Annotated in this window: 53 protein-coding genes (1 of these 53 cut by a window edge); 5 read left to right on the forward strand and 48 right to left on the reverse strand. The window is 43.5% G+C overall.

All coding sequences use genetic code 11. The features are described from left to right. Position 1 precedes the first annotated feature (1 nt). From MUB35_RS06335 to MUB35_RS06400, 14 genes are all read right to left on the reverse strand, one after another. On the reverse strand, positions 2 to 1,039 hold the full coding sequence (locus MUB35_RS06335) for a phosphotransferase family protein (protein ID WP_244805918.1): 1,038 nt from the start codon (positions 1,037 to 1,039) through the stop codon (positions 2 to 4). Positions 1,040 to 1,126: 87 nt separating this feature from the next. Next, a complete protein-coding gene (locus MUB35_RS06340; protein WP_156120799.1) occupies positions 1,127 to 1,270 on the reverse strand; it encodes a hypothetical protein in 144 nt (47 codons plus the stop codon). Between the two features lie 75 nt (positions 1,271 to 1,345). Beyond that, a complete protein-coding gene (locus MUB35_RS06345; RefSeq protein WP_146051685.1) occupies positions 1,346 to 1,552 on the reverse strand; it encodes a hypothetical protein in 207 nt (68 codons plus the stop codon). 20 nt (positions 1,553 to 1,572) lie between these two features. Further along, positions 1,573 to 2,904, reverse strand: a complete 1,332-nt coding sequence (locus MUB35_RS06350; RefSeq protein WP_033139367.1) for an MATE family efflux transporter — start codon at positions 2,902 to 2,904, stop codon at positions 1,573 to 1,575. Continuing rightward, positions 2,885 to 3,520 carry a cytidylate kinase-like family protein gene (locus tag MUB35_RS06355; protein WP_244805919.1) on the reverse strand — a complete coding sequence of 212 codons (636 nt, stop codon included), beginning with the start codon at positions 3,518 to 3,520 and terminating at the stop codon, positions 2,885 to 2,887. Before MUB35_RS06355 ends, MUB35_RS06350 begins: the two co-directional genes overlap by 20 nt. A gap of 22 nt (positions 3,521 to 3,542) precedes the next feature. After that, on the reverse strand, positions 3,543 to 4,628 hold the full coding sequence (ytvI, locus tag MUB35_RS06360; protein WP_244805920.1) for a sporulation integral membrane protein YtvI: 1,086 nt from the start codon (positions 4,626 to 4,628) through the stop codon (positions 3,543 to 3,545). Continuing rightward, a complete protein-coding gene (locus MUB35_RS06365; RefSeq protein ID WP_244805921.1) occupies positions 4,625 to 5,293 on the reverse strand; it encodes a putative ABC transporter permease in 669 nt (222 codons plus the stop codon). Before MUB35_RS06365 ends, ytvI begins: the two co-directional genes overlap by 4 nt. Before the next feature lie 106 nt (positions 5,294 to 5,399). Continuing rightward, positions 5,400 to 7,253, reverse strand: a complete 1,854-nt coding sequence (locus tag MUB35_RS06370) for an ABC transporter ATP-binding protein (RefSeq protein WP_103731791.1) — start codon at positions 7,251 to 7,253, stop codon at positions 5,400 to 5,402. Continuing rightward, complete coding sequence (locus MUB35_RS06375; protein ID WP_244805922.1) at positions 7,250 to 8,977, reverse strand: ABC transporter ATP-binding protein; 1,728 nt, start codon at positions 8,975 to 8,977, stop codon at positions 7,250 to 7,252. The genes MUB35_RS06370 and MUB35_RS06375 overlap by 4 nt, the downstream gene beginning before the upstream one ends. A 94-nt stretch (positions 8,978 to 9,071) precedes the next feature. Beyond that, a complete protein-coding gene (locus MUB35_RS06380; protein ID WP_033139363.1) occupies positions 9,072 to 9,257 on the reverse strand; it encodes a cysteine-rich KTR domain-containing protein in 186 nt (61 codons plus the stop codon). Next, positions 9,254 to 9,724 carry a MarR family winged helix-turn-helix transcriptional regulator gene (locus MUB35_RS06385; RefSeq protein WP_033139362.1) on the reverse strand — a complete coding sequence of 157 codons (471 nt, stop codon included), beginning with the start codon at positions 9,722 to 9,724 and terminating at the stop codon, positions 9,254 to 9,256. The genes MUB35_RS06380 and MUB35_RS06385 overlap by 4 nt, the downstream gene beginning before the upstream one ends. Positions 9,725 to 9,869: 145 nt before the next feature. Continuing rightward, complete coding sequence (locus tag MUB35_RS06390; RefSeq protein WP_103732395.1) at positions 9,870 to 11,387, reverse strand: ATP-binding protein; 1,518 nt, start codon at positions 11,385 to 11,387, stop codon at positions 9,870 to 9,872. 308 nt (positions 11,388 to 11,695) lie between these two features. Continuing rightward, the gene (locus tag MUB35_RS06395; protein WP_244805923.1) at positions 11,696 to 13,930 is read right to left on the reverse strand and encodes a beta-L-arabinofuranosidase domain-containing protein; all 2,235 of its coding nucleotides are present in this window, start codon (positions 13,928 to 13,930) and stop codon (positions 11,696 to 11,698) included. A 15-nt stretch (positions 13,931 to 13,945) separates the two neighbouring features. After that, a complete protein-coding gene (locus tag MUB35_RS06400; protein ID WP_033139359.1) occupies positions 13,946 to 15,199 on the reverse strand; it encodes a dicarboxylate/amino acid:cation symporter in 1,254 nt (417 codons plus the stop codon). Between the two features lie 240 nt (positions 15,200 to 15,439). Between MUB35_RS06400 and MUB35_RS06405 the strand changes: the two genes are divergently transcribed. The 3 genes from MUB35_RS06405 (at position 15,440) to MUB35_RS06415 (ending at position 18,742) form a co-directional block, all read left to right on the forward strand. Further along, positions 15,440 to 16,339 (forward strand): AraC family transcriptional regulator, encoded by a 900-nt coding sequence (locus MUB35_RS06405; protein ID WP_227210401.1) that lies wholly within the window; start codon positions 15,440 to 15,442, stop codon positions 16,337 to 16,339. 33 nt (positions 16,340 to 16,372) lie between these two features. Then, positions 16,373 to 17,323, forward strand: a complete 951-nt coding sequence (locus MUB35_RS06410) for an AraC family transcriptional regulator (RefSeq protein ID WP_033139357.1) — start codon at positions 16,373 to 16,375, stop codon at positions 17,321 to 17,323. Positions 17,324 to 17,491: 168 nt separating this feature from the next. After that, positions 17,492 to 18,742: a uroporphyrinogen decarboxylase family protein gene (locus MUB35_RS06415; RefSeq protein ID WP_118743320.1), complete on the forward strand. Its 1,251-nt coding sequence runs from the start codon at positions 17,492 to 17,494 to the stop codon at positions 18,740 to 18,742. 71 nt (positions 18,743 to 18,813) lie between these two features. Here MUB35_RS06415 and MUB35_RS06420 read toward each other — a convergent pair whose 3' ends face one another. The 24 genes from MUB35_RS06420 to MUB35_RS06535 all read right to left on the reverse strand — a co-directional run bounded on the left by MUB35_RS06420 (position 18,814) and on the right by MUB35_RS06535 (position 44,593). Beyond that, positions 18,814 to 19,233, reverse strand: coding sequence for a HipA domain-containing protein (locus MUB35_RS06420; RefSeq protein WP_412240103.1), 420 nt, complete (start codon positions 19,231 to 19,233; stop codon positions 18,814 to 18,816). Between the two features lie 38 nt (positions 19,234 to 19,271). Then, complete coding sequence (locus tag MUB35_RS06425; protein ID WP_244805924.1) at positions 19,272 to 19,550, reverse strand: transcriptional regulator; 279 nt, start codon at positions 19,548 to 19,550, stop codon at positions 19,272 to 19,274. A gap of 289 nt (positions 19,551 to 19,839) precedes the next feature. Next, positions 19,840 to 20,556, reverse strand: a complete 717-nt coding sequence (locus MUB35_RS06430) for a DUF169 domain-containing protein (RefSeq protein WP_244805925.1) — start codon at positions 20,554 to 20,556, stop codon at positions 19,840 to 19,842. A gap of 166 nt (positions 20,557 to 20,722) precedes the next feature. Then, positions 20,723 to 21,514: an ABC transporter permease gene (locus tag MUB35_RS06435; RefSeq protein ID WP_227242591.1), complete on the reverse strand. Its 792-nt coding sequence runs from the start codon at positions 21,512 to 21,514 to the stop codon at positions 20,723 to 20,725. A gap of 11 nt (positions 21,515 to 21,525) precedes the next feature. Next, entirely contained in the window at positions 21,526 to 22,320 is a 795-nt protein-coding gene (locus MUB35_RS06440; RefSeq protein WP_244805926.1) for an ABC transporter permease, read from the reverse strand. After that, positions 22,317 to 23,309, reverse strand: coding sequence for an ABC transporter ATP-binding protein (locus MUB35_RS06445; protein ID WP_227210405.1), 993 nt, complete (start codon positions 23,307 to 23,309; stop codon positions 22,317 to 22,319). Before MUB35_RS06445 ends, MUB35_RS06440 begins: the two co-directional genes overlap by 4 nt. A gap of 423 nt (positions 23,310 to 23,732) precedes the next feature. Beyond that, positions 23,733 to 24,557 carry a sensor histidine kinase gene (locus tag MUB35_RS06450; protein ID WP_054352139.1) on the reverse strand — a complete coding sequence of 275 codons (825 nt, stop codon included), beginning with the start codon at positions 24,555 to 24,557 and terminating at the stop codon, positions 23,733 to 23,735. Continuing rightward, positions 24,541 to 26,679 (reverse strand): glycosyltransferase, encoded by a 2,139-nt coding sequence (locus tag MUB35_RS06455; RefSeq protein WP_244805927.1) that lies wholly within the window; start codon positions 26,677 to 26,679, stop codon positions 24,541 to 24,543. Before MUB35_RS06455 ends, MUB35_RS06450 begins: the two co-directional genes overlap by 17 nt. Before the next feature lie 33 nt (positions 26,680 to 26,712). Continuing rightward, entirely contained in the window at positions 26,713 to 27,399 is a 687-nt protein-coding gene (locus MUB35_RS06460) for a response regulator transcription factor (protein ID WP_244805928.1), read from the reverse strand. Between the two features lie 33 nt (positions 27,400 to 27,432). Beyond that, the gene (locus tag MUB35_RS06465; RefSeq protein ID WP_052098853.1) at positions 27,433 to 29,115 is read right to left on the reverse strand and encodes an ABC transporter ATP-binding protein; all 1,683 of its coding nucleotides are present in this window, start codon (positions 29,113 to 29,115) and stop codon (positions 27,433 to 27,435) included. 3 nt (positions 29,116 to 29,118) lie between these two features. Further along, positions 29,119 to 29,577, reverse strand: a complete 459-nt coding sequence (locus tag MUB35_RS06470) for a lasso peptide biosynthesis B2 protein (protein WP_244805929.1) — start codon at positions 29,575 to 29,577, stop codon at positions 29,119 to 29,121. Positions 29,578 to 29,597: 20 nt separating this feature from the next. Continuing rightward, positions 29,598 to 30,785 (reverse strand): nucleotidyltransferase domain-containing protein, encoded by a 1,188-nt coding sequence (locus MUB35_RS06475; protein WP_244805930.1) that lies wholly within the window; start codon positions 30,783 to 30,785, stop codon positions 29,598 to 29,600. 34 nt (positions 30,786 to 30,819) lie between these two features. Next, positions 30,820 to 32,892 carry a CotH kinase family protein gene (locus MUB35_RS06480; RefSeq protein WP_244805931.1) on the reverse strand — a complete coding sequence of 691 codons (2,073 nt, stop codon included), beginning with the start codon at positions 32,890 to 32,892 and terminating at the stop codon, positions 30,820 to 30,822. Next, the gene (locus tag MUB35_RS06485) at positions 32,889 to 33,506 is read right to left on the reverse strand and encodes a VanZ family protein (RefSeq protein ID WP_054352124.1); all 618 of its coding nucleotides are present in this window, start codon (positions 33,504 to 33,506) and stop codon (positions 32,889 to 32,891) included. The genes MUB35_RS06480 and MUB35_RS06485 overlap by 4 nt, the downstream gene beginning before the upstream one ends. A 2-nt stretch (positions 33,507 to 33,508) precedes the next feature. After that, entirely contained in the window at positions 33,509 to 34,363 is an 855-nt protein-coding gene (locus MUB35_RS06490) for a glycosyltransferase family 32 protein (RefSeq protein ID WP_244805932.1), read from the reverse strand. After that, entirely contained in the window at positions 34,356 to 36,320 is a 1,965-nt protein-coding gene (locus MUB35_RS06495) for a capsular polysaccharide synthesis protein (RefSeq protein ID WP_244805933.1), read from the reverse strand. The genes MUB35_RS06490 and MUB35_RS06495 overlap by 8 nt, the downstream gene beginning before the upstream one ends. Positions 36,321 to 36,328: 8 nt before the next feature. Beyond that, positions 36,329 to 37,681: an O-antigen ligase family protein gene (locus MUB35_RS06500; RefSeq protein ID WP_244805934.1), complete on the reverse strand. Its 1,353-nt coding sequence runs from the start codon at positions 37,679 to 37,681 to the stop codon at positions 36,329 to 36,331. A gap of 15 nt (positions 37,682 to 37,696) precedes the next feature. Next, positions 37,697 to 38,626 (reverse strand): glycosyltransferase, encoded by a 930-nt coding sequence (locus tag MUB35_RS06505; RefSeq protein ID WP_033139344.1) that lies wholly within the window; start codon positions 38,624 to 38,626, stop codon positions 37,697 to 37,699. 3 nt (positions 38,627 to 38,629) lie between these two features. After that, positions 38,630 to 39,607: a glycosyltransferase family 2 protein gene (locus MUB35_RS06510; RefSeq protein WP_033139429.1), complete on the reverse strand. Its 978-nt coding sequence runs from the start codon at positions 39,605 to 39,607 to the stop codon at positions 38,630 to 38,632. A gap of 19 nt (positions 39,608 to 39,626) precedes the next feature. Then, positions 39,627 to 41,015 (reverse strand): polysaccharide biosynthesis tyrosine autokinase, encoded by a 1,389-nt coding sequence (locus MUB35_RS30645; RefSeq protein WP_033139343.1) that lies wholly within the window; start codon positions 41,013 to 41,015, stop codon positions 39,627 to 39,629. Between the two features lie 45 nt (positions 41,016 to 41,060). After that, positions 41,061 to 42,026 carry a hypothetical protein gene (locus MUB35_RS06520; RefSeq protein ID WP_244805935.1) on the reverse strand — a complete coding sequence of 322 codons (966 nt, stop codon included), beginning with the start codon at positions 42,024 to 42,026 and terminating at the stop codon, positions 41,061 to 41,063. Positions 42,027 to 42,122: 96 nt separating this feature from the next. Then, the gene (locus tag MUB35_RS06525; protein WP_156120798.1) at positions 42,123 to 42,293 is read right to left on the reverse strand and encodes a hypothetical protein; all 171 of its coding nucleotides are present in this window, start codon (positions 42,291 to 42,293) and stop codon (positions 42,123 to 42,125) included. A gap of 153 nt (positions 42,294 to 42,446) precedes the next feature. Further along, positions 42,447 to 42,617, reverse strand: a complete 171-nt coding sequence (locus MUB35_RS06530) for a hypothetical protein (protein WP_156120797.1) — start codon at positions 42,615 to 42,617, stop codon at positions 42,447 to 42,449. 47 nt (positions 42,618 to 42,664) lie between these two features. After that, a complete protein-coding gene (locus MUB35_RS06535) occupies positions 42,665 to 44,593 on the reverse strand; it encodes an asparagine synthase-related protein (RefSeq protein ID WP_244805936.1) in 1,929 nt (642 codons plus the stop codon). Positions 44,594 to 44,793: 200 nt separating this feature from the next. On the opposite strand from MUB35_RS06535, the gene MUB35_RS06540 reads away from it, so the two are divergent. Continuing rightward, complete coding sequence (locus tag MUB35_RS06540; protein ID WP_033139340.1) at positions 44,794 to 45,060, forward strand: PqqD family peptide modification chaperone; 267 nt, start codon at positions 44,794 to 44,796, stop codon at positions 45,058 to 45,060. 40 nt (positions 45,061 to 45,100) lie between these two features. Here the strand turns inward: MUB35_RS06540 and MUB35_RS06545 are convergent, their stop codons facing one another. From MUB35_RS06545 to MUB35_RS06570, 6 genes are all read right to left on the reverse strand, one after another. Then, positions 45,101 to 46,633, reverse strand: a complete 1,533-nt coding sequence (locus MUB35_RS06545) for a lipopolysaccharide biosynthesis protein (protein WP_244805937.1) — start codon at positions 46,631 to 46,633, stop codon at positions 45,101 to 45,103. Positions 46,634 to 46,656: 23 nt separating this feature from the next. Next, on the reverse strand, positions 46,657 to 47,904 hold the full coding sequence (locus MUB35_RS06550; RefSeq protein ID WP_244805938.1) for a hypothetical protein: 1,248 nt from the start codon (positions 47,902 to 47,904) through the stop codon (positions 46,657 to 46,659). Positions 47,905 to 47,932: 28 nt separating this feature from the next. Then, positions 47,933 to 49,330: a sugar transferase gene (locus MUB35_RS06555; RefSeq protein ID WP_244805939.1), complete on the reverse strand. Its 1,398-nt coding sequence runs from the start codon at positions 49,328 to 49,330 to the stop codon at positions 47,933 to 47,935. 38 nt (positions 49,331 to 49,368) lie between these two features. Then, positions 49,369 to 49,845, reverse strand: coding sequence for a PssE/Cps14G family polysaccharide biosynthesis glycosyltransferase (gene pssE / locus MUB35_RS06560; protein ID WP_103733254.1), 477 nt, complete (start codon positions 49,843 to 49,845; stop codon positions 49,369 to 49,371). Then, on the reverse strand, positions 49,842 to 50,306 hold the full coding sequence (pssD, locus tag MUB35_RS06565; protein ID WP_033141106.1) for a PssD/Cps14F family polysaccharide biosynthesis glycosyltransferase: 465 nt from the start codon (positions 50,304 to 50,306) through the stop codon (positions 49,842 to 49,844). The genes pssE and pssD overlap by 4 nt, the downstream gene beginning before the upstream one ends. A gap of 325 nt (positions 50,307 to 50,631) precedes the next feature. Next, positions 50,632 to 51,501, reverse strand: a complete 870-nt coding sequence (locus tag MUB35_RS06570) for a helix-turn-helix domain-containing protein (RefSeq protein ID WP_033141105.1) — start codon at positions 51,499 to 51,501, stop codon at positions 50,632 to 50,634. Positions 51,502 to 51,605: 104 nt separating this feature from the next. Between MUB35_RS06570 and MUB35_RS06575 the strand changes: the two genes are divergently transcribed. Then, positions 51,606 to 53,822, forward strand: coding sequence for an alpha-L-rhamnosidase (locus tag MUB35_RS06575; RefSeq protein ID WP_244805940.1), 2,217 nt, complete (start codon positions 51,606 to 51,608; stop codon positions 53,820 to 53,822). A gap of 146 nt (positions 53,823 to 53,968) precedes the next feature. Here MUB35_RS06575 and MUB35_RS06580 read toward each other — a convergent pair whose 3' ends face one another. From MUB35_RS06580 to MUB35_RS06595, 4 genes are all read right to left on the reverse strand, one after another. Further along, positions 53,969 to 54,994 carry a LacI family DNA-binding transcriptional regulator gene (locus MUB35_RS06580; protein WP_054352093.1) on the reverse strand — a complete coding sequence of 342 codons (1,026 nt, stop codon included), beginning with the start codon at positions 54,992 to 54,994 and terminating at the stop codon, positions 53,969 to 53,971. A gap of 196 nt (positions 54,995 to 55,190) precedes the next feature. Further along, positions 55,191 to 56,603: an MFS transporter gene (locus MUB35_RS06585; protein ID WP_052099411.1), complete on the reverse strand. Its 1,413-nt coding sequence runs from the start codon at positions 56,601 to 56,603 to the stop codon at positions 55,191 to 55,193. Between the two features lie 16 nt (positions 56,604 to 56,619). After that, positions 56,620 to 57,561, reverse strand: coding sequence for a sugar phosphate isomerase/epimerase family protein (locus tag MUB35_RS06590; RefSeq protein WP_033141098.1), 942 nt, complete (start codon positions 57,559 to 57,561; stop codon positions 56,620 to 56,622). Between the two features lie 26 nt (positions 57,562 to 57,587). Continuing rightward, positions 57,588 to 57,671, reverse strand: the 3' portion of a protein-coding gene (locus MUB35_RS06595; RefSeq protein ID WP_033141097.1) for a sugar phosphate isomerase/epimerase family protein. It continues 837 nt past the right edge of the window; 84 of the gene's 921 nt are visible here — the last part of the coding sequence; the start codon falls outside the window, past its right edge — the gene reads right to left on this strand; its stop codon occupies positions 57,588 to 57,590.

Consider the following 57,671-nt stretch of genomic DNA (forward strand, 5'->3'; position numbering starts at 1 on the left):
ATCATTGAATATGGTTTTTATGATTTGAAACTGTTCTCCGATTTTTCATAGATAATTTCTTCAGTCTTCTCAAATCATATAGAATTAATGATTGGATACTCAATCGCTGGATGTTACGCATCCAGAAATTATAACGCTGGGTTTCGCAGTAACTGCGAAGATACAGCAGCATTTCATACAGGATCATCTTTTCACGGTCCCCGGATGTAAGGATTAGCGGTCGTTTGCTCACCTCATTGTAGCCAGCTATAAAATCCGTCTCTTTTTCCACATCATCGTATATAAACAAAGCAGATACAAAAGCAGCCAATGGATCACCAAAAAAGCTTCGTTCAAAATCAATGATCGCGGAAATGGAAGACGTCCGCTTTTGACTCAGAAACACGTTTCCTGCCCACATATCGAAATTCACTAACACGGGGGTTTTTACCGTATCTAACAATTCCCTTCTGGAATATATTGCTGACCTTATTTCCTTGTAGGGCAGTTTTCCCCCCTGCTTACTGATCTCGTACAAAACATCATCTACCATAAAGGTAAAAGCCTTGCCCCATGTAGAGAAGCGTCCTGCAAAAGCATGGTTTATATCTCCGAACCAATCATATTCCACACTATGTATTCTCGCTGTGTAACGTCCAAGTGCCCTCATAAGTTCCGGATTTTTCCCGGGCCAGAGTTCATACCAGGACTTTCCTTTTATCCGTTCCATAATAAAATAATCACAGGGAATAACTTTCCTGGAAAAGTCGTAGACATATATCTTTGGAATCGGGATTTTCACATGTTTCAATAATTGATAGGCATAGATCTCAGCACGCAAAATATCCTTCTCATGATTCGGAACCCCAACAGATTCTATGGGGCTTGTTTTTAAGACCACTCCTTTTTCAAGGCCGCCGGTTCCTTCGATCTGATAAAGGGTATTAAATGTACCGCCTTTTAATGTCCTGACTGAAGTGATCTCCGCACCGGGAAAATGCTTATTGACCAGTCTGCGAATCTGCTTTCTTGTGAATACGTTCTTCGTCACAGTCTTCACTAATCTTCAACCTCCAACTTATTTTATTCCTTTTAAACCCATGCATGATCGGCTTAATCCTGATACAGATGCTGCACCCTCTCTTCTTTATTTGATCCTCAGTTTTATCGGCACTGTAAAATATCTTTTTTCATATTTCCTGCCGATTATATCTAATATTACAAGTGCAGCAATTACTACAGCACCCAACTTTAACAAACTGTACTTTTTCTTATTGTCAACAAACTTCATAACAACACCTCCGCTGCTTTGCATAGTCATTTGCTGCATCCATAGGATTTCAAGCTTTAAACGTTACCTCCATCCTCATTCACTTCTCTTTAACCCGGAGTGATAGGAATAATATTCCTGACCTGCCTTCGACTGTCCGGCTGCTTCTGCTGTGGCATTTACCCAGTCAAGATCTTCGGACTCCACTGTGTCTGAAACCAACTCTTTAAAAAATGAATAGGCGGCAAATCCAAGAGCGGTGATCCCTGCTCCGATCAATAACATTTTGGTACTCTTTTTCATGATAAACATCCTTTCTGCTATTACATATAATGGTATTTCTTTCTTTCCCTGATCAAAAAGAAAAGTGAGATTACAAACGCAAAAATTTCCGCTGTGACATCCGCCCACCATATGCCGTCCAGACCAAGTAAAACAGGCAGAAACAATACCGCGGCAAGCTTGAAGATAAATGTCCGCAGGAAAGAAATCGCTGCCGACACACCACCGTTGTTGAGGGCAGTAAAGAAGGAAGACGCAAAAATATTAAATCCCACGATCAGAAATGATATGGTGGAAATCCGAAGGGCATGAACCGTCATCTTAAAGAGTGTCATATCGTATCCCACAAAGATATCGGAAAGCGGAAGGGCAAAAATCTGCGCCGCCACGACCATACCTCCCCCAATCGCCCCCATCAGGATGATGCTTTTTCGGAACAGATTCTTTAGTTCTGCATGGTTATCAGCGCCATAGTGATAGCTGATGACCGGCGCGCATCCCATAGAATATCCAATAAAGACAGCGGCAAAAATAAATTGAACATACATGAGAACACCGTAAGCGGCGACGCCATTTTCTCCGGCATATTTCAGCAGCTGAAAATTATAGAAGATACCCACGACGGATGAAGTAACACTCGATACCATTTCGGATGCGCCGTTTGCACAGGCTTTGACGATAGGAACTGCCTCCAACTTGGTTCTTGTCAGGCGGAGAAGGCTGGTATTGGGCCGCAGGAAATAAATGAGTGGGATCAGGCCCCCCACACATTGACTCAGCCCTGTGGCAATAGCCGCACCTGCTACTCCCCATTTGAAACCAACGATAAACAGGGCATCCAATGCCATATTGGTCACACCTGCCGCTACGGTCGCCGCCAGACCGAGATTTGGTTTCTCCGCCGTGATCAGAAATCCCTGAAGCGCGTTCTGGAGCATAAAGGAAATGCTGAAGCCCATCATGATCCTGCCGTAGAGTACACAATTGGGAAGCATACCTCCGTCTGCCCCTAACCAGACTGCTACCGGACGCATGACTGCGATTCCGATTATGGAGAGAACAGCGCCTGAGATGACTGTTATCCAGACCATCATGGTAAAATAACGGTTTGCTTTTTCCCGTTTTTGTTCTCCCAGTGTTTTGGCGACCAGAGCGCTTCCGCCTGTCCCCAGCATAAAACCGACACCACCAAAGATCATATCAACCGGCATGATCAGATTTATAGCGGCAAAAGCAGTCTTTCCGACAAAATTGGATACAAACAGACCGTCCACCACACCGTAAATAGAGGTAAATACCATCATAATGATAGATGGAAATACAAATTTTAATAATTTTTTATAATCAAAATGATCAGATAATTGAATCGCCATGATCTTTCCTTTCAAACCAGATTTTTACAAAAGCCGCCAGGTGCGGCACAATTTGGGGGATATCAAGACCAGTGGTATTGACACAGAGATGATAAGCTCTCTTATCCCCCCACGGGTACCCGGAAACAAGGTCATAGCTTGCCGCCCGGGCTTTATCTATCTGCCTGATCCTGCGTTCAAGTTCGCGCTCAGACAGTGTTTCGCCCGGAGATGCCCGATTCCGGCAGCGTTCCTTTTTTGCAGCCATATCCGCATATACAAAAATGTTGTATGGCCCCATATCATGAAGTACAGTGTCTGCGCCTCTGCCTACGATCACGCAGTCTTCCCTTTTTGCAAGGGTACGGATAATTTTGTGCTGTTCTACCAGCATATCCACTACCTGATTCATGGCATAAAACGGTGTGCTGAAACTACACCGAAAGGTATACGGAAAGTTCACAGTAAAATCTCTTTCCAGATGGTTTTCGATATACTGTTCATCCAGCTTAAGGTTTTCCGCAATTTTGCTGATGATCTCTTTGTCATAATAAGCGACACCGAGAACATCTGCCAGACGTTTTCCCAGTTCCCTGCCGCCGCTTCCAAACTCACGGCTCACTGTTATTGTTTTCATATTATTTCCTCCTGTGTTCAGTTTATTTAATAAAAGCAATCATCCCTTTTTCATTTAACCGGTATAAAAATGCAAAAAACAGCGGTACACCAAGCATACCTAAAAATCCGAAATATTTTAAACCGAGCAGCATACCTGCAAAGGTAACCATAGGATGCAGACCCATCTGTTTTCCCACAAGTTTTGGCTCTATGGTATTTCTTACGATAGCTATAACGAGATAGAGTAGAAGGATACCTGTTCCGATTCCATAATCCCCCATGACCAATGAAAGAACTCCCCACGGCAGCAGTACAGTCCCTGTTCCTAAAACCGGTAAAATATCCACAACGGCAACCAGTGCGGCAAGCAGAATGGCATGTGGGATTCTCAGAAACGTAAATCCCAACGCAAGCTCCAGAAAAGTGATGCCAAAGATTGCTATATAAGAGACCAGGCATTTTAAAATCGTTCCGCCAAAAAAAGAACGTGCCTCTTTGAAAATCTGACGTTTGCTGTCCGGAATCTGGCGTATGATAAATGTTTTTATCCTTTCAAAATCAATCGTAAGGAAAACAGTGGCAATGATCGTTATGATCGTCTTTAAAAATAAGGATGGGATTACAGATGCAGCTCCCGCAATCATTTTAAAAAGAAAACCCGATGCAGCCGTGATCCCTTTTCCCATTGACTGCATAAGGACAGAAAAAATCTCTCCTGCATCCGGACCAGGCACTGCCAGCAGTCCATCCAGTTTATCTGCTGCGGCCTCTAAAAACGGAAAAACGACTTCCGTAAACAGCGATGGCAGAGCGTCTGCAGTTTCTTTCATTCCCTCCACAATTTTACCTCCTGCGGCTCCAAACAAAATCCCTATGATTATGAAAAACAGTACCACAACAGGAATGCAGATAAAGGGTCTTTTCAGATGCGTTTTTTCTGACAGCATACAGATCGGGCGGTTTAAAAGACAAGCTATGATTCCCGCGATCAAAAACGGGGATAAAACGGGTAATGCATATTTTATGATACCGTATGTAATTATGGCTATGATTGCCCAATAAACGAATTTCGTTATGAACCCCCGCTGTTGTTCCGTCTGCTGACGGTCATTCCTCTGTTCTTTCAATAAGCACGCTCCTTTCCGTCCATAAAGCTCCATTCGCAAAATCTTTTTTCCATTTTATTGTCATCATATGTCTCATCAATAACCCGTTCCACACGGTTTTTTGGCGTTATCCCTTCATGGCGGTCTCTCCAGCGGACCAGGCACATGGCTGTCAGGGAAAGATTAACAGCCATAAATACACTCATGAAGATACAGGCCGCTTTCCAAAATTTCGCCTGCATCCTGTCAAACATCTTATCGATCACCGGTACTAACCATCGTGAGAAAACAATTCCCAGTGCCCCCCACAAAACAGTCATTTTAAGACTTACCCGGCCTTCGATATTCAGAAAATGCCTGCTGTAATCCCAGGCTTTCATATGGAGCCAATATTCCAGAACCCAGCTGCAGGCATACTCAAACACAGCGGCAATCAGGGAAAATACCAGAAACTGCGTTATCAGGCTTTTATTTTTTAACCGGACAGATCCCAGATAAAGCCCGACTGCTCCAAAACCATAGATAATACAAAACGGTCCCCACATGGAAACCACATGGGTCTCCCAATGTCCCGTCCGGATCAGACACCAGATACCTTCCAGAATCACGCCTAAGACACTGCCGATCATAAACAGCCAAAACATATTCTCATAAGCAATAGGTTTTGTCATGGTATTCTGCTTCATCAAAACGCCTCCTTTCCTGTTTTTTGTACCCTCTGTCCGCCTGACGGGCAGCCATCATGCTCGGATATATTTTCCGCATATGCGCATCATCACCTATCCAAAGCTCCTAAACGGATTGTGCGGCAAACTGACTTTGATACAGTTCAGCGTAAAAGCCATTGCGGGCGAGCAGCTCCTCATGGGTGCCCTGCTCGATGATCGTTCCTTCCCGCATCACTAAAATAAGGTCCGCATCCCGGATAGTGGACAAGCGGTGTGCAATGACAAAGCTGGTCCGCCCTTTCATCAGATGATTCATGGCTTTCTGGATCTCAACTTCTGTCCGTGTATCCACGCTGGATGTTGCTTCATCCAAAATTAAAATGGCCGGGTTGGCAAGAATCACCCTTGCAATTGTCATCAGCTGTTTCTGGCCCACAGAGATGCCCGTCAGTTCATCATCTAAGATGGTCTGATATCCCTGGGGCAGAGTACGGATAAAATGATCGATTCTGGCTGCCTTCGCAGCCCCTATGATTTCTTCCATCGAAGCATCCTCATATCCATAGGCTATATTCTCGGCGATCGTGCCATTAAACAGCCAGGTATCCTGCAATACCATTCCAAGAATAGAACGCAGCTCTTTTCGGTTCATGTCCCTGATGTTGACACCATCAATGGTGATCCTGCCGCCCTGCAATTCATAGAACCGCATCAGCAGATTGACAAGCGTTGTTTTTCCAGCTCCCGTCGGTCCCACAACAGCGATCTGACTGCCTGCCTGTATCCGGAAATCAATATTTTCCATCAGGATTTTGTCATCGCTGTATCCAAACCGTACCTGCTCAAAAGAAACATTTCCCCGGGGAGTCGGAAGCAAGACCTCGTTGGTTGCATCCGGTAATTCCTCCAGCTCGTCTTCGATCTGATAAACCCGCTCTACGGAAGCGATTGCTGCCTGCAGGCTGTTGAGTGTATAGGACATCTCCGTGACCGGTTCGGATATCTGGTTTATATATTGGAAAATAGCCTGTACTTCACCAATAGAGATTGTGCCGCTGATCACGGACATGGCTCCGCGGACAGCTATGACCACATAACCAATCTGTCCCAACAGGCGGATCAGAGGGTTGATGGCATAGGTAATAAATTGCGCGTTCAAAGAAGTCTTCCTCAATTTTTCATTCAGCTCATCATTGTTCTTTATCATCTCTTCCTGCAGATTAAATGCCTTGATCAGGCTGTTGCCTGTAAAAGATTCCTCGATATTGGCATTCAATTCTCCAAGTGCAGACTGATTTTTTGCGTAATAGCGGTTTGTCTTCATGGAGATCAAAACGGCAGCCGTCATGCTCACAATTATGGTGAGTAATGCAACCAGTGTTAAAGAAGGACTGATCGAAAGCATCATTACGAATGCGCCGGTGATCGTGATCACCGCAGAGATAAACTGTGTCAGCCCTTCCTGCAGTGTATCCGCCACTTTTTCAAGGTCACTGGTCACACGGCTCAGAATATCGCCTTTTTTGTGCGTGTCATAATACCGAAGCGGAAGCCGGTTCAGTTTCCCGCTTATGGATTCCCGCAGAGAGAGTGTCAGTTTTTGCGATACGCCGGCTAAAATATACTGTGGAATGTAGTTAAAAAGCGCCCCAAGCAGATACAATACCAGGATGACGAACATAATGTTGCCCATGGATATAAGGTTTACAGTAAATATCCCGCCAATGGCCCTTGCATTCTGCACTCCGTCAAAAATCCGGTTAATCGCCCGGCCGATCAGTGTCGGTGTTAAAATCGTACACACAGCGGAAACAGCCAGACAGATAAATGTGAAAATAATCTTTCCCTTCTGCTTCATCAAATCCTTGAAGAAACGTTTTAATGTACCCTTGATATTTTGCGCACGGTCTGCTGTCATTCCTTCTCCCAGGGAATCGGTATTGTTCTGTACGTCCATAGCTCCTTTTTCTTCTATCATGCCAATTCCTCCTCACTCATCTGTGACCTGGCTATCTGCTGATAAACCGGGCAGTTCTCAAGTAATTCTTTATGTGTACCCTTGCCGACGATCTTTCCTTCATCCAACACAATGATCTGATCGGCATTCAGGATCGTACTGATCCGCTGGGCCACAATGATGACCGCACTTTCTGACACCTCCTGTTTCAGTGCCTTACGCAGACGGGCATCCGTTTTAAAATCCAACGCTGAAAAACTGTCGTCAAAAATAAAAATCTCCGGTTTCCTTATGAGTGCTCTTGCAATAGAAAGCCGCTGCTTCTGCCCTCCGGAAAAGTTACTCCCAGCCTGAGAGACCGGAGATTCCAACCCTTTTTCCAGATTTGTGATAAAGTCGTCGATCTGAGCGGTCTTCACAGCATGGTACATTTCCTTTTCTGTTGCGTCTTTTTTTCCATGACGCAGATTATCCGCGATCGTCCCGCTGAAAAGAAAGGCTTTCTGCGGCACGTAACCGATTTTGTCACGCAGCTCCTCCTGCGGATATTCACGCACATCTTTTCCGTCGATCAAAATATTCCCATTCTCAATATCATAAAACCGCATCAGAAGGCAGGCGATCGTAGATTTTCCCGAACCGGTACTGCCTATAACTGCTGTTGTCTTTCCTTTTTCTACAGTGAAGTTTATATCCTGCAGTACCACTTCCTCTGCTCCCGCGTAACGGAATGTCACATTTCTGAATTCCACAGCCGCGTCTGCTTCTCCCTCGCTAATCTGCACAATACTTGCTGCCGGCTCCGGTCTGTTTTCCAATACCTCCGTGATACGGTTCGCACAGATCTGGGCGCGGGGAATGAAGATAAATACGGCAACTCCCATCAGCAGATACATAAGTGTCAGCATAGCATATTCAATGATCGCCATAATATCTCCGATCTCCATACCGCCTCTCGCCACCTGACTGCCGCCGACCCAGATGATCACCAGTGTACAGACATTCATAAGCACCATGACAAATGGTATCATGACTGCAAATATCTTATTTGCTTTAATAGCTGTTGCGGCATACTCCTGGAAAGTTTTATCCGTGCGCATTTTTTCATATCCGGTGCGATTAAAAGCACGGATCACCCTGACCCCGATAATGCTTTCTCTGACAGTCCGGTTGATCTTATCCAGCAGGACCTGCAGACTGTCAAATATAGGGATGACTTTTTTACCCATCATGACAACAAAAACAATGATCGCTATCATAAAGCCAAGAATCGTGAATGCCAGCAGCCTGTTTTTTGAAAATGCCAGGATCAATCCGGCAATCGTCATAAATGGGGCAGGAAGCAGCATTTCAACAATAATGGAGAAGGCCACCTGTATCTGTGTCACATCATTGGTGCTCCGTGTGATCAAGGATGCCGCGCCGAACCTGTTAAAGTCATTGATAGAAAACTCCTGTGCTCTCCGGAATAAGGCCCCACGGATATCACACCCCATGCTGGTGGATATATATGTGGATGTATATGTCCCGAGAACGGAAAATACCGCAGTAACCACAGCGGTCAGCAGCATAAACCCGCCTGTTTTCCACACATGATCCAGATCCCCTGTCACAATGCCGTTATTTACAATATCTGCGGTGAGTGTCGGGATATATAGGGTTCCCATGACCTGTATAAACAGCAATCCTATCATAAGCAGGAGTTTATTTTTATACGGCCTCAAAAAATATAATAGTTTCTTCATTGTAACCTCCTGTTCGTCAATAGAAAGCACGCCCCAGCGAATTTTCTATTGTCATAAATAAAAAGGAGCCGATAACCACGAATAAAAATCGTAGTTATCGGCTCTGCGTCTTCGCGTCTGGCTCTTTGATAATAGACATTTTAAATTGCTTCACGGTAATCAGGGCTTCCTGCTTACACTTCGGACAAAATAGAGGAAAATTCTGCAGCACTGTATTTTCCTGTATCTTTAATCTTGTTTTACTTTTACAAAAGGGGCATAGAAGCCACTGCTCTCTCATTCCGATCCCCCTTTTCCGCATTCCAACAGATGCCCCAGCTCCTCCTTGAGGAATAGGTGATGCTTTTCAGAAAGGGCAACTGCCGTATCCCGTTCTGTCTCTGACAACCTTGAAAATGCTTTCTGCTCAGCAATAAACAACGGCAGGATCATTTCCCTGCAAAATTCACTTCCCTTTTCTGTTAAATGTATAGATTTGCTGTTACGCGCTTTCTGTATCGGGGCAAGCTGTACATAGCCGGCTTTTACAAGGACATTGATCGCTGAGTTGATTGTCTGTTTCGGAATGCACCACAACTCTGCAAGGCTGTTTTGTGTATAAATCTCATCTGATTCGCAAAGGCTGTACAAAACCCAAAATGCTGTATCAGAAATCCCCAAGCGGACAGCAAAACGATGGTATAATTCTCCCTGCTTTCTGTCAAGCTGATTTAAAGCTGCCAATTGTTCTTTCACATTGTTGTTCATTTTTTCCTCCTTTACAGCTCAAAATCCCGTTTCGGATTTTAATAATCATAAGTCCGAAACGGGATTTTGTCAATAGGTTTCATAAAAGCTTTAGAATATTTATAATATTTTTTATTTGTATCTGCATAGATGCGGCTCTGGAGGTTCATCCCCTCCCCGCCGCATAATACTTCTGCAGCTTACTCTGTGGCTTCTCCGGCAGAGTCATGACCAGCTTCCCGCTTCTCAAAAGCGGATTCACATATTTTTTCATGGCATAATACAAAGTTTTTACGCCCATAAACTCTGCGATCTCTGTCTTTGACCTTGGCTGTGCGCAGAATTTCAGTAAATCCTGTACGCTTTTCTCCCCCGGCATCTCTTCCGTATCCGGGCCGTTCACAGCATACAATGCACTTTCCATGACTACCGAAGGTTTTGATGACACACTGCGGTAGCTGACAGTACCGTTATAGAGGGTCACAACAAATTCATTGCGCCGGTTCTCAAAGACCGGGTCAGGCAGACCGGCATCTGCCATTTCCTTGCGGATCGTGGGGATACCGGAATAACGGTTCTCCGCTCCGGTCAGGCTCTCCGCCATGACTGCCAGGGCCGGATTGCGCAGGTCAGGCCGGGCCACGCCAAGCTGCTCTACTGTCATCCTGCCGTACAGGTTTCCCGGGCTATGGATCTCCAGGCGGTCTTTAAAAAAGTCGATCTGCACTGGAGTCCCCTCTGTATGCTCACTGTAATCTCTGTGGATCAGGGCATTTAAAACAGCTTCCCTGACTGCGTTCAGAGGATATTCGGCCTTATCCCTCCGCCTGCCGGTATCCGGGTCAATGATGGTCTTTACTTTCATGTTGCGCTTACAGAAACCCACAGCCTCCTCCACCATCTCGGAGATTGTTCCGCAGATTCTCCTGTTGTCCATGAAGCGCTCCAGGTCTTCACCCACGTCCCCAATCTCATAGCCCGGTACCACGACCGCGGTTATGCTGTACTGAGGAAATATACCCTGGGGATAGATGCAAAAATTCATAATCCCGGCCAGAGTGGGAATGCCTCCTCTGGTCACATTGAGCATCTCCAGCATCTGTGGCTCCTGAAGGAGAGAAAACTGCGGACGCTCTGCCTTCTTATCGTTCAAAAAACGTTCCAGCCTTGTCTGTTCCAGCATGGAAACCGGGATTCTCTCCACAGTACGCTCATCATCATGCACGTGCTTACGGTATGCCTCATAGCTGTAGATCTCATAGTCCGTCATGGGAAGGTCCGCATCTCCAACCCGTATATATGCGCCTTTTACTTTACCGGCGCCCTTATAGTAACAGGGACGTTCTGCAAGGTCAATGGCAGGAATCTCTGCGGAACATATGTTTACACCTTCGTATTCCGCAAATGTAAATACAGCCCGGACCGGCGGCTCCATCTGATTGCACTGCTCTGTCACCTTCTTCTGCAGATCATGCAGATCATATACACCCACCGCCCGGAATGCCGCTCTCTCATCAAGACCGAAAATCAGGATACCTCCGCTGTCCTGATTGGAAAAGCCGGATAATGTATCATAAAGCCTTTTCGGACAGCCGTCTTTTGCAGCTTTCACTTCCAGAAACTGCGCCTCTGCCCTCTGTGCCCGGACTTTTGCAGCCAGTTCCCTTAACTCTTCCGGTAACATCAAATCCCCCTCTTTCGCAATACAGAACATTTGTTCTTATTTTATGGATTTATAATACCATATTACGGATGATTTATCAAGTTTATTTTGAAAGTTTTGTTTGTATTTTCAATATTTGTTCGTATATTTACCCCATTATTTTGTAATTTTACTCTTCTGTTCCAATGATCCATCTGTAAACACCTGATGATTTTTCCGGAATCACGTCTGTGCCGGCACACTTTGCATAAAAAGGTACTGCCATTTCTGTGTACAAATTACAGGCCGCCGGAATCTCTCCCGGCGGCCTGTATCTCTTACCTGTTTCATTATTTCATAAAATACACATGATACTTTTCATGGTCTATCTCAGCCAAAGGAACAAACCTGCGCTGTCCCTCGGTAAACTCCAGACACTTTCCATTCTCCGTCCTTCTCATTTTCTGCAGATCCGGCAGCGGTCGGAACGCCTCTTCCTCTGAAACCTCTGCCAGTATATACGGTCCGTATGCCAGACTTCTAAACTTCCGGTTGTCCGGGGATACGATTTCTCTCATGGTATAGATTTCACGGACTATAACGGTCGTTTCCTGATTCCAGTTTCTTCTGATATGGATATAGCCGTCCGCTGCCGCCTCCCTGTAGATTTCTTCCCCTATCCGGATCTCAAAACCGTCTGTCCACCCGGGCACACGAAATGCTGCCTCTTTATCCCCATATATCCTGACTGTAAAGCGGATAACTCCGCAGGTTTCTTCTGTCTGTTCTATATGGATTTTATCTGTTTTCAAAACAGACGGGATATAGAGATTGATATACACAGACTCCTGACTATCCATATAAATATCTTCCATATACCGGAATCTGCTCTCCAGCCCTGTTCCGTGGCAGCAGGTATTTTCCTCTGTGCTAAACTCCTTCTGTCCGCCCGGACGAAGGGGCATGAAATAGGTGGTTCCTCCGTCGTATGCATGGCTCATGGATGAAAGAACATGATTGCAGAGAGTATTCTCATAGTAATCCATCCTGCTGCCCGCAGGCTTCATACGAAACAGCCCGGAGGTCAGTCTCAGCATATTGTAGCTGGCACAGCTCTCCGCTGACTTGTCTGTGAGATAGTCTGTGAGATGACCGGCCATATGGAACATCTCTGTCTCACCGGTCCCGCCGATGGTGTAGACATGGCCTTTTGTAACCATATCCCAGAAGTTCCGGGCAATGTCCAGATACCGCGTCTCACCCTTAGCCTTATACATTTCCAGCGCGCCGATAATCTGGGGAATATGCTGGTTGGCATGCATATCCTTCAGCGTATCCACATTTTCCGCCATGGGATAGAACAATTTCTCATTGCGGAAATATTCCGCTGCCCTGTAATAACGTTCCTTCCCGGCTTTCTCATACAGTTTTACCAGGATTCCGATCATTCCTCCGAATTCACCTGCAATGTACATGGACCACATCCTGTCACGCTGTTCCTTTGTCAGAACAGAAAGCCTTTCGTACACCCAGTCCCCCATACGCTGCAGAAGCTCCAGCGCCTGATGATTTTCTCCAAGGGTACAGCAGTCGTACAAACCCGACATGATCTTATCCAAAGTATAGTACGGCGCCCAGATGGTGGGATATGTGGTGTATTCCTCCAGAAGGTCGAACTGCTCCTCCCCGTATGCGCTGAGGAAACCTTTATGCCATCCCTTTTCTTCCAGCGCCTTCTGACAGTGGAACAGGCCGGATACCATGTAATCCATTTTCTTTTTCAGCACTTCATCCCCGGAAGCGCTGTAGGAAAGGGCGAGTGCGGATAAATAATGTCCTGTGGTATGCCCTTTCAGATTACACTCCGGTGCGTCCCAGCCGGTCATAGGCTGGGCGCCCTTTGTATCCAGTCCGGCTGCCGCGCGGAAATTATACAGCATCTGGTCATCGTCTGTTTTCTTCAGGAATTCTGCCATCTTCTCCTGGGCTTCATAAAACATACTTCCCGGCTTTAAGGTTACACTTCCTGCCGGAAAAGAAACCAGAATCTCTTTATCCCGGACTTTATTTTCCACACTTTTCTTCTTCTCATAGTGGATTTCCGCCAGCGCTTTTTTCTCCGTATCTTCCGCTGCGCCGCATACGCACAGGATTCCTTCTTCCTTTTTCGGTTCGTACGCATCCCACATAACAGGAAGTGTGACGGCATCCCCGTTTTCCTCCAGTACAATGACAACGGGAGGCAGCTCTGCCCTTTTTCCCGGCTCTGCATGGACAATCACTTTTTTTATCTCTTTGACCCGGACTTTTCTGGGTTCCTCCAGAACAGTGGCTTCAAAAACCCGGCTTGCTCTGCTTCCCAGGTATTTTGCTTCTACCTGCAGGGTCACTTTTCTGTTGCCGACGCCAAAGGTGGGCCTTGTCACTTTTCCGTCATGGCTGATAAAGAGAATCTCCTTTGACTCCCATTGAAAAGAAGAGCCGTTTCTCCCCTTTAAAGGCAGTTTCAGATCCGCGTCCACGGTATTCAGATTCCCTATGTAAATCTCTTCCAAATCTTTTTTTACAATTTCTGTCTCTGTCATATTTCCTCCTGAAATTTATACCTCTGCCGGTGTGAACACTTTTGCCTTCACCCAGTCTCTGCCTTCTACAATTTTAGCCACCAGCATGGCAAGGGCCGGGTCACCTGATACACTTACCATGGTACAGAACGGGTCTGTCAGGGTCCCCATGATGACAATAACGGGAATGACCGTTGTGGGGAAGCCAAATGCTGTACATATGAACATTTCACCGATGAAACCGCCGCTCGGTATGGTTCCCACAATGATGCCGCTGATAACTGCCACCAGAACTGCTTTCACCATCTCCTGCGGTCCCATTTCCATATGGAAGACCCCCAGAAGAAACGCTATTTTTACTATCTGTACTGCAATGACACCGTTTTTGTGCATGCTTGCCCCAAGGGGGATGACAAGGCTGCTGACCTCATCCGGGATTCCCATTTTCTTAGATGCCAACAGATTCAGAGGAATACAGGCTGTACTGCTGCAGGAACCGGCTGCGGTTGCGGCAGGAAGCCAGATTTCTTTCCAGTATCTGCAGAGACCTTCTTTCCCGCCTCCCAGAAACGGCATAATGATTCCAAATGCCACAAAAAACAGAATACAGAATCCCACATAGATCACTGACATTCTCGCCACGGAACCGATGATCTGACTGCCTGTCTTTCCGATCAGTGTAGCAAAATAACAGGCAATGCCCACCGGAGCATAGAACATTACAATAGAAACCATCTTACCAAGGGCTTCGCTTAACGCCTCAAACAATGTGACCACCGGTTTCCCCTTCTCCCCAATACAGGCAACGGAAATACCGAAGAGAATGGCAAATACAATCAGTGCCATCATGTTGTTGATAGACAGCAGATCCACAAAATCAGAGGTAGTGAAGAGATTTACCAGATTCAGCGAAGTGTTTCCCGCATCCACAGCCTCATCAAAGACCACACTCACACCCTTGGCAGGGTCAAAGATCTGAACCGCGATAATGCCAAGGGCTGAAGTGATGATTCCCCCTCCCACTACCACTGCAAAGAAAACTCCCAGGACTTTTCCCAGCTTTTTCAGATTCCCCATGTTTGCAATAGAATTTGCGATTGAGACAAATACTACTGGTACGATCAGGCAGAATACCATATTCAGAAAAATATCTGCCAGCGGCTGCAGAACGCCTGCCTTCTCACCAAGAAACACGCCCAGCAGCGCTCCCACTACCACACCCATCAATAAAATGATGGAAAACTTGTAGTTCTTTAAAATTGTTTTCCATTTCGCCTGTGACTTCTCCATAATAAATTGACCTCCTGAAATATTATCTTTTTTGTTTTCCGTCTTGGCTTTTGCTGATGGACTTATTATAGTATGACATTTTCGACAGGAAAATGGCAGAATATGACCTTTTATATGACAATACAAACCTGATTTATATAACAAAATTGATTATTTCTTGTTTTTCTCTGGAACAAATGATAAAATCATACAATAAATGTTGTCATACGGGCGAAGAAACCCTTATTTTAACGAAAGGTCATGAACACTATGTACATCCACTTTACCTGTCCGCCTCTGCCGCATCTGATCGTGGGCGGAATGTCCATTTACCGCAAGGGGGACCGCCATGAACGGCGAATGATCCACAATACTTTTGATTTGATCTATGTAAGAGAAGGTGTTCTATATATGGAAGAGAAGGGGAAGCAGTTTACCGTGCAGGAAGGAGAATTCCTGATTCTGGTACCGGAACGAACCCATATGGGATACCGTCACTGCACGGAAGATACTGTTTTTTCCTGGGTGCATTTCTATACAGAGGGAGCTTTTTCCTACTCAGATGCCCCGGCTGTCAATCTAAGTGACAAAATGAACAAAAATAAATATTACCAGAAAGAGCAGTTCCACGTCTCTCTCCCGCAGTTTGGATTGATTCCGGAGGGATACAGAGAAAAGCTTCTGGGATATCTGGACCAGATTTCCCTTGTAAAAATTGACAGATACAATCAGCAGAAATTATTTTTTGACTCTGTATCATCCCAGATTGAATACCAGATTCTCTTTATGAATATACTGGCACTCATCTGCAGCTGCAATGACCAGCCAAGAGAGAAAACACTGGCAGAAGAGATTTATGAGTATCTGTGTGCCAATTACCGGCAGCCATTCAGTCTGACGGAACTGTCACGGCAGTTTTCTTTCCATCCGGCATACATCACGCGCTGCATAAAGAAAAAATACCAGCTGACTCCGCTTCAGCTTCTCACAAGGATCCGCATTGAGGAGGCCCAGAAGCTGCTTGGCACTACACAGCTCCATGTAAATATCATTGGCGAAAATGTGGGCTATTCAGACCCTGCTTATTTTTCCAAACAATTTAAGAAGGTGACAGGCATGACAGCCCTTGAATACCGTTTGAACCACGAACGCCATGTTTAATAGAATCTGTAAATCAATAGAAAGAAGCACATTATGGACAATACGCAAAAACCAAAAGTAGAATTCAGATATTACGACACTCTGCCTCAGCTTCCCATATATTTTCTGACCGGGAACAACTGGCTGAACTGCGTCGGGACACGGACCGCATGCCTTCATTTTCATAATCTGATGGAAATCGGCTACTGTTATAACGGGAACGGAAATCTGCTGCTGGGCGATCAGGCCCTCAAAATCGAATCCCATATGATTTCCGTAATCCCTCCCAATTATCCCCATTCCACAGACAGCATTCCCGGCAGTATCATCACCTGGGAATACCTCTTCATAGACATAGACAAATGTCTGGAACCCGTCTATGGAAATGATAAATCCAGACTGAATTATATGAAAAAACTGATCACACAGAAGGCGCATTTTATCCATGCAAAAGAATATCCGGAAATTGCCGCTGCCTTTCGTATCATTCTCCACGAAATGCTGGTGCAGAAGGAATACAATACATATATCGTAAAAGGCATGGTATTTTCCCTGCTCATGAGGATTGCCCGGCTGACATCTTCTGAGATGGATGACGCGCTTTTATCCCGCAGTAAGCCTTTGGATGTGGAGAATGTAAGCCAGATCAAACCGGCACTTGATTACATCCGCAGCCATTATCAGTCCCCAATCAGGATTCAGGACCTGGCTGATGCCTGCAGCATCAGTGAGACGTATTTCAGAAAAATTTTCAAGGCATTTATGAATACCTCTGCTCTTGACTATATCAATAAGATAAGAATCCTGAATGCCGCTGACTCCATGCGCAGCACAGACTGCTCCATTCATGAGATCATCTCAAAATCCGGCTTTACATCGGAATCTACATTCAACAGGAATTTCAAGAAATATATGGGGGACTCCCCAAAACAATGGAGGGAAAAATACGCGGGGCAGGAACGGCAATTGAAAGATTTCGATATATATCTTGAAAACGGCTGGTAAACTTCCGGTATAATATTGAAAAATACCGGTATATCATTTTATCGGCAGTGATGATACGGCAGATGTTTTCTGAATATTTATTTAATACAAATAAAGCAGTCAATCCTTTTCTTTTGTGATACAATAAAAGTATGAACAATTATTGTGCTATACAAAGGAGGATTGTATATGAGCACTACAGAACAGTACCAGCAAAGAATGAAACGAATCGACGAGGCACTTGCGGTAAAGGAACCTGACCGTGTACCTGTAATACCCTTTGTCCAGACCTATTCCGTTACTCATTCCGGCCACACCATGGCGGAGGCCATGTATGATTCGGCGGTCATGCAGAACGCACTCCGCCAATATCTGAAGGATTACGAACCGGATGCCAACTATGGCTACTCCCCGTTTTTCTGCGGACTCGGGCGCTGCTTTGAGCTGACAGGAATCACGTTCCTGCAGTGGGCCGGACAGCAGGGCGGCGTCTGTACCGAAAATTCCATCCATCAATTTGTGGAGAAGGCGTATCTGGGCGATGATGAATATTCAGAGCTTCTGACAGACCTGACCGGCTGGATCATGAAGAAATACCTTCCCAGGAATTTTAAACTGCTGGAGCCTATGGCAAAGATGTCCTTCGGCGGAATGCTGGGATACGGCGCTCTCCCCGGAATGATGCAGTTTGCAGACCCGGAAATTGCTGAGATGTTCATAAAACTGGGGGACGCCGCCAAAATGATCTCCCGGTATTACGGGGAGGCCCATAACTTTGACGCGGAAATGATGGAGGCCGGCTATCCCCTCTTTTTCAAAGCCACCACTACCTGTGCCTTTGACATGTTAAGCGACTGTCTCAGAGGTACGCTGGATACCATGGCCGATCTGTACGAACAGCCGGAGAATGTCCATAAAGCCATTGACTTCTTCTACCCCGGCACCTTATATGGAGCGCTTTCCCAGGCCGAAACTTCCAAGGGAAAAGTGGTCTTCATTCCTCTGCACAAAGGGCTTGACGGTTTTATGGGAAATGAGCAGTACAGAGAATTTTACTGGCCGACTTTAAAGGCTCTGGTAAATGATCTGGCTGCTGCCGGACAGATTCCCTACGTCTACACAGAAGGAAAATATGATTCCCGGCTTGAATTCTTGTCAGAGCTTCCCGCCGGAAAGTGCCTGGTGCACTTTGAAAACTGTGATATGAAGGAGGCAAAACGGATCGTCGGAAAGAACTGCTGTATCTCCGGCGGATTTGACGGAAGAATCCTGGAGACAGGAACACCGGAACAGGTGACAGACGCGGTCAAACGCCTTCTGGATGTCTGTGCTCCGGACGGCGGATATATCTTTGATGTGAATACGACCATTGATTATGGGGTGAAGCATGAGAATGTGCTTGCTATGTTTGATGCGGTTAAGACTTATGGGAAATATTGACATATAAAGTATCCAAAGAGAGGTATGGCACCTTGCCGCCATACCTCTCTTCACTTCCATGTTTCCCTGCATCATATTCTATATTTCCCAAGCATCTGATTCACACATTCCTGGATTTCTTCTGCAAGCTCTCTGCATTTATTCCTGCTCATTCCTGCTTTCGTCCCTACCTTTATCAATTCTTTCATGCCCGGATCTGATCCATTTTCATCAACAGTTGTTGTATGTTCCCCATAATAGGTACTGCTGTAAGTCAGATCATATGCAGGGCTAAGACACCATTTTTCCTTATTCTCATCGTACAAATATGTGAAATTCTTAGAATGGTTATCCCGGTTATGAGCAAATACATTAAAGCACATTCTGCGATACATATTCTCTATATCTTCCGGGCTGTCCCTGGTAATTATTTTTGTCAGTTTCATCAAACTGTGATAATCCAGGCTGGGCTGCGTAAAATCCAGTTCTAAAAGTGCTGCCGCAGTACACATATGCACTCTGGACGCTCCGCGGTCAAACTTTCAAACATTTATTTTCTGTCATGAATAACCTCCTCTATACTTTGATAAGGGACCTCCGCAAATATATTCCTTATCTCATCAGCCAGATCAAGTGCTATAGAAATTCTGGTAAGAGAGAGCAGCGATATATTGCCAGTAGATTCAAACCTTTTGACAGAACCCAAACTTACACCACTGATCTCACTGAGACGCTCCTGGGATATTCTGCGTCTTCTTCTGATATTTCTTATACGTTTTGCTAAATTTTCATTAATTTCCTCTGCAGTCTCCCATATAAACTTTTCCATTCCGGCCTCCTGACCATATCTTAATTGCAGATACTACGAAACATAATTTATTATAGATATTATATTAGCCATTTTTTAATTATTTTAGTCTTTTTAGATAATATATTATCTATTATATCATATACTCGATTTTTATCCAATGCAAAAAAACTGACCGTCGGGCAGTATACTTGTACAAACCCGTAGAGTTTGCTGAAAAAATCCGACAAAAAGGAACGTTCATCCGAACGCCCCTCTTTTACACTAATCACTTTCTCCCTTTCCTGTATTCTATATAAACGGTTATTTTTTATATCCTCTCTGACAAGCGCAGCCAGGTCTCCTTCGTCAGGAAACTCTCCTCCACCTGTTCCTCCATCTCCAGATACCTGTGATACGGAATGCTGAAGGACAGCAGCTCCTTGCTGACACATTTGCGCGCCGACGGGTCAGTGAGGCCAATGGTACATTTTCCATTTCCCTCCTCCTCACCATTCAGAGCATAGAGAACCGCCTGTGCACACCCTGCACCGAACTTAATCTGTACATTATCCTGGGTTGGCCGGTCATAGTTGGCAAGTGTTGCAAGGGCGGAAAGCTGGTCTGCATTTACCAGGAAGACAACAGCCTCCGGCTTTTCGTCCTCCTTAAGATCGTTGAGTGGTTTTAATATGACATATCTTTTTGCTTTTACTTTTGGGATGCTCTCTATATATTTTCTGGCCAGTTCAGGACTCTTTTTATAGAATTCGCCCGGTTTTGGTCCCACACCTCCGGTGGAAAGAAAATATTCAATGGTGCCCGGCTCAAAACTTTTGAAGCCCAATCCGACCTTACCGCCCTGGCAGGTGGTTGTTTCCTCGCAGAACGCCGCAGTCCTGCCCTTTGACGCAGCCGACAGCATGGCTATGGCACAGCCCCATACGCCCTCCTTAAAATGAATGGCACCGTCGGGCATTTCGTGGGATTTCAGAACTGCCACGGGGTGGCTCTGCAGTTTGATCGCCTCTTGCATTTTGCTCTTCATAAAAATTTACCGCCTTCCCTCTGAAATATAATGTACATGCTCCGTAACTAACCAGCAGGCTGAATAGTTACCATACTTCTTATATTTACATTATACCTGTTTTGGGCGCTGCATGTAAGCCTGTCTGTGCTTATTTTTCCTGCACATGCAACAGGAGCTCAATGACTCAGGAACTCACACTGTCATACCTTCTCAACCCCGTTTTCCACATCACAACCGTCACCATCGTAAAACATGCCAGCACAATCCCCTCATGTGCTGCCATCTTCCACGAAAACCTCCCCAACAGAATCAGAGACGGATAGGTAGCGATGATACCATAGGGCAGCACATAATAAAACACAAATTTATATGCCCCGTAAAACACGGTCCCCGGTATCTGCATACACAGATCCAGACCACTCATTTCTATCTGCAGGACTCCATCTGAAGACACCGTAAAAAATGCCAGTGACCGTATGATCACCTCCAGCTCATAAAACAAAACCGTCATCATTCCCACAGACACCGCATATCCCGATACACTGCTGATAGTCACGTCCGCTCCCGCTGCATTTATCCCATAAAGAATGATCGCAATGCTGAAAATAACAAGCGGCAAAGCCCCGGGATTCACCTGTTCAAAGGTCAGTCTGAGCAGCGGACTCACAGGTTTTGTCAGATACAGATCAATCTCCCCTGTCCTGATTTTTTCCGGTATAGAGTTGACTCCGAAGAAGTAAATACTCATGTTGAGAGCATTGATAAGGGAAAATGTTCCGATAAAAAGTATCATGTCCCCCTGCCCCCAATTTCCGATTCTGTCCACCTTTGAGTAAATGGCCTGAAACACCAGAAGCTGTATCACGAATAAACTCCCATCCACGAAAAACGGCCCAAAAAAACCAAGGCGGAACATCATGACTCTCTCAAATCTTAATTTTACCAACGCTTTTATCAATCTTATATTATCTTTCATCACTGCCCCTCCTATATTCCTGCCCCGTCATATTTCACCCTGTACCTACTATAAACATTCCTTGAGAGAAGCCAGATTCCAAAATTCCATCCCAGCATAACAAACACCCCTCCAACGGCTTCCTCCCCATTTCTCCCGATCAGCAGCATAGACGGCAGATAGGCTGTATAATAAAAAGGAAGGATCTGCATACATTTCACGACCATTTCCGGCAGGAGTGCCAAGGGTATGAGGGATCCTGTGATCAAAGCCATGATATTCTGCTTTATCATTAAAAATGTTGAGATTTCCTCAAACCGAAATGTCAGGATCCCCAGAAAATAACTGAGCTGCGCCATAAAAAGCAATCCCAGAAAAGCAATCAACAGCGCGCACAGAATGATAGCAACATCAGAGGTAATGTCTATTTTTATCCCAAATACCAGGCCGATCAGAAAGATTGCCGCCACATCCAGCACGATATGGGGCAATATGGAACCTGCCTCCATAGCCAGAAAATATTTGTCGGTATCCATAGGTACTGCCATATATTTCGTAAAAGTCCCGTTTCTTATCCCCAATGTGATGTCCCCGCTTATCTTTTCCGATATATCAATCTGTGTAAAAAAAGCACTGAGCAGATAATAAGCCATCATACTGTTCTGCGTAAATCCCGCTACTGTTTCCTTGTCCCTGAATATCACACCCCAAAGCAGCGAAGCAAATATGATTTTCATTACTATAGAAATAAAGCCGAATATCAGATCCGCCCTCCACATAAGTTTTACCTTCAAGTATACCTTCGCGACTTCCAGATATTTTTTCATGCCCTCACCCTCACATCTGAATAGATTCTTTCCACAACCTTGCCGATTTCCTCCTCATCCAGAGAGATATCTCTGGGCTTATAGCGCATAAAGTATTCCAGGATCCCGCCGGAGTCCTCTTTTGGTATCTCATATACTTTCTTATAACCGTTGTCATCCAGAATCCTGCATTTCCCTGCAAATGCCTCCGGAATCTCGATCTCTGTCAGACTGTCAAATACCAGCGTTATCTTTTTATTGTTCTGATAACGTTCAAAAAGCTGTTCGGTGCCGCCATCGTATACCTTTGTTCCGTGGTTGATGACAACAGAACGGCCGCACAGGGATTTGATATCTTCCATGTAATGGGAGGTTAAGAGGATCGTCGTCTTTCTCTCCCGGTTCACTTCCTTCAGATACTTCCGGATCTGCATGCCTGCCACCGCATCCAGGCCTATGGTAGGCTCATCCAGAAATAAGATTTTAGGATTGTGGAGCAGAGCAGCGAGAAGTTCCATCTTCATCCTCTCCCCCAAAGACAGGGTTCTTACCTGCACATCCATAAGGTCTTTGATGCCGAACAGTTCTATAAAATAATCCCTGTTCTTTTCATATTCCTTTTCCGACAAATGGTACATCTCCTTAAAAAGATGAAGGGTATCCCCTGCTGTCAGCTCGAAAAACAACTGGCTCTTCTGTCCCATCACCAGGGCATACTGCTGCCGGAAACGTTTCTCCAGTTTGTTTGGATAATACCCCAAAACACGGATGGAACCGCTGGTAGGCGCAATGATACCTGTTAGCATTTTCACTAACGTCGTCTTGCCTGCCCCGTTCCGGCCTATCATACCTATAAATTCGCCCTCCTCTACACATAAATCAACATGGCTGACTGCTGCCTTTTCTTCATATTCCCTTCGGAACAGGCCTTTCAGACTGCCCTTTATTCCCTCCGGTTTTATATACCTTCTGTAAACCTTTGTTAAATCCTCTGCTTCTATCACATTCATATTTATCTTCCTTTCTCATCTTTAAGGCCTTTGCCCTTATTCTTCCCGGTTGTGCAGTGTCCCGAAGGTTCTGCCATAAAGACGACTTTTCTATATAAAAAACTCATGGCCTTTTGCTTACATTAGTACGCAAACAAAACCATGAGTATATGAAAAAAAGCACAGCAAAAAAACATGCTGTGCCCTCACTTTCCTTTTGGTGTGGTTTGCTGCGTGTAAGCAAAATAAATCTGCACAACAACAAAAGAGTCATTCATACAACAACCCTTCTGCCTATTTGGTTATACATTCCGATTTATTTACTTGACGCAATAGACAAACACACACCTCCTACTTCATTTTAATAGTTATATTAACCTATGGCCTCCCATATGTCAATGATTCCTTATCTTTTCTGTGCCTCATAATCCTTCCGCCGGGAGATCAGACATTACAGGATTCATTCACCACCGGAAGATATATCATAAAACAACTTCCCCTTTCCAATTCGCTCATACATGTGATTTTCCCTCCATGCTTTTCCACAATACTTTTTACAATGGAAAGTCCCAGCCCGCTTCCGGATGTGCCGGATGGGGTTCTTGCATCAGACACCATATAAAGCCGTTCAAAAATCTTATCCAAATCTTCCCCTGTCATTCCAATTCCGGTATCTTTTATATAAATCGCAGCACAGGGACCGGCATCCTCCTTCGCTTTTGTCATAAAGGCCCCCAATGTAATAGATGCCCCGGCAGGTGAATACTTGGCAGCATTAATAAGAAGGTTATCCAGCGCCCTTGTCATTTTTCCGCTATCCATACGCACTACACAGGTAAGAGATGGGGAGACATCAAAATTCAGTTTTTTATCCTCATACCTTGCATCCATCTCTGCCATGTAAAAATATTCCTCCAAAAACTGGCCTAATGGAATGTCAGACATATCAAATGATTCCGCTTTATTATCCAGACAGGTAAGATAATATAAATCCTGGATCAGGTTTTCCAGGATTTTCGTCCGCTCATGAAGAAGGCTGCCGATTTGCCGCAGCTCGTCTTTATCTGTTTCCTCTTCTGTGCTGACGGTCAGAAGATAATCCACGGCGCTTCGTATTGCTGTAAGCGGTGCTCTCAGATCATGTGATATATTTTCCAGCATTTTTGTCCTTTTCTCTTCTGATTTTCTCAGTTTTTCATTTGCAACCAACAGTTTTGCTGAAAGTTCTTCTATAACGTTGAGCTCCGGCTCGCTAAACTTTTTTCGCATCTCTCTCTCCTGGAACTTGCTTTATAGCCATTTCATAATCATTGATCCAATCAACTCTGTGTACTCCTTTTGCAGGTGCTTCACCGACATACAGCATGATCATCTCTTCCAGCTTTTCAAATACCGGGCTGTAATCTGTCTTATGCTTTGGCAGCTCTTTCTTTAATACTTCTCTTATCTTTTCACCTGCTGCGCGGGCATTTTCCGCATAATACAGATAATCGCACGATTTCAGCGTATTATATGTCTCCTTCACCTTGTGATGATTATTGCCTAAGACAATACACGGAGTTTTCGTGATGACAGCAAAAATCATTCCATGGAGCCGGTCCGTAACTGCCAGCCGTGATCTTCCGAAAAGCCTCCACTTCCTGACCAGCTGGTTTTCCCGTTCTTTGCTTGTGATCTCTTTTCCCATGACTGTATCTGTAATATGTATTTTTCCTGCTGCCTTCTCACAACACGCCTGCAGATACTTTTTTTCATCTGCATTCAAAGCACTCTCCGCGTCAGAACGGAGACAAAGAAGAATCCCCTCTCTTTTTTCTGACACACAGAAGGAAGCATCAAGAGAAGCCACAATATCGATCATTTTAACAGCAGGAGACCGAAAATTCTGCCTCATCTGCTCGTATGAGACGGAATCCCTGGCTAACAGAAGAAGTCTCCTGCACCGGTCATATACCCTGCGGCTTGCCAAACGGGCATTTTCCCCCTTCTCATCTTCTGTAAAATAGACTGTCTGGGGAAACAGGATGATTGAATTTTTATAAAATTTTTTCATTACTTTTCTGCGGAACACCTCTGCAAAAGGATATAAATTTCCAAGATTGCCTCCCCCCTGACAAAATATCAGGTCGTTTTTATGTATTTCTCTTCCCAGTTGAAAGACTGCGTCTGAAGTATCCCATGCGTCAATCACATGAACCTGCAAAAAAGGATACTTTTCGGATAATTTTGACAAAAAGACCTCCTGTGCATAAGCAATGGCATGATCTCCGAGATTGTCGAAACAAGGAAGCTCAAAGGAAAAAATCCTGGTGGTTTTACCTGGTTTCAACTCAAAATCAAACTGTCTGCTCATGCGGCAGACACGTCTGCAGACTGCGGCTGCCTTTCCAAAAACAGGACGCATTTTTTCCGTACACTTTTTTATCACCTTATATCCTTCAAATATAAAATGAGGAAGTGCATAAATACGGACCAGCTGCTTATCTTTTTTCCCGATATAAGGATTCTCATCCAACCGCCTCTTATGACTGAGCAGATATTTTTTTGCAGTATTAACGCCTTCCGGGTCCTCCAGTACATAACCGCCGCTGATAAATGAAAAAATATAGGGGAGCATTTCTGCCTGTGACATCATTTCCAGATCAGCATACCCTTTCTGATGAAAATAAGTAATTCTTTCCATCTGTCCCCACAGGCTGTCCCGGCAGTTTCTGTGCCATTTTGCTTCAGAGACATGGTAAGAAATACTGTCCTCCCTTATCTGGTAATAATAAAGATATTCGGGAATCCGGCATATCCTCTCTGCTCTGTCAAAGAGCAGATACGTAGCTGCCACATCTTCATAATTACGCCCTGCAGGATAGCGGATACCGGAGAATAATTCCCTTTTGTAAAGCTTATCCCATGCATAACTCTTCATATCCCTATCCCTGACCAAAAGTTCAAGAGCCTCCCCGGATGTATAGACTGCCTCCTCATCTATAATAGGCTCCTCCAGTATAAGCTTTTCTTCTTTTTCCGTATAGTGTCCGCAGACAGCAATATCTGCATCATTCCTTTTCATACTGTCATAAAGTATGCCGTACATATCCGGATGAATGTAATCATCGCTGTCTACAAATCCAATATAGCGCCCTGCAGCTATGTCTATTCCCGCATTTCTTGCGCTTGATAACCCGCCGTTTTCCTTGTGTATCACAGTTATCCGCTCATCCGATTCCGCATATTGATCACAGATCTCCCCGCATTGATCCTCTGATCCGTCATCTATCAAAATGATCTCCAGATTTTTGTAGGTCTGTGCCTGGATAGAACGGATACACCTGTCAAGGTATTTTTCTACGTTATAAACCGGAACCACTATGGTTATAAGCTCATTCTGACATGCCATAAGTAAAATCCCCTTCCTGTCCAAATTCAAAAGCTATTTCCTATTTATCCGGTAGCCTTTAGACCAGACGGTTTCGATCAGATCCTTCCGTCCCGTATAATCCACAATCTTTTTCCGCAGTCTCGACACATTCACCATAACTGTTTTTTTGTCTTCCTCCCTGTAACTTCCCCATGTGTATATCCCGATTTCCCTGAATGTAAGCGGTTTATCAGGACATTTTGCCAGACACAGCAGCAAATCATACTCCCTGTTTGTCAGGGGAATCTCTTCCTGCATATAAAACACTTTATGGTTTTCCAGATGAATGGACAGAGGAAAAACCTCTATGATATTTTCATCCTTTTTCCTGAGAAGCTGCTGGTGCCTTCGTATATTTGCCACAATACGGAAATATACTTCTTTCAGACTATAAGGCTTTTCTATATAATCATCCGCTCCGCACTGGAAGCCCCTGATCTTGTCCTCCTCTGAAATTTTGCCGGATAAAAATAAAATCGGTACATCTGTCACCTTACGCATCTGCCTGCACAATTGGTAACCATTTAGTTTTGGCATCATCACATCAAGAAGAATACATTCAGGCTTAAATCTTCTCACTGACAACATTGCTGATGTTGAATCTGTACAGATTTCCACCTGAAAATTATTCTTTTCAAAAAATCTCCTGTTCACATCTAATACCTCAGCGTCATCATCCACCAGCAAAATCCGATACATATCTCTTCTCCAACCTTCCTTTACTTTCTGTTCTCAGACTACTTCTCCCAATTTCTTATTCTCTATACAGATTTCCCGGTCACAGTACTGCAGTACTGACCTTCTGTGTGTGATCAGCAGGCAGGTGGGTGCCGGATTCCAGCTTCTGATTCCTTCCAGTACCCTGAGTTCTGTCTCTTCATCCAAAGAAGAAGTTGCCTCATCCAGAATAAGAAACGGTGCCTTGCGCACAAGCGCTCTGGCTATTGCGATACGCTGTGCCTGCCCTTCTGATATTCCGTGCCCCTTTTCTCCGATCACCGTATCAACCCCCTTGGGAAGCCCCGATACAAATCCATCTGCGGAAGCCCCCTTTAAAGCCTCCATAATCTCCTCCTCCGTTGCATCCAGCCGTCCCATACGGATATTTTCGCGGATGGTACCGCTGAATAATGTATTTCCCTGGGGAACATAGGAAATAAAATCTCTTGCACTGGCATTGGCTTTCTCCCTGTCTCCATGAACATTATAAAATTCGATGGTACCTGCCGCTTTATTGGTGAATGCCATGATCAGCCTTACCAGGGTGGTTTTTCCAATCCCGGAGGCCCCTACAATGGCAGTGAATTCTCCCGGCTTAAAATCAATGGATGCCTGGTCAAATACTAAATCCTCCCCATAGCCAAAGGATATCTTGTTTACTCTGACGCCTACCTGGTCTCCCCTGATATTTTCTTCCAGACTTGTTTCTTCCGGAAGCTTTTGGATCTCAATAATCCTTGCCGCGGAAGCGATCATGGATACCAGCTTGGGAATGGACTGGGCCAGATTCACGATCGGAGACTGTATACGGTTCACAAGTGTCAAAAATACTGTCATGGTACCAAAAGTTATTGTATTTCTTGATATACTCACAGCCCCCCAGGCAAATGCAGCCACATAGCCAAACTGAAATGCCAGGCTTAATATGGTGGAGGCAGCCAGACCGGTTCTGTTTTTCTTTAATACCCAGTACAGCCTTTCATCACGGAGCCTGGTAAGCTTTTCCACGGAATAGTCCTCTGTCCGGAAAGATTTCACAATAAGTATATTAGACAGACTCTCCTGGATAAAGGACCGGTATCTGGACTCTGTCTCCTGGACTTTCATCTGTAGTTTTTTCAGTATTCTTCCCAGCCACATGCTGCTCAGTGCTGCGGCCGGTGCGATTGCCAGGGCAAACACCGCCAGTTTCCAGTCAAATACCGCCAGAGTACAAAAAGTAGCCAGAAGCTGTACTGCCAGCTGCAGGATTGAGGGAATGGTCACGGAAATACCATCCGCCACAATTCCCACATCCGTAGTCAGACGCGTCATCAGATCGCCTGTGTGATATTTTGTCACATCCAGCCAGTTTGTATCTAAAATCCTTCTGTACACCTGTTTTCTTATTCCAAATGCGAATTTCTCATATATTACAACCGCAGACAGTGCTCCAATACACATCATGGCCTGACTCACCAGAACGATCAGCACATAGAGAAGAATGACCTTTGTTACCGTATTGCCTGCACTTGCCTGATCCACCATGCGCTTTCCGATCAAAGCCAGTCCGATCGATGCCAGAGATACCATAATATTTAAAAACATGACCAGCGAAAGCTGAGGTATATATGGTTTTGTGTAATTCACGATCCACTTTATGTAAGAAGACTGATTCTCCCAGTCACTTATAAATTTTTTTATCTTCCGCAGCATGGTTTACTCCCTTCCGCATCCTCCTGCACGGAATTTATCCACAATTGCATAATCCCTTCCATCCCCCCCTGTCACATACATTTTTCCGCATCTCAGCCAGGCATGAGCTATCATTTTCCCATTCTCATCCAACCCACAGCCAAGATAAAGGGTGGTTGCAATTTTCTTCCTCCGCAGCAGCTTTTGAGCAGTCAGTGCCCGCACCAGACATTTACTCTCCCATTTTGTTTTTTGACAGACCTGATCCACAGCATAGGAGACTTTTTTTGCATATAGATACTGGGAAACATCCGCCTCTTTGGGAGATTCCTCTCCTTCCGCTCCCCACCTGCACTTCAGCCTTTTCGTATCCATATAAAGGATCTGGAGCCGGAAAACAGCGGAATAGATCCATGCCAGAAAAGTCAGAGACTTGTGTTCATTGTATTTTATAAATCTTATCCCTCTTCTTATCAGGTTCATAAGTATATACTTCCAGTTCTTTATTTTTTAAAATTCAAATGCAGTCTCTGATAAATCATTCTGACTTTTTCGATATTCTCCGGCTCTGCACGCTCCAGATATTTTTTTCTTTCCATACTGCCTTTACGTGTGATCCCCTGAAATGCCCTGCATGTCCAGGCAATGGGCAGCATATACGGAAATTTATCCAGCCATGCATAATGCTCCTTCATATATCCTAAGGCAGGAAAATAATATTTCATTCGCACGGACCTTTTATTTATTTTATCCGAGGTAATTTCCTTGGCAAGCTGTCCCCAGACTCCGTTTTCCCCTTTTCCATAAATCCCACAATCCAGCATATACTCAAAAAGATTGTTATAGAATGTGTCGCCTGCAAGATTATCCAGCCATATGACAGAGAGATTCTTCATTTCTCTTTCAAAATTCAGTAACCCGCATTTTCGCAGCTCTTCCTCAACCAAACGCCTGTCCATTGTCGCTTTATATGCATTTTGATAGATATATATATCCAAAAGATTGCGGATTCCGCAGCCGGTTTCATAGAAATGTTTTGCCATATGGGAAATGAGATAAACATAAAAGTCTTCCTTACTGAATTCATAAGAATACTGCCATCCTTCTTTTTTCTCTGCGCGGAATTGTTTCTTAAAATAGACGGACTGGTTCCTGTCAACGTTCTGATCATATAAAGACCAATGCATTTCCAGCATTAAAAATGGCTTTTTGAAAAAGATCTCATGATGCTTAACCGTCTGATATTTCACAAATCCCAGCTCCTCCACCACTTTCTCTGCCTGTTCAAGGGAATCTTCATATATCATAATGTCTATATCACCCATTTCACGAAATTCCGGTCTTGGATATATATGCTTCATGACAGCACCTTTTAAAACCTGATGCCGGATTTTATTTTCTTCCAATTTCTCCTGGATCTCCCTGACTGCACACACCTGGGACAGTGTTTTTATGGTACTGTTCAACACAAACGGACGCATCTTCTCTGCATCTGCCTCCGGAATATCCAGCTTAAGCAGTGCTCCGAATATCAAATAACAAATCTGTCCTTTTTTCGCTGTCTCCTGCAGTTCTTCCAATGTCACACCCTTTGGCAGAGGCTGCGGAATCCGATCTTCCATTTGAGCATGTATCAGCTCACTCAAATATTCCATGATAACCGGTTTTTCTGATAAATTATCATTTCCCATTTTATCCCCTCCCGTCCCTGTGTATCACAATGCCTCACTTGATCATTTCATCTGTATAATGCAGCATATACTTGCTTCTGTTATTGAAAAAATGGAGTATTTTATCCACTTCATCCGCATAAAAATCATCTTTTACATTGCCGAAGAACCGCTTATAGCTGCTGACTGCCATTTTCTGAATCCTATGTGCGGTCTCATTTACAATCGCTTCTGCTTTTTCTTTCGGAAATATGTCATCTGCCATACGGTACATGGATTCCTTTAGCTGCTGTCTGAATTCTCCGCTTCCAAGCAGGGACTGAAAAAACGCATCCTCCGTGACGCCCGGCTGTAACAGCGTATTGATCGAAGCTGTACTGACCGGCCCTGTGGTTCCGTTATCCATTGTCATATCCATACTTCCCAATACCCAACGCCACCTGCCATCTGCATACCCTCCATTTTCTGAAGATACTGTCCGCCATATACAGGCCTCCTCCTGTCCGTATTGGGCATTGGCAAGATACATATTGGCGCAGAAATAATCAAGATAACTCCGGATATCCATTTCCTGCTTTACTATTTCATACTTTGATGTATCACTCATATCACTGCCTGTCACAAAATTATAAAATTCATCATACAGAGACTGGAATTCCTTTTGATCAGCAGAACCGTTTCGGACAGTCACCACTTCTTCACCTGTTATCCCATACTGTTCTTCTATAAACTCCCGGGTAAAAGGCGCGCGCAGCATATAACCGCCCCAATTTTCCCCGTTTATAAAGACAACACAGGGCATCAGGATATTCGTTCCCACACTGGTCTCTTCAAGCAGTTTATTGGCTGTCAATTCCCGTATTTTGTAGGCATTATCGTATTTGTTCGTCTGTATTGTCAGGGTATTTTCCGTTTTATCAAGAAAGCGCTCCAAAGAAGAGCCTTCCCATCCGCCGCTTCCGGTGATTTGCGCAGAAAACCCTTTTTGCGGGGATGTAATATTCATATCTGTCAGCATAGAAAGATTGACGTCCCCTTCATATGTCATGTCCTTGCCGGATTCAAAAAACTCTATATGGGCCTTCTTCACCCAGCCGTTCCGATAATTTGCTTTTCTGTTATCTTTTCCCTCTCCCCGGGCAAGAGCATCTTCATAGCTTTGCCCCGAGACATACATACCGGTAAAGTAATCAAACAAATCAAGGGGATCGGCTGTAACAGATAAAACCGGCATATTGTTCAAATCACTGCTTCCGCCGACTCCCACATAATAGGAGCGGATCTTTTCTTCACTTCTCCTGCCATCCTCATCTACATAGACAGCCCGGATCACGGTCCCCTTCTGTATGCTGGCAGGCTTAAAATTGTGCTCATATCCGATTCCGTCGGAATCCGCATAGATATAGTCTGAACCACTCCTGTTTTCAATTGTGACAGGTGCTGTATATTTCTCTGACTTTTCCGTGGGAACCGTTCCGTCTGTTGTATAATATATTTCTGTATGATCAGGAGCGGAAATAGTCAACGGAAAAGCAGAATCATAAAAACCTGACGGGACAGAAAATTCCAACTGCTCTTTTTCTTTTTTTTCCGCAGGCTCATTAGCTTCTCCCTTTGTAGCATTCAGATATCCCATGGATATATCTCCGTCTGCCACTCGTCCATAACTCTCATTTTCAGTAAGCTTCGGAACGATCCATGACTGGATACAGGTTCCGTCCGCCTTTACCAGCGACAATAGATTCTCCTTCCCCTCGCCTAATTTTTCATCAAGGTCCAGTGTCAGAAACTTTCCTGCATCCAATCGTGTATGTTTGGTAAGCTCCGCTTTTTTTTCACCATTAACCAAAACAGCAATGCCTGATATATCCAGATCTTCCTTTTCACAGTTATACAATTCTATCCAGCCTGACTGGTTTACTTCATTAATCATCAGCGCTTTTGAAGAACCCGCATACAGACTGCCGTCATCCTCCCCGCTTTCTTCCTGCTGCATTGCCGCGGCAAGTTTTTCCCTCTCCTCCTGTTGTTTTTTTTCTGAATGGATGATAATAAAAATCAATACAGTCAGTGCCAGGATGCTCAGAGCAATGAGAAAAATATCTTTCGTGGAAAATTTTTTCTTCACTTTCTACCTCCTTTGTTTTCATGGCCGGTACAGCCTTTGTACTTTTTACTGTAAACAGCCCAGGCTGCACAAAATATGAGCACTCCCAGAAGACCGCCCGATACGTTTGTAATCATATCTGTCAGTTCAAAATATCCTCTTCCTGTTATCAACTGCAGAGTTTCAATGGTAAAGCTGGTGAGGAAACTGGCGGAACACACCATAAATATTTTTCTGCACATACACTCTTTTCCTCTTATGGCTGCCAGTAAAAATCCCCAGGGAACAAAAAGAGCCACATTTAACAAACTGTATACCCTCTGCTGAAAGCCCATATAATCTCCGGACCAGTTTCCGAAGTCAAGCTCTGTATAAACACCTTTCCTGCTGTTTGGCTCTCTGTTATATAAAGTGACCTGATACATAAAACATGCATATCCCGCAATCAGAAAGAGAACTGCCTCTCTTCTTTTGGAGCCTTCCTTACCTGCCAGCCTGTGAAAAACAAACCAAATAAGATGTATGGCAATGACTGCCGCCAGTACCGTAAGCATCAGTGTCTCTGCGGAAATTCCTTTTAACTGCTGTTTTAACAGGACCAAAAAACAGCGCCAGTATTCTTCTAAATGATTCATTTTTATAACTCCGGCAGTTCTTCATGATTCCTCTGTGCCAGATAATATGCATAAAAAGGAATCTCTTTTTTCATTTTCCTGTATCGGCGCTTACGCACAAGTATCTGTATTTTTTCAAAAACCTTTGGATTTCTTTTTAAAACAGACTTTATCTTGCTTTTTGTGCCATCAGCTCTGCCGGAATCACTTCTCCACTCTCCGGCACACAGATGGACTGCATAATGTTTTCCTGACAGTGTTCCGATTTCAAAAAACTCCTTGGGATAAATAACAAAATCTTTTAAATCCTGCATCTTATTATTTAACCGGAACTCCGGATAGTGCTTCAGTATAAAATATGTATAATAATAATTGCTGGTCACATAGCCGTTCACCATGCATTTACCATCCCTCCATTCCAAAGTCTTACCGTTTTTATTTTCTGTAAAAACAGTGGCATCATACATTTTCATCAGATTACCTATCAGCGGATTGCCTTTCTCAGCGCCAATCACTGCGGAACCCACAGAACAGTCAAAAATAAAATTTAAAAATGCCGTATGTGACAGTAATCTATCAAAAGAACGGTTTATCATTACATCTGTATCCAGATAGATTCCTCCATATTCATAAACTGCCTTCAATCTGTAGTAATCACCGATAAACCCCAGTTTTTTTTCTGCATATGTTCTGCGGACAAATTCATTTTCATTAAAACTGCAGTTTGTTTCATCCCAACGGATCACTTTATATCCCTTCAGCTTTTTCCATGAATCCATACATGCCCGCAGTTCCTCCGGTATGGGCTTTCCTCCAAACCAGCAATAGTGTATGATTTTAGGAATCTTATTATTATTTTCTGTATGTTTTTTATCCATTATGCATCTCCTGATAATTCCCCTGTTTTATGATCACATCATAAAATGTATTCTTTCTGTTCACTGCTCTCTCATCAAACCTGGTATTTAATTTATGGATTCCGGTGCTGAGTTTCAAAATATCATATTTATTCCGGTTGTATGGTTCGCTGATATAGGATGCCAAAATATGAGCATCCGCCTGACTTACAACAGGCATCTCTTTGTAATCCTTTTCATAGCACTCCAATGCCATAGTCATAAATATATGAAACAGAAAATAATGCACCGGCCTGTTGTTTTCTTTCCAATAAGCATACAAAAGTTCCCTCACCAGACATATAATATTGTTGTTGGCCGTACTCTTAATAAACCAGTTATTTGTTTCCATTATCTCCGGATTAAATCCAAAATAGTAAAAACTGAACATAAACAGAGGCAGGGAATCAATATAATAAAAAAGCTTCGCGTCTGTACATAACACAGTTGCGTCAATCCAGTACCCCCCATATTTTATGAGTAATTCCAGCCTGATCAAATCGCTGAAATGAGCATTTCCGATTTTCCCCTGCTTCCGCTTATCCACAATATAATCCGGTAATACCACATAGTCATAAATATTTTCTTCGTCCACTAAGATGATCTTTTTATTCGGAAGTGATCTTCTGATGGATTCATAACACCTTTTTACAAGCAGAGGTGCCTGGTCCATTCCCTGCAGCCAGCAGATCCACACCGTTTCCGAATTTTCCTTTTTCTCTTGCTCTTCCCAATATGTATTTTGCAGTGCACGGTCCAAATACTTTTTTTTCAGTTTTTTGTAATATAACATTCTGTGTTTTTGACCGATTATCACGTTATACAAGAAAGTAAGCTTTCGGTCTCTGTATTTTGTTTTCTTCATAAAATAGTCATAAACAGAACCTAACAGCATTCCATCTTCCACTTTATATTTTATTTTCACTAATTTCTCACGGAGCTGCAGTCTGCTTTTTATATTGTATAAAAAATAAAGGGTTTTCTCAGCTTGGCATCGAATCAGCATTCTTGCAATTCTTTTTTTCCCCGGCAGCCTGGCATTTTGTAAAGCATTACAGAATATACTGCTTTCCGTGATCCGGCTGAGATATTTAAATTTCTTTTCTCTATCCCACTTATCATAACAACAGATTTGTTGTATATATGCAATAACAAGACCTGCGTATATGGTATCTATTTTGTTCATCTGCGGTTCGTGGCTTGGAAATTTACAGCAGTATTTCTGAGCCTTATTATAAAAATGAGTCGCTGCTTCAAAATAGTTTTCATGAAATGTAAAAACCAGACTTCCTGAGGTTTTTAAAAAGTAATTATAATATGCCTTTCTATTTACAGCCAGACGGTCCACCGCGGATAAAACATCTATAGAAAAAGCCATATCCTCACAAATGGAATAGGACGGATGAAACCTGATATAGCTCCTGTCCAATAAGGATTTTTTTATTAACTTATTCCACGGCGGATTTACCAGTTCCATATCAAGGATATGATTAAAATGGTTTTTAAAAAATGCATCGGAAGTTCCGCAGAAATTCTCCTTCAGCTCGTTTTCTTTTATGTGCCTTTCCTCTGTTAACAGATATCGGAAGCAGAAAAGGACAAGCTCCACATTGTTTTCTTCCGCAAGCTTCACATTATCTCCCACTGTATCGGGATCAATGGTATCATCTGCATCCACAAAGATAATATAATCACCTGTTGCCATATCCATTCCAAAGTTTCTGGCTGTACTTACCCCATGATTATCCAGAAAAAAGGCCCGGATCCTTTCATCCTTTTCCTGATACTGTTCACAAATTTTTTTTGAGCCATCATTACTTCCGTCATCCACCAGCAGTATCTCTATATTTTTGTAAGTTTGATTCAGAATACTGTTTATACAGTTTATCAAATACTTTTCCGCGTTATATATGGGAATAACAATGCTTACTTTCTTCATATGCACTCTCACCTTTTCATGTATTTTGACACATTAACATTACTTCTTTTTTTTCTTGTTTCAAAATCAAGGCTACAGTATAACGCCAGCAAAACATATAAGTATTTAAGTGTCTGCAAAGAGTCCACCCAAAACAGATTAATAAGATAGCACAGGCATCCTATCAGCAATACTTTATAAATGGCATCTTGTCTCCGGATACTTTTTTTCACCAGCCCCCCAATAAAATAACTGATGTACAGAACAAATGCTGCTAATCCGGGATACGCATACCGGATATATTCCGCAATATAAAAATTGTCAACAGACACGATAAAGGAACCGTTAAGCTCAGAAGAAAAAGATCTTTTTCTTCCTATTCCCAACAAAGGATTCAGCCAGTCTAAAGTAAAAATATACTTGAGCTGTTCCCTGTAATTGGCGCTGCTGCCTAATGCCTCTTTACTGGCCCCATAATGGGCTGCATAGGAGGTTCCCAGCACTTCATCTGCCAGTGTGGTAATCTGCAGCATAATATATCTTCCGAAATCTGTATTATGAAAAATCATCAAAAATACTATGAACAAAATCAAAGCAGCAGTCATCATCAAAGTATTTTTTCTTTTACTCTCTTTACATGATACAAAAAACAGGATTACAAGTTCCAATAAAAATACCCCCAAAGTAGATCTTGATCCTGTAAAAAATACATTTGCGCACCACAAAAGCAGCAAAAATGGTCGTTTAAAAATATCAATCCGATCATTCTGCAGATCTATACAGGAAAAAGGCACCACTGAGACGATCAGCAGTCCATAGCCCAGGGAATGGACACAGGAACTCATAATCCTGTAATGTCCGGAGCGTATGAACTGGCCGGTATAAATACCTTTGATTGTTTCCAGATAAGAAAAAGGTGAACGGCCAATTGCATATTCCACAATCCCAAGGATTGCCAGCAAATAACAAAAGGCCAAAATACAGCGGAAGGAATTGTGAAAACCCAGAGAATACTTGAATATGTAAATTAATAAATAAAAACAATATAACTCAATAAACGGATTTAAAAAAGCATTGATATCTGCCCTCAAGATCATTGTGTATGTGATCACCACTAAGTAGGGCAGTAATATAAGCGTGAACCTTGCCTCTTTTACCATCGTTATAAAATCATGTTTTCTGCTGTCACTGCAAAGTATCAGCAGCGTCAGAAGAACTGTCAGAATACGCAGAATTGTAAGATCAAACACAGGCAGTGGGATTCCGAAATATTGGGGCATCACAAATAAAGAGAATAAAAACAAACCTGCCACTGCCCGAAAAACATCTTTTTCTCCTGCGTTTTTTATATATTTACTTCCTGTTTCATATGATCCTGTCATAACCCAAACCCATTTTCAGCCTTTCAGCGCCATATACAGTTCCACTGGTATGGCACGTCTTTTGTGGTAGCAAGCAGAATATCTCAATGTCAAAGGTATGATATTCCAGTACTTTCTGTTTTGAAGAAGTTCAATTCTAAGCCTGGATGCATAGATATTTTTTTTCAGAATACGGATCTTCTTTTTCTCCAGTCCCATATTTTCCGCAAATCTCAGTGCTGCCTGACTGCCGACCAGATATTCATTTAAAAATTGCAGACGCTTTGTGATTTCTCTCATTTTACCCAGAGAAACATTGGCATCGTGGATCCGTCTTTTTAATGTGCTGGCATGATATATATACAGACCGTCCATGCAAAGAGCCAGCTTCCATACATACTCATCATGAGCCCATCCCTTATGCCAGTAGGGTTCTATGATCTGCAGAAAGGTTCTGCGCATACACATTGTACATCCCTGGCAGCCAATAAACACAGACTTTGGTGTAAAAGAAACCTTCTCCAGGGATTTGTCATTTTTAAACTGTTTCAACTCCCATTTCTGTGGAGAAAGGGCATCCGGTGAATCCAAAAAGATCTCAAATTCTGAACAGAGAAGCTGAATCTCCTGGTTCTTTTCTAAAATGTGCACCATCTCGGCAACCCGTTCCGGAAGCCAGATGTCGTCCTGATCGCAAAAGAAAACCACATCTCCTGAAGTCTTTCGCACAGCGCCTATAAAATTTGACGCATATCCCACATTCTGCGTATTCACCTCCACCCTCCAGGTATCCTGCAGGTGCTTTCTGGCAATAAAATCTTCTGCCAGTTCTGCTGTCCTGTCAGAAGACCGGTCATCACAGATAATGACTTCATCTACAGGTCTGGTCTGAGACAGAATAGATGCAAGCTGTTCTTCTATAAATTTTTCACCGTTAAAGGCTGCCATTGCAACTGATACCTTCATTTGTTATCCTTTCATCACATGTCCTAAAATTTTTCCTATGTATTTGCTGTTTCTGCGGTTTATATGTTTTATATACCAACCTGTCTTTCCTGTGAAATAAGGATTCTTTTTATATTCCGGAAATTTTTCAGAAACAAAGCAAAAGGTTCTGTCCAGCAGTTCCTTTTCAAGCGCGGCATCCTTCACCCTGCCGATCCTGCTCAGAGAACTGCAGAATAATATTTTCGTGCAGAAATACTCCAGTTCCTTTTCAAACTGCTCATAAAAACCATATCTTCTGTAAAAATCCAGGATATCCTGCAATACACAAAAAATATCTGCAACTTTTTTATTTTTATTTACATTCATGGTAGATGTATTCCGAAGAAAATAATAGACCAGACGTTCATCCAAATAGGCAGATTTCAACACATAAGGAATCGTTTTGATGTAAAAAGATGTATCTTCGTAAATAAGTCCTTCCGGGAAATCAAGTCCCGGGCGCAGAAGTATTTCTCTTAAATATAACTTGTTCCAGGGTGATACCTGAGGATCTATAAACATATCCCTCCTGTTTGCGTGCTGACGGATATTTCCCCGGGTGTGCAGTTCTTTATTTCCCTTTTCTGTCTCCTGTATATAATGATAATGGCATTCCACCATATGGCATTTTCTTTCCTCGGCCAGAAGATACATTTTCTCAAACATGGATACATCTACACAGTCATCCGAATCTGCAAATCCAATATATTTTCCTCTGCTGGCTCTGATGCCCATATTCCTGGCTGCTGCCTGACCTTCGTTTTCTTTTGTGATGATACGGATTTTATCCCCGTATATACCGGCATATTTTTTGAGAACTGCCGGGGAATGGTCTGTAGAGCCATCATCTACCGCTATGATTTCCAAGTCCTCCAAAGTCTGGTTTACTAACGCATCCAGGCATCGCGGCAGATATTTTTCCGTATTATATACAGGCAGGATCACACTTACCTTTGCCATAATCTTTTCTCTGTCTCCATTATTTCTTTTTTTCATATTCGTTGTTGTAATGCCTGTATTCATAATCCGGTGATTTGGCCGAAATTCCGTTATAAATAAAACCGCCTATGTTGGCATCCAGGGCTTCCAGTTTCCGCACCACTTTTTCTTCACGGTCGAATTTTGTCATCATTTCCCGCACGATCAGTATAAAAGCTGTAGCTGCTTTCGCCATAGACAAGGCATCCGATACAATTCCGATAGGCGGTGTATCTATAAATATTACATCATACTTTTTCTTACACTCCTGCAGAAGCTGATACCATTGATCACCTGCAAGTAATTCTGCGGGGTTTGGGGGAATACTGCCGGCAAGGATCAGATCCATATTGGCATCAACAGAAACAATTTCCAGCCGTTCCACAATGCCGGCCAGATACTGGCTCAATCCGGTTTCTGTATTTACCTTTAGAATTTGTCCCATAACACTTTTTCTCATATCCGCGTCTATGAGCAGAACTTTTTTTCCAAGATTGGAATAGGATTTTGCCACATTAAATGCGTTCAATGTTTTCCCTTCATTGACATCTGCACTTGTGACTGCATATACCGGACATTTTTCACCCCGCCTTGTAAACAACAGGTTTGCCCGGATATTGCTGTAAGCTTCCTTTAAATGAAAGGAGCTCTTTTCGTTTAAATATACATCTGCTTTTTCGCCTTCTTTTTCAGATAAAATCTGAGGAACCGTTCCGAGAATTGGAATTGTAAAGAGATTTTCAATTTCATAAAGCCTTCTGATGGTAGTATTCAGCATCCCTTTTATCAGAAAACATACGGCTGCCAGAAAAAATCCTGCCGCTCCGCCCAGAAGTGCATATTTTACCACACTGGTTGAGGCATATGGGACAGTAGGAAGCTCCGCTTCATCAAGGACTTCAATTCCTCCTGATTTTACTACGCTGATAATTTCATCCGGTGCCAGCTTTCCTATGGTGTTTGCTATATTCATGGCATTCTCAGGGCTGCTGTCATAAACGCTTACATGAAATACCGCCGTATTCTCTACAGCGGTAGCACCAATCTCTCCTCTCAGCCTTCCGATACTATATTCCTTCAGACCTGTCTCTTCCATAACAGCCTTTAAAAAGCGGTTGCTTCCGATGATCTGCATATAACTGTCCAGAAGCCCTTTAGCCTGAGTCATCTCATTACTGCTTATATTCACTCCAGTATCTGTTACATAATCCGGACTGCTGTATACATAAAAGGAAATTTTCGCCATATAAGTGGTATTTTGCTTCCATGCTGCCAAAATCCCTCCTCCCGCAGCCAGCAGTAAAGCTGCCAGAATCATATATTTAATCCTGGACTTCATGATCCAGAATATTTTTTCCAAATTGAAATTTGTCAGTATTATCTTGAACACTTTTACCCTCCTCAGTGTGATCGTTTGATCATTCTTTTTTATGTCTCAATCCGGCTTTCCGTTCAAATCTTCCATAATCCTGACGATAAGTTCTCTCTGCCGATCTGTTGTCATTCCTTCTGTCGGTCTCACCATTCTGAATATTCTTAGCTGCTTTGCAGCCTGCAGACATTCCGTCATCATTTCAGGCGTAAACCCCATTCTCTTATAAGAAGTTTTCTTATAGAGACTTTCTGTTACCAGATTCAGTTTTTCTCCCCCCATGATCTCTTCTGCACAAACCTCAGAAACCGTTCCTGCCTGCAGGATCACCAGAACATGAGCCAAAACCCGTTCTTCCATACAGGAGTCTTTCATGCACAATCCATACTTTTCCCTGCCGCCGTCCGGAATCCGTATCAGCTGCGCTTTGCTGATACCCTGCTTCTTAACCACGTCCCCACAGAGACGCCTCAGTGGATACGCGCCGATTCCGTATATAACTCCGTTTTCTTCCTCCATAACAACTGCATCATCAGAAACAAATGAAAAGCCATGCTGTAAAAGCGCATCTGTCAGCGTGGATTTTCCACTTCCGCTCTCCCCGCTGATGATCAGAAGTTTGTTTTTATATTCCAGCCCGCTTCCGTGAAGGACGATTTTTTCTCTCTGCATCAGGAGTATGGTCATACACATATTGAGAATCCACTGTTCCAACTGATATATATCAAGTTCTGCTGTCTTATGATATTCAATTTTCCTGCCCCGGGTTATTCTGAACAAGCCCACCGAAAAGACATATAAGAGACTGCACTCTCTGGCAAGCTTCTGCATCATCCATGCCTGCTTTCCCTCTTTGTCCACAGATACCTGCACCTGCGTTTCCTTGTATGCCTCTGCCTTACCATACTCTTCTGTCAGGTCAGCCCTTACGATCTCTGCCTCTGTCTCACTGTCATCGGAAAGCTGAAACGTGGAAGGCAGTTCTATTTCTGAATAAACATTCAAACCATATATTTTATATTTTGCCATCGTATATTCTTCACTTTATCTCTGATTTTCTGTCGTATAATACAAAATGACTGATGTGCACTCACCAGTCATTTTTTCATTTTTATTCACATACACTCAAGCTGATGTATTATTTTCTCCATATGACTGCTCCCACCCAATCACTTCCCCATTCGGTCCTATTACAGCAGTTTTATCACTATCTGGCATTTTGGGATTTTGGGGACCAAAAGCTGTTTCTTTTACATCCAACACTTCCATATCTGGCCTAACCCATGATTCTTTCATAGCGATAACCTCCTCCTTTTATATGTTACATCATATGCTCATTACAGATATGATTCAAGTTTTCTATCAATATTGTTAGATTTACTTTTTTAAAAAAGAATGACCCCCTGTAGTCCAGCAGTCATTCTTTTACTAAAATACATTATACTGAAATTAAAGAGATGCAGCAGCCTCACCGAATTCCTGTTTCCATCCTAAAATGTTTCCCTGATCATCTGTCACTGCAGTTTTTTCTGAATCAGGGTTGTTTGGATTCATTACGCCAAAGGCTGTTTCCTTTACGTCCAGAACATCTACATCTGGTATTATCCATGTTTTTCTCATACTTGTCACCTCCTTTTGTGTTACCTATATTATCCTGTTTAAAATCACTAATCAACTCTTCTATCAACATTGTAAGACTTTTTCGCTTCGAGATATTCCAATAATATATTAGTAAAAATATGGCGCACAATCTCAAAATCCGTCATATCCTTTATCCCCTTTTCCTCCAATCCTGTCAGTGCCTTTTTGCAGTCAATACAGGTGCTGCCGGAGAATTTTTTGTAGTTTTCCTTCCACTCTTCTTCGATCTGACTGCTGAAGGGAAGCAGGCGTTGTTTTAAATCTGCGCTCTGCCTTCCCATGCCCTTTTCTTTCAGAATATGAGCCGGCACAATATCCCTCATATATTCAGCGATCAGACGGCGCCTGACACCATTATGGGTAAACTGTCCGTACGGCAGGGAGGTCACAAATTCGATCATCCTCTTATCCCTGGTAGGGTCCCGCATGATCACTCCTGTAAACAGAGAATTTTTCTGCATATACTCTCCGTAATGACGCAGAGTATCTGCTGTGAGGAATGCCTGCTGATAGGCCTTATGGGAATAGGAGCATTTCTGGATTTTTTTATCCAGCCGCAGCAGCCTTTTGTCCGAGCCGTTTTTTTTCAGATAGTCCCTTCTGACAAAAGATTTCCCGAACAGGGCTTCTCTGTCTGCCTTTTTCACTTTTTTGTGAAAAGAATCCTTCACAGCTGTCTGCAGAACGCTTTTTTTCGTAAAATGCAGTTTTTTATTGATTCCGCAGACTTCCCTGTACAGGGTTATCCATCTTCCCCTCCTGAAAAGCCAGGCCAGATATACCATCGCATTATCAAAAGAAACCGTTCCGTTGCCAAACATACCGCCCAGCATAATCCTTGCATTTTTCTTGTATGCCTGTCTCATCCCCTCATAAATCCAAAGCATATTTTGAGGCGACTTATAGGGTATCTCCGAAATCCTCATATATTTTTTTCTGTCATACCAGCAGTTCATTTCCGGCATGTTCATAAAGGTACATTCCAGATTCTCCACCACATCTGCTGTTTTTTGAACAAGTTCTGTCTCGTCCGTGATATAGCCCTTCCCCAAGTCCGGTTCATACCCGTGAAAAGGTACAGAGGTGAAGGAATAAAGCTTTTTTCCGCACTTTTCCAGTTCCTTTGCTGCCAGACAGGCAACCGAAGTGGAATCATAACCTCCGCTTAATAAAACGGCTGTTTCCCCCGGAGAACGCAGAAGACAGGCTGTACATTCTCTGTACAGATCCAGAAAATGCTTTTTATACTCCTTATCACTTTTATACACTGTTTTTTTCTTTTTCTGATAAGGCTGCCAGTAACAGCGTTTCTTAATATCTTTCTGCGTAATTTTCAGGAATCCGGCCGGAGCCGTACGGTAAATCCCCAAAACCGGTGTCTCTTCCGCCTCTGTAAATGCGTTCAGATTATCCTGCCCTATGTAATCTGCCACCCACCGTTCATTTATTTTCAGCTCACCGCACAGCTCCTCCAAAGGTCTCATCAGAGAAGAATAATAAAACACATCGTCGCGGATCAGGTAATACACATACCTGTAGCCAACGGCATCTGCCAGAACCGTGACTTCTTTTTTTCTCCTGTCATACCAGACAGCAGCATATGCTCCCAGCAGATCATTTTGACAGCTTTCCCCATATTTTTGAAGCATCAGGTATAACAGTCTGCCATCTGTCACAGCATCCTGCTCTTCAAAATGAAGGCGCTTTAATAATGCTTTGCGGTTATCCAGGATAACGTCCGCGTCGAAAAAAAATTCCTGCGCTTTTATGGGTAACTGCTCACTTACAGCTTCTTTGGTAAAATACTGTATTCCGCACCCCATATAGATATCGTCTTCTTTTATCTCTTCCCACCGGTCAATCACACAGTCGGAAAATGCGCTTTTCAGGATACTGCACTCTTTTGCTCCGATCTTCTTACCATTCAGACTGACAGCGCCACATATTGCAGACATAAGATCCTCCTCTTTTGAAAACGTTTCCGGCAGCAGCAAATAACATTACTTTGCAAAAATTAATTGATAATTTAATGTTTTTCGTAATGTTATCACTAATTTTATTGTTTTTTATTATTTTATCTAATTAATTCCTTGCCGCTTTTCTTAAAATAAGGTACAATAATTTTATAATAAATTCATTTACATGGAGGTAAACAATGGATAAATATACCATAATACAACTGAAGAAAAAATTGAATGTAACAGATTTATCCGGTGAAAAAGTCATGGTAGACTTTGATTCCGGAAAGTATTTTATGATCAAAGGTGCCGGTAATGATATCTGGAATTTAATACAGACGGAAATTACGGTGGGGGACATTATTAAGAGACTTATGGAAGATTATGAAGTCTCAGAAGAGGAATGCACTTCTGCTGTTATAAAATTTCTTCAAAAAATGAAAGAACTGGATTTCATTTATTGATCACCATAGATCTTATCTCTATGTCCGGCAGCCATCCGCTTCAGGAGATTTTACTCCTGATCCATTCAAGCAAATACTGCCGGTCATCTTTTTCCAAAATAACAGCAATGTTTATAAGCAGACCAATACCGCCTAAAACAACCGCTGAAAAAATCAATCCTGGCCATGAGCCGTCAGGAAGGATTCTCTTAACTAAAAAACCAACGAAAATCAAAATTCCTGATGACCCTACTGTCATAGCCACCTGAGAATAAAATCTGTTCCACTTAAAACCCAGATATTTTGATGCAGCCGGCAGTGTAAATACCATATTTCTGGCCAAATTACATACCGTACTCACCCCTGCCACTGCATAAATACCAAAATCCGTAAATTTTACGAATATAAGAGTGATCAGACAGGATATACATCCGCTTATCAACATGGCAGCCGCATTCTCTTTTACTCTGTTCACTGTTGTAAAAACATTGTAAAGTATCTGAATTCCACTGGTGAACATGTATCCTAAAATAGACAGCACTGACAATATCTGCAATAATTCCGCATCCTGAGAAGGAACCCATAATTGAAAGAACTTGTCCCCTAAAACAACTATGACTGCAATGGGTATGGTCATGACAATGGAAGTCAGCTTCATGGCCCGGTTCATGTCACGAAAGATTGCCGTCTTATCGCCCTTTGCATAGTTAATGGTAAGCTCCGGGGCAAATGCACCACGAATAGCCGCCGATAACTGCTGCATGTAATTCGGCAGTATTTTCGATAAAGACAATATCCCCATAGCTGCTGCTCCTAGAAATAAATTACAGATAATCAGGTCCAAACCACTCAAAAGTATATTTCCCACATTAGAAATTGTATTCCAGATTCCTGAGCCAACAAGTTTCCGGATTGCATCTTTGGAACAGATCATCTCCTTCGGACGCAGAAAAACTTTTAACTCCGGTGTCAATTTGTGCGTATTATACCAGTTAAACAGCAGCAGAAGCACCGTCACCGCGGAAGAAGCCATGCCCACATAATAAACCTTTGGGGCCATGACAGTGAATATCAAGAAAAGAAACAGGCAGCGGAACAACGCTGTCCCCATCTGCGGAATATAGGAACGGTCCAGCCTGTTGGCAATATAAGTTCCGCATTCCCAGTTCGGAACCCCTGTTGTAAGCAAAAAGTTAAAAAACACAAAGCTGAATAACACTTTAACATCAAATATAATATTTTCAGGAATCCGGATCATGACTTCCAGTCTGGCAATCGTAAACACTGCGGGTATCAAAAAAAGCACAGTAATGATCAAATTCCCCCAAAAGACTGAATTATAATAGAGATTTGCTTTTTTATAATCTTTCTGCACATATGAAATAGAGATAAAGCGGGCTGCCATACTGTTCAGAGCCGCTGCCACTAATTGTGCATATGTCACAAAATTATTTGCCAGTGTTATAAATCCGTTAGCCTCCACTCCTATATTTTTTACGATATAGGGAGACAGCCAAAAATTGATTATCACATTTGCAGCCAAAACCATAAGGCTGCAGATAACATTGATCATTGTTTTTTTGTTTGTTCCCATTCTTACCTTCCGCGATCCATCCTTTACTTATTAATATTTATGATGGTTTTTATTTTTCGTTTACATCCGGACAGGAATTGATAGATTGGATGGTAACCTAATTTTTTTATATCCATCTTATAAAACCACTGCAGCTCTTTTGGCAGTACTGTAACTTCAATCTTTTGTCTCATGGTATCCTGTGCCCTTTTGTAAACGCTGTCTCTTCGATAGGGCGGAATATTTCTTTTGTCATAATAGATTTTCGGAAATTGTCTCAGCTGCTTTTTTGTATAAGGAAACCCATATTCTTTGGCGTCCGCGCCTTCTGCGGTAATCTCCAGAATCGTTCTCCAGCACTTCTCACATTCACAGCAATTTTCGCCGCCGTCTGACTGCCAGCATACTCTCAGAGGAATGGCAATCCCTGTTTTCCCGGAAAAAGAAGTAATATTATGTACCTTATCCTGACGGTCAAACTCATATCCATCATGAACAACCTTAACTTGGCAAAAACGCAGATGGTTATCAATCGTGGGATCCGAAGCACAGGTAATGATTCCTTTTTCCTTACTTGTAAAAGAAGATGCAAAATATACTGTGGATTTTCCCATCAGGCAGGTAATAGGTGCAGCATGGCCTATGATCCCAATTCCATGCTGAAACCCATGCCACCAGCCATCACCACTTTCCACAACTTTTTTATTTAATTCATCATCATTTAAAAACAGCCTGAAGCTTGATTTAATAGTCACATAATCAAGCTGAAATTCCTCTGCTGTTTTCTCCAGGTGATGAAACACTTTCTGCCATCCTGTTTCATCCTCAAACTTTATGTCTGCTCCCCATACGGTTAACAGAACCGGTTTCTCTTCCAGATGCTCCACCAGTGTATGAAAAGCATCCACTCCTCCGCTGAAGAATGCGGCTGCGCCCTTATTCCTTGGATTTTCATTTTTTATAATGTTGTATGCAGTGAAGGTTCCGGCAAACCTGACCGAAGGATACATATCCTTATATCCCTGCTTAACTGCCTCTATACAATGATAAAAATCCCAGTCACAGGAAGGGACCTGTATTTCCGCATTCCAGACCCAGGAAATCGGCAGTGTGTTACATAAAAACGGAATCACTGCTATACTCTCCGGTATCTCTGAAATGTCAGCAGAATATTCCACAAAAAACGGTTGTTCCGGCCGAAATACCTTCTGCCATTCTCCCTCTGCATGATAGCTGTATGTAATACGGTTTCCCTCTATCAGCGGTGAATCCAATATGATTCTATTTTTCATCTCACGCCGTCTCCTATTATTTTCCTGTTCAATATGCACCTTTTCTTTCAAATAAAACATGTACGGTGCAAAACAATATTTTAAGATCCAATAACAGGGACCAGTTGTCGATATATTTCAAATCCAGTTCTACTACCTGTTCAAAATCCGTTATATCATTTCTCCCGCTTACCTGCCACATTCCTGTGATCCCCGGTTTAATACTGATTCTCCGCCACTGGCTCCTTCGGTATTTTCCCACTTCATCAAGTGTAGGCGGTCTTGTCCCCACAAGGCTCATTCTTCCCTGTAAAACATTGAACAACTGAGGAAGTTCGTCTATACTGGTTTTTCTGATGAATTTTCCCACTCTTGTTATTCTGGGATCATCCTTGATCTTAAACATAACTCCGCCTGTCATCTCATTTTGTTCCAATAAATCTCTTTTTTTCTCCTCCGCATCGGTGTACATACTGCGGAATTTATACATATGAAAGTGACGGCCATTTTTCCCGACGCGTACCTGTTTAAAAATAACAGGCCCCGGTGAATCCAGCTTTATGGCTGCCGCAGTGACAAGCAGAACAGGACAGGCTGCTATGATCCCCAATATACTGACTACAATATCCATGACTCTTTTCAAAAACTGTTCATAATTGTTAAGTGTGATGGTATGGTAGGTGACTACAGGATAGGTGCCTACCGAGCTGACATAACTGCTGAGCCTTCGCCGTGCAGAAGAGTCGATCACTACTTTGACCGTCACTCCCATCTCCATACATATATCAATATACTGCTGTATCTCAGATATACTCTCATGATTCCTTTGAATAAAGTAAATCTGGTCAATTTCATGGGTCCGTATAATTTCCTCCATTGATTCTAAATATCCCAGAACATTATACATCCCGTTTGCTTCTTCTCCGGCCCTCAGAATATACCCTATTTCGTTCAGCCTGATACTGGTCTTATTGAGAAAATAAGTGAATTTCTTATATTCATCAAAGACTCCTACAAAAGCTGCACGCGGTGCCTGAGCGCTGCATTTTACAAACTGCAGCAGTCTGCTGAAAATGATATTTATACTCAGAAGAAAATAAGAAATCATCAGAAAAACAAAATAGAATCTTCTGATATTCTTTCCCGGATTAAAGACAAACAAAACCATGGCTGTTGTAACGGCAGCCAGACCCCAGGATTTTGTTATGATCCGGTAAAACCTGTCCAGATAAAAAAACAAGGTAACATTATAAATACGTGCTTCCTTGTTGGACAGAATGTAGATCACTGCAAACGCTTCTACCATTGTCAGGCAATATAGCGCCTCCGTCTTACTTATCTTGTTAAAAAAAATAAAATATTCCACTGCAAAGGCCCCTGCCAATACCGCAATATCAAGACAAATCTGCAGTACATTTGTCTCTGCTCCGCTATTTTTTCTATTCATTCAAGTTTCTCTCTTATAACATTATTTTTAATTGCCCGCTATTCAAAAATTTTAAGGTAATCAAGAATAATATCTTCAATTTTTCCACCCTGAATTATATAAGGGGCAAACTTATGGTTTTTTGCTTCTTCTATATATTCCTGCAGTCTGTCCAGGTCCCTGCAGTATAAAACACAGTCCTTGCCTGCAAATGCTTCTGCAATCTGCTGCTGATGATCATCCACATGTTCATGATACTTTTCTAACCGTGGGACAACAATCACCGGCTTTCCTTTTAACAGACCCGACATAATGGAGCCTACTCCTGAATGCGTGATCAAAATGGAACATTCCTCTATCATCCCATTAAACTTTTCGCTGTCAACAAAATCTGCATAACGGCAGTTTACCGGTACATAAGCAGAAGAACCTGTCTGTATGAATACTTCTTCCTCTAATTGAGGAGCGATCTTATCAACCGCCTCTACAAGCCGGTTCATCTGGAACTGCTGGGTGCCCAATGTAACTAAAATCAAAATATCCCACCTCCGAGCATGGCCTTCGGATATAATTTCAGCATATCTTCCCATTGGACAATAAACAAATCCGTAAAGCTATACAAGAGTTTCCCTGTCAAAGAGGGGGTCTGGACCCTTGCAAAAGACTCCACATATATTATTTTAGTGCTCATCAGTTTCCCTATTACGCAAAAGGGATATGCGATCAAAGCTCCGGTTGTTATAATGAAATCCGGCTTTTCCATCAAAAGTATATAAATTGCTTTTATAAACAACCAGAAAAATTTCGGCAGAAAGGTGAGCTGTTTTCTGTTGGTTTGGGAAGTCATATATTTTCTGCTGCAAAAGTTTTTTAATTCAAAGTCACTTTTTTCCGTTATTAAAAAGCAGTCATTTTGCTGTTCAATTGTCTTTAATTTTGATATTTCTTCCAGATGCCCCCCTGAGGATGCAATAAACGCAATTTTCCATTTTCTCATGATTTTCCCTCTCCCACTCAATAATATCCGGTCGTTTTGAGATTCTACATTATTTTGCATTACAATATGCATTACCCCATTAAACAACTTTTCTCAATTTTTTTGCAATTTTCCTAAATAAAATACAATTTTTCGTATCATAAATTGTCTGTTTTTCTCTTAAAATCACTGTTTTTAGCAAAATAAAAATTGCAGCGGCTTTTCCATAAATCGCTGCAATTTTATATAATTTTATATGCTTACAGTTTTGTTAGCTTTCAAATTTGTAAGCTTTTTAAGGGTTTCTTCAGCAAAAACATTAAAAACAGATTGGGCAGACAGGCAGTTATCCTTTCACTGCCGAAAGACTTCTGTACTCCCTGGGCGTCATTTTTACAATTTTTCTGAAAATGCTGTTAAAAAACTTTTTATCCTCATATCCCACTGCCCGGGCGATCTCCCCAATCCGCATATCACTGCCCGCCAGCAATTGACAGCTCTTCTCTATTCTGACCTTCTGCAGATACTCCCGAAAAGACAGCCCTGTATCCTGCCGGAATATTCTGCTGATATAAGACAATGTATAATGATATTGCCGGCAGAACATTCCCAGGTTAACATAATTTTGATAATTTCTGTCAACGTACTGAATCACTTCCAAAACTGCTCTGTGTTTTGGATGCCTGGGTTTCTCATGAATGCCTTTTCTAAGAGTCAGGATCAACAGCTCGATCAGCCTGCATCTGAACACCTCCGCATATCCTTCTTTTTTCTCCCGGTATTCCTCCAGCATTCCCATGATCAATTGTTTGATTCGGCCATCCTCATCATGAAAGATACGGTCTACCGGAGTCTCCCCGGATATGGATGCATAATATCGGATCAGACACCCATGAAGAAGTTCATCCAGAGAACGGCACCCCGTCATGGTTTCATCTATGACCTCAGGCAGGAAAATACAGTTGACCAGTGTAAAATCTTCACTTTTCGCGTAACTGTGTACACTGCCGTAATCCATGATAAAATAATCGCCCTCTGTCAGAACCCCTTCCTCCTTATTCAGAGTATGCACAGCTGTCCCCTTCATCACATAAACCAGCTCAAAAAAATCATGGTTATGGCTTTCCATATCCATCTGCTGGTATGGCATCATGACCAGCCGCTCCTGTTCCTCTTTTGACACTTCCCTGATATGTATGGTAACCGACTTATCCATAAAGACAAATTCACCCCCTATTTTAGTAAAATACAGGTGTTTCTTTCCATTTTATTCTCTGATATCATGAAAGTCAAGAAAAGAAAAACGGAGGTACTTCTTCAATGGAATGGTATGCAAAATGGATCAAACCACAGACGGACACAGGGGATGTCTGCCCCCTTTTCCAAAAATATTTTTTTCTGGAAAAACCGGTAAAGACTGCCAGACTTTTTATAACCGCCCTTGGTACATACGAAGCGGTATTGAACGGAAGCCGCGTGGGAGAATTTGTCCTGGCCCCTGGCTGGACTTCTTATGAAAAACGTCTTCAGTATCAGGCTTATGACATTACAAATCTGCTGGAAAAAGATAATCATATTTCCGTGACCGTGGGAAAAGGCTGGTACCGCAGTCCTATGCCCGGCTGGAGTAAATCCTCCGTCCAGGAGGAATTGAAAAAAAGCCCTGCAGGACTTCTCGCCCAACTGGAGATCACCTATGAGGACGGTTCTGTGGAATACACAGTAACGGATGAGACCTGGACATTTACGGAAAGCCCTGTCCGCTTTTCGGAAATCTACGACGGGGAGATCTATGACGCCTCAATGGAGTGCGGCAGCTCTTCTGCAGGCAGCGGCAGCCGGGATTACGGTTCTGCCAAACCTGTATGTGCATTTGAAGGCCCGACACACACCCTGATTCCCCAGCAGGGTGAAGAGATCCGGGAACAGGAAAGACTGGCTCCTATCCGTATCTTTACCACACCGAAAGGAGAGATCGTGGCTGACTTCGGCCAGGATATCACCGGTTATGTAGAAATCAATCTTACTGCCAAAGCCGGGGAAACGGTTGAACTCTCCCATGCCGAGGTTCTGGATAAAGAAGGCTGTTTTTATACGGAAAACTACAGAACAGCCAAAGCCCAATACCTGTATATCTGCCGTGACGGACAACAGTCCTACAAGCCAAAACTTACCTTCTTCGGCTTCCGGTATATACGGATCGATCAGTTCCCGGGCGGTACATCTGCTGCAAAACCGGAAAATTTCACAGCAGTAGTGATACACTCCGCTATGTGTCGGACCGGGTATTTCAACTGCTCTAATCCCTTGCTGAACCAGCTCTTCGACAACGTCATCTGGGGACAGAAAGGTAATTTTGTGGATGTGCCCACAGACTGCCCCCAGAGAGATGAGCGGCTTGGATGGACCGGGGATGCACAGGTATTCATCCGCACAGCCTGCATGAATTATGATGCGGAAAAATTCTACACCAAATGGCTTGCAGATATGATGGCAGACCAGGGCCCGGACGGAAGAGTCGGCCACGTGATTCCCGACCTGCTCTCTGAGGAACCGGCAAGTTCCGCCTGGGGTGACGCGGCAGCGATCTGTCCATGGGAACTCTACCTTGCATACGGTAATAAGGAATTATTATCCTCTCAGTTCACCCTCATGAAGAAGTGGATCTCCTATATTTCGACTCACACAGAGACAGAATATCTGTGGACAGGGGGAACGCATTACGGAGACTGGCTGGGTCTCGACGCTCCATCCGGAAGCTATAAGGGCTCTACGCGGGAGGATTTCATCGCTTCCGCTTTCTATGCCTATTCCACTTCACTGGTGATCGAAGCCGGAAAAGTGCTTGGTGAAGATGTGGCAGAGTATGAAGAACTGTATACTAAGATCGTGGCTGCGTTCCGGACAGCCTATCCAGAGTACAAGACACAGACGGAATGTATTCTGGCTGCCCATTTCCACCTTGCAGAAGACTGCCGGGCTGCCGCTGATCAGCTTGCGTCTATGATAAAAGAATGCGGTGTAAAGCTTCAGACCGGTTTCGTCGGTACGCCCTATATCCTGCATGTACTGAGTGATTACGGCTATTCAGAACTTGCCTACAGCCTGCTGCTTAGAAAAGAATACCCCTCCTGGCTGTATCCGGTCACAAAAGGCGCAACAACAATCTGGGAACATTGGGATGGGATCATGCCTGACGGAAACTTCTGGAGTGCGGATATGAATTCCTTCAATCATTATGCCTACGGTTCCGTGGCTGACTGGATCTACAGTGTAGCCGGGGGAATCCGGAGAATTCCTGAATTTCCGGGTTATGAGAAGGTAAAGATAGCACCCGTCCCTGATGAAAGACTTGACTGGTTATCCGTAACTCTGGATACACGCCACGGAAAAATCTATTCCGGATGGAAAAAGGCAGGAAATGTATGGCGGTATGAAATCACTACGCCGGTGGATGCTGTTGTGGTTATTGATGGAAAAGAACAGCAGGTAACAAAAGGAACTTATCTGTTCTACAGTAAGACAGAGACAATCTGACCTTTAATGACACTAAACTTTAATTACAATGCCGGGACCTGCAAATAACATAAAACTGCATATTTTTCAGCATGTTCTTATTACAAAGTTAAGGCTGTGAATCTGTAATCCAAATTCACAGCCTTTTTCACATGGGGATTGATACTTTACAGACTCTCCTTCACCATCACATGAATCTCCGAATACAAATGTTTCCGGTAAGGATTTCTGTCGTAGATCAGTTTGTCCAGCAGAACCTCTATACTTCTTTTTCCCTGCTCACTAAGGCCGCTGCCCAGTGTCATGGTCACAATATCTTCTTTCATAAGCTCCAGAATTTCCGGATAATCCTCGTAGCAGATGAGGCGCACATTATTTCTGCCGCTGGCTTTCAGCTCCTCGCCTGCTGCCTGGACACATCCGCAGGTGATCAGTATGCCGTCTATGTCCTTTTCCTCCCGCAGGATTCTCTGCATCTCCCGCCGCATGATAGCCGGATCCTCTTTTGTGGTCACACTGGGAAGCATCTCTATCTTGGGATATGCCTCTGTGATGACCGTGCGGAACCCGCCCTCACGTGTGCCGAAGGGGAAGGACTGATGCTCATCCCCGTCACTGGTTATGACCACGGTTCTGCCTTTTCCGCCCAGGAACTCGCCCATAAATCTGGCTGCCACTTTTCCCGCCTTATAACCGTCCTGTCCGATAAAGCAGAAACGCCTGCTGCCCTTGATATCTGAATTGACTGTGACCACAGGAATCTTTTCCTCTGTGCAGCGGTCAATTGCTTCGACGATCTCGTGTGCGTTGATGGGACTTAAAATGATGCCGTCCACCTTTTCCTCACGATACCGGTCCAATAGATCCGCCTGCTTCTGTACATCGGAATAGGCAATGATCTGAAACTCCAGATGCACCTGAAAGGAACTGTACTCTTTCAGCTTCTCCTCGATTCCCTCTCTGATATAGGGAAGCGCATCCACCTTCAGGAGCAGCACTGCAATACGCAGCTCTCTGTTCTGCATCTTAAGGGCTTTTCCGATCGGATTCGCCTCATAATTATTTTCATCTATGATCTTCTGTACCTTTTTACGCACATCATCACTCACGCCCGGTCTCTTATGAAGCACTTTGTCGACAGTAGACCGGTGCACACCCGCCATTTCCGCTATCTGTTTAATGGTTACTCCCATATTTATCAACCTCTTTCCTGTCTGTCCGGTTCTGAAAGCGTGCTGACTGCCGTGATGGGTTTTCAAACACGCTTTGAGAGAGAACGTACTCTTAGACTAAGTATAGCGCATTATCCGGAAGATGAAAAGAGAAAAATGGCATGCCCCGGACGTGTTATCTGAGACATGCCATTTTAACTTTATTTTGATTCTGTCTTTAATTCTCAGCCTTTTTCTTTAAATCAATCTGCGCCTCTCTTTCCAGAAGCTCTTTCATGATCGTCGGATATTCCTTATCCAGGTGATAGAACAACAGCAGGATGATCATGATCACACCCAGAATCGTCACACCGTAAATGAACAGGTTGGAAATGGTATGCAGGGCCTGCGCGGACTGTGTTCCAAGGTCACCATTGTACTGGTTTGCCTCCATAATGAAGCCAATCAGTGCGGAGCCGATACCCTGGCCGAACTTCTGACCGGATGTGGCTGCTGATTGTATGGCACCGGCTGTGCGCAGCCCGGTCTTCCACTGTCCGTATTCTATGGCATCTGCGATCATGGTAAAGATCATGCCCAGAATAGGCGTCATTCCGATTCCCCTAAGCAGGCCGCCGAAGGTTACAACCGCAATGCTGGTAGGGTTGACCAGCAGAACCAGAGAACCGGCGATGATAAAGAGCGCGCCTACGATACACCAGTTTCTCTTGCTTGTCAGGTGCATAACCTTGCCTAAAAGCAGAGTTGCAACTATGGTGATACCGAAACAGGCTGTGTTTACATTTCCGATGATCTTTGTATCACCCACGATCCATTTGCAGTAATAGGTAGCCATGGTTCCCGCAAAGGTCTGGTACATGGCAAAGAATACAAAGAACAGGAACAACATAATGAAGTATTTATTCTTAAACAGAGCAGGCAGGGCCTTTTTCAGAGGAATCTGTTCGCCGCCCATCTCATCTTTTACCACGACTCTCTCACGGACTGTTGCAAAGCAGAACAGCATCAGGGCTGCAGCGCCGACTGCATAGATTGCCGTCAGGATGATCCAGTTCTTCTGAGAATCCATGCCGCCGCCGGGCATCATGTCCAGAATTCTTGTGAAGAGAAGAGTTACAAGAATATTTCCGATGGGGCTCATTGCCATACGGATAATATTGATTTTTGCCCTCTCATTCTGGTCACGTGTCATATAAGTCATGGTCGTGGCAAAGGGCAGCTGAAACAGTGTGTAAACAACTGTCAGCATCAGGTTGTATGTAATAAAAATGTAGATAGCCTGCGCCATTGCCCCGATTTGAGGCACGGTTATCAGAAGCACTGCTGCGATGGCATATGGAACGGACATGCGCAGCATCCACACACGGGCACGTCCGTATTTGGAACGTGTCCTGTCTATAATAAATCCGGCTGCTATGTCCGATACTCCGTTGAATACCTGGGAAATAGCAATGATCATGCCGATTACGGCTGCAGATACATGGGCCACGTCTGTATAGAACATGACGAGGAGACTTGTCGCTATGGTAAATACGATGTTTGTGGAGATTTCACCGCAGCCATATGCAAATTTTTCAAATCCTGTTACCCTGTCTTTCTGTACCAGTTTGTTAAATCCGTTGAGATTCATCCGGGCACCTCTTTCCTTATTTGCTTATTGTCTGATTCAGGGCGTCGATGGAGGTGTTCAGGCCTGCTTCCACACTCATAGTCAGGTCTTCCATTTCCAGAGAAACATATCCATCATATCCCATCATGTGACATACTGAGAAGAATTCTTTCCACCACTGCAGGTCTTTTCCGCATCCCACTGCCACATAGTTCCATGTTCTGTTCTCACAGTCTGTTACCGGTTTTGATTCAGGAAGCCCGTTCACATCGCACAGACCTCTCTCAATGCGGGCATCTTTGCCGTGAATGTGATACAGTGCGCCTTTTAAAGCTCTTGCTGCTGCGATGGGATCTGCTCCCATAACCATCAGGTGGGACGGGTCCAGATTCATTCCGATCATGGGGTCTACTGCATTTCTCAGCTTCCAGAGAGTCTCCGGGTTATAGACAAGCTGGCAGGGGAACTCTTCAATGGCAATCTGTTCCACACCGTTTTCCTTGCAGTGAGCCACGAATTTTTTCCACCAGGGGATTGCCACATCCTCCCACTGGTATCTTACGGTTTCCACCATATAATCCGGCCATGAAACAGTTGACGTGATCCAGTTAGGAGTTTTGTCCTCAGGTCCGCCTGCCGGGAGTCCTGACATCATGACAAGTTTCTTCACACCCAGTTTTCCTGCCAGCACTGCTGTATCGTAAATCGTCTTAGTGTGAAGTTCTCCCATCTCACCCGGACACAGAGGATTTCCGGAGCAGTTGAGAGCCGCGATTTCCATGCCCCTTTTCTCGATCTCAGCCTTATAGGATTTTAATTTGTTCTCATCTGCCAGGAGCTCCTGTGTTGGAACGTGTTTGCAGCCGCCCCAGCCTCCTGCTGTCATTTCCACTGCATCTATACCTAATGATTTTACCTTATCCAACATCTCCGTAAAAGACAAATCGCCTAAAACATCTGTACAAAGTGATAATTTCATGATTTTTTCCTCTCTCTTTCCTATTTTTATCTGCCTAAAAGTTCTCTTTCGATTCGTTCTCTGGCTTCCGGTGCCTGTTTATCCATTTTCTCCGGGAAACCAAACATGGA

This window comes from Blautia sp. NSJ-175 (genome assembly GCF_022867815.1).
GTDB lineage: Bacteria > Bacillota > Clostridia > Lachnospirales > Lachnospiraceae > Blautia > Blautia celeris.

Excerpts from the sequence above, each read along its gene's own strand:
- MUB35_RS06575 (WP_244805940.1), top strand. The coding sequence starts at position 51,606 with ATGGAATGGTATGCAAAATGGATCAAACCACAGACGGACACAGGGGAT.
- MUB35_RS06345 (WP_146051685.1), bottom strand. The coding sequence starts at position 1,552 with ATGAAAAAGAGTACCAAAATGTTATTGATCGGAGCAGGGATCACCGCT.
- MUB35_RS06590 (WP_033141098.1), bottom strand. The coding sequence starts at position 57,561 with ATGAAATTATCACTTTGTACAGATGTTTTAGGCGATTTGTCTTTTACG.
- MUB35_RS06540 (WP_033139340.1), top strand. The coding sequence starts at position 44,794 with ATGGATAAATATACCATAATACAACTGAAGAAAAAATTGAATGTAACA.
- MUB35_RS06545 (WP_244805937.1), bottom strand. The coding sequence starts at position 46,633 with ATGGGAACAAACAAAAAAACAATGATCAATGTTATCTGCAGCCTTATG.
- MUB35_RS06425 (WP_244805924.1), bottom strand. The coding sequence starts at position 19,550 with ATGGAAAAGTTTATATGGGAGACTGCAGAGGAAATTAATGAAAATTTA.
- MUB35_RS06525 (WP_156120798.1), bottom strand. The coding sequence starts at position 42,293 with ATGAAAGAATCATGGGTTAGGCCAGATATGGAAGTGTTGGATGTAAAA.
- MUB35_RS06530 (WP_156120797.1), bottom strand. The coding sequence starts at position 42,617 with ATGAGAAAAACATGGATAATACCAGATGTAGATGTTCTGGACGTAAAG.
- MUB35_RS06355 (WP_244805919.1), bottom strand. The coding sequence starts at position 3,520 with ATGAAAACAATAACAGTGAGCCGTGAGTTTGGAAGCGGCGGCAGGGAA.
- MUB35_RS06445 (WP_227210405.1), bottom strand. The coding sequence starts at position 23,309 with ATGAATGTGATAGAAGCAGAGGATTTAACAAAGGTTTACAGAAGGTAT.
- MUB35_RS06580 (WP_054352093.1), bottom strand. The coding sequence starts at position 54,994 with ATGGGAGTAACCATTAAACAGATAGCGGAAATGGCGGGTGTGCACCGG.
- MUB35_RS06435 (WP_227242591.1), bottom strand. The coding sequence starts at position 21,514 with ATGAAAGATAATATAAGATTGATAAAAGCGTTGGTAAAATTAAGATTT.
- MUB35_RS06440 (WP_244805926.1), bottom strand. The coding sequence starts at position 22,320 with ATGAAAAAATATCTGGAAGTCGCGAAGGTATACTTGAAGGTAAAACTT.
- MUB35_RS06570 (WP_033141105.1), bottom strand. The coding sequence starts at position 51,501 with ATGGATAAGTCGGTTACCATACATATCAGGGAAGTGTCAAAAGAGGAA.
- MUB35_RS06470 (WP_244805929.1), bottom strand. The coding sequence starts at position 29,577 with ATGAACCTGATAAGAAGAGGGATAAGATTTATAAAATACAATGAACAC.
- MUB35_RS06390 (WP_103732395.1), bottom strand. The coding sequence starts at position 11,387 with ATGTTACCGGAAGAGTTAAGGGAACTGGCTGCAAAAGTCCGGGCACAG.
- pssD (WP_033141106.1), bottom strand. The coding sequence starts at position 50,306 with ATGAGAAAATGGAAAATTGCGTTTATTGCATCCTCAGGGGGGCATCTG.
- MUB35_RS06505 (WP_033139344.1), bottom strand. The coding sequence starts at position 38,626 with ATGAAGGTATCAGTTGCAATGGCAGCCTTTAACGGTGAAAAATTTATA.
- MUB35_RS06465 (WP_052098853.1), bottom strand. The coding sequence starts at position 29,115 with ATGCTGCGGAAGATAAAAAAATTTATAAGTGACTGGGAGAATCAGTCT.
- MUB35_RS06490 (WP_244805932.1), bottom strand. The coding sequence starts at position 34,363 with ATGGATAAAAAACATACAGAAAATAATAATAAGATTCCTAAAATCATA.
- MUB35_RS06460 (WP_244805928.1), bottom strand. The coding sequence starts at position 27,399 with ATGTATCGGATTTTGCTGGTGGATGATGACGCTGAGGTATTAGATGTG.
- MUB35_RS06585 (WP_052099411.1), bottom strand. The coding sequence starts at position 56,603 with ATGAATCTCAACGGATTTAACAAACTGGTACAGAAAGACAGGGTAACA.
- MUB35_RS06395 (WP_244805923.1), bottom strand. The coding sequence starts at position 13,930 with ATGACAGAGACAGAAATTGTAAAAAAAGATTTGGAAGAGATTTACATA.
- MUB35_RS06455 (WP_244805927.1), bottom strand. The coding sequence starts at position 26,679 with ATGGCATGTCAGAATGAGCTTATAACCATAGTGGTTCCGGTTTATAAC.
- MUB35_RS06510 (WP_033139429.1), bottom strand. The coding sequence starts at position 39,607 with ATGGCAAAGGTAAGTGTGATCCTGCCTGTATATAATACGGAAAAATAT.
- MUB35_RS06375 (WP_244805922.1), bottom strand. The coding sequence starts at position 8,977 with ATGAAGAAACTATTATATTTTTTGAGGCCGTATAAAAATAAACTCCTG.
- MUB35_RS06450 (WP_054352139.1), bottom strand. The coding sequence starts at position 24,557 with ATGCGAAAAAAGTTTAGCGAGCCGGAGCTCAACGTTATAGAAGAACTT.
- MUB35_RS06500 (WP_244805934.1), bottom strand. The coding sequence starts at position 37,681 with ATGACAGGATCATATGAAACAGGAAGTAAATATATAAAAAACGCAGGA.
- MUB35_RS06485 (WP_054352124.1), bottom strand. The coding sequence starts at position 33,506 with ATGAATCATTTAGAAGAATACTGGCGCTGTTTTTTGGTCCTGTTAAAA.
- MUB35_RS06420 (WP_412240103.1), bottom strand. The coding sequence starts at position 19,233 with ATGTGTACTGCGGCAGCACTTTTAGAACTGGATTTTACGCAGCCCAGC.
- MUB35_RS06555 (WP_244805939.1), bottom strand. The coding sequence starts at position 49,330 with ATGAATAGAAAAAATAGCGGAGCAGAGACAAATGTACTGCAGATTTGT.
- MUB35_RS06370 (WP_103731791.1), bottom strand. The coding sequence starts at position 7,253 with ATGATAGAAGAAAAAGGAGCTATGGACGTACAGAACAATACCGATTCC.
- MUB35_RS06415 (WP_118743320.1), top strand. The coding sequence starts at position 17,492 with ATGAGCACTACAGAACAGTACCAGCAAAGAATGAAACGAATCGACGAG.
- MUB35_RS06350 (WP_033139367.1), bottom strand. The coding sequence starts at position 2,904 with ATGGCGATTCAATTATCTGATCATTTTGATTATAAAAAATTATTAAAA.
- MUB35_RS06475 (WP_244805930.1), bottom strand. The coding sequence starts at position 30,785 with ATGGGAAATGATAATTTATCAGAAAAACCGGTTATCATGGAATATTTG.
- MUB35_RS06535 (WP_244805936.1), bottom strand. The coding sequence starts at position 44,593 with ATGTCTGCAATATGTGGCGCTGTCAGTCTGAATGGTAAGAAGATCGGA.
- MUB35_RS06365 (WP_244805921.1), bottom strand. The coding sequence starts at position 5,293 with ATGAAGCAGAATACCATGACAAAACCTATTGCTTATGAGAATATGTTT.
- MUB35_RS06400 (WP_033139359.1), bottom strand. The coding sequence starts at position 15,199 with ATGGAGAAGTCACAGGCGAAATGGAAAACAATTTTAAAGAACTACAAG.
- MUB35_RS06380 (WP_033139363.1), bottom strand. The coding sequence starts at position 9,257 with ATGAGAGAGCAGTGGCTTCTATGCCCCTTTTGTAAAAGTAAAACAAGA.
- MUB35_RS06385 (WP_033139362.1), bottom strand. The coding sequence starts at position 9,724 with ATGAACAACAATGTGAAAGAACAATTGGCAGCTTTAAATCAGCTTGAC.
- MUB35_RS06410 (WP_033139357.1), top strand. The coding sequence starts at position 16,373 with ATGGACAATACGCAAAAACCAAAAGTAGAATTCAGATATTACGACACT.
- MUB35_RS06340 (WP_156120799.1), bottom strand. The coding sequence starts at position 1,270 with ATGAAGTTTGTTGACAATAAGAAAAAGTACAGTTTGTTAAAGTTGGGT.
- MUB35_RS06430 (WP_244805925.1), bottom strand. The coding sequence starts at position 20,556 with ATGAAGAGCAAAATGCAAGAGGCGATCAAACTGCAGAGCCACCCCGTG.
- MUB35_RS06520 (WP_244805935.1), bottom strand. The coding sequence starts at position 42,026 with ATGGCAAAATATAAAATATATGGTTTGAATGTTTATTCAGAAATAGAA.
- MUB35_RS06550 (WP_244805938.1), bottom strand. The coding sequence starts at position 47,904 with ATGAAAAATAGAATCATATTGGATTCACCGCTGATAGAGGGAAACCGT.
- MUB35_RS06495 (WP_244805933.1), bottom strand. The coding sequence starts at position 36,320 with ATGAAGAAAGTAAGCATTGTTATTCCCATATATAACGCGGAAAAGTAT.
- MUB35_RS06405 (WP_227210401.1), top strand. The coding sequence starts at position 15,440 with ATGAACACTATGTACATCCACTTTACCTGTCCGCCTCTGCCGCATCTG.